The organism is Aquaspirillum serpens DSM 68, assembly GCF_000420525.1.
Taxonomy (GTDB): domain Bacteria; phylum Pseudomonadota; class Gammaproteobacteria; order Burkholderiales; family Aquaspirillaceae; genus Aquaspirillum; species Aquaspirillum serpens.
This window is the reverse complement of record NZ_ATVC01000004.1, coordinates 1-57,671: the sequence shown is the minus strand read 5'-3', so window position 1 is coordinate 57,671 and position 57,671 is coordinate 1. Positions and strand designations below refer to the sequence as shown.

Annotated in this window: 56 protein-coding genes and 2 riboswitches (1 of these 58 running past the window's edge); of the genes, 32 read left to right on the top strand and 24 right to left on the bottom strand. The window is 50.3% G+C overall.

From position 1 onward, the window contains the following. Together trmD and rplS are read left to right on the top strand one after the other, a co-directional pair. On the top strand, positions 1-339 hold the 3' portion of the coding sequence (gene trmD / locus G465_RS0101710) for a tRNA (guanosine(37)-N1)-methyltransferase TrmD (RefSeq protein WP_027405072.1). The gene continues 426 nt to the left of window position 1, outside the view; only the last 339 of its 765 coding nucleotides appear in the window; its start codon lies off the left edge, out of view; it ends in the stop codon at positions 337-339. 4 nt (positions 340-343) lie between these two features. Next, positions 344-715, top strand: a complete 372-nt coding sequence (gene rplS, locus G465_RS0101705) for a 50S ribosomal protein L19 (RefSeq protein WP_022652749.1) — start codon at positions 344-346, stop codon at positions 713-715. A 59-nt stretch (positions 716-774) separates the two neighbouring features. Here the strand turns inward: rplS and G465_RS0101700 are convergent, their stop codons facing one another. Together G465_RS0101700 and clpS are read right to left on the bottom strand one after the other, a co-directional pair. Next, positions 775-2,973: an AAA family ATPase gene (locus tag G465_RS0101700; RefSeq protein WP_022652748.1), complete on the bottom strand. Its 2,199-nt coding sequence runs from the start codon at positions 2,971-2,973 to the stop codon at positions 775-777. Continuing rightward, a complete protein-coding gene (gene clpS, locus G465_RS0101695; RefSeq protein WP_022652747.1) occupies positions 2,970-3,284 on the bottom strand; it encodes an ATP-dependent Clp protease adapter ClpS in 315 nt (104 codons plus the stop codon). Before clpS ends, G465_RS0101700 begins: the two co-directional genes overlap by 4 nt. Positions 3,285-3,532: 248 nt before the next feature. On the opposite strand from clpS, the gene G465_RS0101690 reads away from it, so the two are divergent. Then, positions 3,533-3,736 carry a cold-shock protein gene (locus G465_RS0101690; protein ID WP_027405071.1) on the top strand — a complete coding sequence of 68 codons (204 nt, stop codon included), beginning with the start codon at positions 3,533-3,535 and terminating at the stop codon, positions 3,734-3,736. A 43-nt stretch (positions 3,737-3,779) separates the two neighbouring features. On the opposite strand, the gene ispH is transcribed toward G465_RS0101690, so the two are convergent. From ispH to G465_RS0101650, 8 genes are all read right to left on the bottom strand, one after another. Then, positions 3,780-4,712, bottom strand: a complete 933-nt coding sequence (gene ispH, locus G465_RS0101685) for a 4-hydroxy-3-methylbut-2-enyl diphosphate reductase (protein ID WP_027405070.1) — start codon at positions 4,710-4,712, stop codon at positions 3,780-3,782. 3 nt (positions 4,713-4,715) lie between these two features. Next, a complete protein-coding gene (gene lspA / locus G465_RS0101680; protein WP_022652746.1) occupies positions 4,716-5,219 on the bottom strand; it encodes a signal peptidase II in 504 nt (167 codons plus the stop codon). Then, entirely contained in the window at positions 5,212-8,091 is a 2,880-nt protein-coding gene (gene ileS / locus G465_RS0101675) for an isoleucine--tRNA ligase (protein ID WP_022652745.1), read from the bottom strand. The genes lspA and ileS overlap by 8 nt, the downstream gene beginning before the upstream one ends. A 23-nt stretch (positions 8,092-8,114) precedes the next feature. Beyond that, positions 8,115-9,041, bottom strand: coding sequence for a bifunctional riboflavin kinase/FAD synthetase (locus G465_RS0101670; RefSeq protein WP_027405068.1), 927 nt, complete (start codon positions 9,039-9,041; stop codon positions 8,115-8,117). 108 nt (positions 9,042-9,149) lie between these two features. Continuing rightward, the gene (locus G465_RS0101665; protein WP_022652744.1) at positions 9,150-9,791 is read right to left on the bottom strand and encodes an OmpA family protein; all 642 of its coding nucleotides are present in this window, start codon (positions 9,789-9,791) and stop codon (positions 9,150-9,152) included. 224 nt (positions 9,792-10,015) lie between these two features. Next, positions 10,016-10,519: a DUF934 domain-containing protein gene (locus G465_RS0101660; protein WP_022652743.1), complete on the bottom strand. Its 504-nt coding sequence runs from the start codon at positions 10,517-10,519 to the stop codon at positions 10,016-10,018. Further along, positions 10,503-12,161, bottom strand: a complete 1,659-nt coding sequence (locus tag G465_RS0101655) for a nitrite/sulfite reductase (RefSeq protein WP_022652742.1) — start codon at positions 12,159-12,161, stop codon at positions 10,503-10,505. The genes G465_RS0101660 and G465_RS0101655 overlap by 17 nt, the downstream gene beginning before the upstream one ends. A 31-nt stretch (positions 12,162-12,192) precedes the next feature. Continuing rightward, on the bottom strand, positions 12,193-12,894 hold the full coding sequence (locus G465_RS0101650; RefSeq protein ID WP_022652741.1) for a phosphoadenylyl-sulfate reductase: 702 nt from the start codon (positions 12,892-12,894) through the stop codon (positions 12,193-12,195). Positions 12,895-13,016: 122 nt separating this feature from the next. On the opposite strand from G465_RS0101650, the gene cysB reads away from it, so the two are divergent. Then, positions 13,017-13,955: an HTH-type transcriptional regulator CysB gene (gene cysB, locus G465_RS0101645; RefSeq protein ID WP_022652740.1), complete on the top strand. Its 939-nt coding sequence runs from the start codon at positions 13,017-13,019 to the stop codon at positions 13,953-13,955. On the opposite strand, the gene G465_RS0101640 is transcribed toward cysB, so the two are convergent. The 3 genes from G465_RS0101640 to mltA are packed head-to-tail and all read right to left on the bottom strand — an operon-like array spanning position 13,927 to position 19,394. After that, positions 13,927-17,034 (bottom strand): efflux RND transporter permease subunit, encoded by a 3,108-nt coding sequence (locus tag G465_RS0101640; RefSeq protein ID WP_022652739.1) that lies wholly within the window; start codon positions 17,032-17,034, stop codon positions 13,927-13,929. The two genes, cysB and G465_RS0101640, sit on opposite strands and share 29 nt — an antisense overlap. 18 nt (positions 17,035-17,052) lie before the next feature. After that, positions 17,053-18,126, bottom strand: a complete 1,074-nt coding sequence (locus G465_RS13060) for an efflux RND transporter periplasmic adaptor subunit (RefSeq protein WP_081642660.1) — start codon at positions 18,124-18,126, stop codon at positions 17,053-17,055. 20 nt (positions 18,127-18,146) lie between these two features. After that, positions 18,147-19,394 (bottom strand): murein transglycosylase A, encoded by a 1,248-nt coding sequence (gene mltA / locus G465_RS0101630; RefSeq protein WP_022652737.1) that lies wholly within the window; start codon positions 19,392-19,394, stop codon positions 18,147-18,149. 112 nt (positions 19,395-19,506) lie between these two features. Between mltA and G465_RS0101625 the strand changes: the two genes are divergently transcribed. Further along, on the top strand, positions 19,507-21,597 hold the full coding sequence (locus G465_RS0101625) for a methyl-accepting chemotaxis protein (RefSeq protein ID WP_022652736.1): 2,091 nt from the start codon (positions 19,507-19,509) through the stop codon (positions 21,595-21,597). Positions 21,598-21,667: 70 nt separating this feature from the next. Here G465_RS0101625 and gcvP read toward each other — a convergent pair whose 3' ends face one another. The 6 genes from gcvP to G465_RS13050 all read right to left on the bottom strand — a co-directional run bounded on the left by gcvP (position 21,668) and on the right by G465_RS13050 (position 29,019). Beyond that, on the bottom strand, positions 21,668-24,526 hold the full coding sequence (gene gcvP / locus G465_RS0101620; RefSeq protein ID WP_022652735.1) for an aminomethyl-transferring glycine dehydrogenase: 2,859 nt from the start codon (positions 24,524-24,526) through the stop codon (positions 21,668-21,670). A 79-nt stretch (positions 24,527-24,605) separates the two neighbouring features. Continuing rightward, on the bottom strand, positions 24,606-24,992 hold the full coding sequence (gene gcvH, locus G465_RS0101615; RefSeq protein ID WP_022652734.1) for a glycine cleavage system protein GcvH: 387 nt from the start codon (positions 24,990-24,992) through the stop codon (positions 24,606-24,608). A gap of 104 nt (positions 24,993-25,096) precedes the next feature. After that, positions 25,097-26,188 (bottom strand): glycine cleavage system aminomethyltransferase GcvT, encoded by a 1,092-nt coding sequence (gene gcvT / locus G465_RS0101610; protein ID WP_022652733.1) that lies wholly within the window; start codon positions 26,186-26,188, stop codon positions 25,097-25,099. A gap of 37 nt (positions 26,189-26,225) precedes the next feature. Further along, positions 26,226-26,335, bottom strand: a riboswitch (glycine riboswitch). An 8-nt stretch (positions 26,336-26,343) separates the two neighbouring features. Continuing rightward, a riboswitch (glycine riboswitch) is annotated at positions 26,344-26,434 on the bottom strand. A 2-nt stretch (positions 26,435-26,436) separates the two neighbouring features. Then, on the bottom strand, positions 26,437-27,342 hold the full coding sequence (gene gluQRS, locus G465_RS0101605) for a tRNA glutamyl-Q(34) synthetase GluQRS (protein ID WP_022652732.1): 906 nt from the start codon (positions 27,340-27,342) through the stop codon (positions 26,437-26,439). Next, the gene (locus G465_RS13055) at positions 27,339-27,860 is read right to left on the bottom strand and encodes a chemotaxis protein CheD (protein ID WP_022652731.1); all 522 of its coding nucleotides are present in this window, start codon (positions 27,858-27,860) and stop codon (positions 27,339-27,341) included. Before G465_RS13055 ends, gluQRS begins: the two co-directional genes overlap by 4 nt. Then, complete coding sequence (locus G465_RS13050; RefSeq protein ID WP_022652730.1) at positions 27,853-29,019, bottom strand: sensor histidine kinase; 1,167 nt, start codon at positions 29,017-29,019, stop codon at positions 27,853-27,855. The genes G465_RS13055 and G465_RS13050 overlap by 8 nt, the downstream gene beginning before the upstream one ends. Before the next feature lie 187 nt (positions 29,020-29,206). Between G465_RS13050 and G465_RS0101590 the strand changes: the two genes are divergently transcribed. From G465_RS0101590 to G465_RS0101550, 10 genes are all read left to right on the top strand, one after another. Next, complete coding sequence (locus G465_RS0101590; protein ID WP_022652729.1) at positions 29,207-30,151, top strand: chemotaxis protein; 945 nt, start codon at positions 29,207-29,209, stop codon at positions 30,149-30,151. 60 nt (positions 30,152-30,211) lie between these two features. Then, entirely contained in the window at positions 30,212-31,156 is a 945-nt protein-coding gene (locus tag G465_RS0101585; protein ID WP_022652728.1) for a chemotaxis protein, read from the top strand. 70 nt (positions 31,157-31,226) lie between these two features. Further along, entirely contained in the window at positions 31,227-31,625 is a 399-nt protein-coding gene (gene cheY, locus G465_RS0101580; RefSeq protein ID WP_022652727.1) for a chemotaxis response regulator CheY, read from the top strand. Between the two features lie 27 nt (positions 31,626-31,652). Next, a complete protein-coding gene (gene cheZ / locus G465_RS0101575) occupies positions 31,653-32,750 on the top strand; it encodes a protein phosphatase CheZ (protein ID WP_022652726.1) in 1,098 nt (365 codons plus the stop codon). A 68-nt stretch (positions 32,751-32,818) separates the two neighbouring features. Continuing rightward, complete coding sequence (locus tag G465_RS16435; RefSeq protein ID WP_308417099.1) at positions 32,819-33,103, top strand: Hpt domain-containing protein; 285 nt, start codon at positions 32,819-32,821, stop codon at positions 33,101-33,103. 11 nt (positions 33,104-33,114) lie between these two features. Further along, positions 33,115-34,731, top strand: coding sequence for a chemotaxis protein CheA (locus tag G465_RS13045; RefSeq protein ID WP_308417098.1), 1,617 nt, complete (start codon positions 33,115-33,117; stop codon positions 34,729-34,731). Positions 34,732-34,751: 20 nt separating this feature from the next. Then, the gene (locus G465_RS0101565; RefSeq protein WP_022652725.1) at positions 34,752-35,969 is read left to right on the top strand and encodes an EAL and HDOD domain-containing protein; all 1,218 of its coding nucleotides are present in this window, start codon (positions 34,752-34,754) and stop codon (positions 35,967-35,969) included. A 76-nt stretch (positions 35,970-36,045) separates the two neighbouring features. Then, positions 36,046-36,711, top strand: a complete 666-nt coding sequence (gene tsaB / locus G465_RS0101560; RefSeq protein WP_022652724.1) for a tRNA (adenosine(37)-N6)-threonylcarbamoyltransferase complex dimerization subunit type 1 TsaB — start codon at positions 36,046-36,048, stop codon at positions 36,709-36,711. Further along, positions 36,698-37,180, top strand: a complete 483-nt coding sequence (locus G465_RS13040; protein ID WP_022652723.1) for a GNAT family N-acetyltransferase — start codon at positions 36,698-36,700, stop codon at positions 37,178-37,180. Before tsaB ends, G465_RS13040 begins: the two co-directional genes overlap by 14 nt. Next, positions 37,177-37,896 carry a uracil-DNA glycosylase gene (locus G465_RS0101550; protein WP_022652722.1) on the top strand — a complete coding sequence of 240 codons (720 nt, stop codon included), beginning with the start codon at positions 37,177-37,179 and terminating at the stop codon, positions 37,894-37,896. Before G465_RS13040 ends, G465_RS0101550 begins: the two co-directional genes overlap by 4 nt. 83 nt (positions 37,897-37,979) lie before the next feature. Here G465_RS0101550 and rpmG read toward each other — a convergent pair whose 3' ends face one another. Beyond that, positions 37,980-38,135: a 50S ribosomal protein L33 gene (gene rpmG / locus G465_RS0101545; RefSeq protein WP_022652721.1), complete on the bottom strand. Its 156-nt coding sequence runs from the start codon at positions 38,133-38,135 to the stop codon at positions 37,980-37,982. A 21-nt stretch (positions 38,136-38,156) separates the two neighbouring features. Beyond that, positions 38,157-38,390, bottom strand: coding sequence for a 50S ribosomal protein L28 (rpmB, locus tag G465_RS0101540; protein ID WP_022652720.1), 234 nt, complete (start codon positions 38,388-38,390; stop codon positions 38,157-38,159). Between the two features lie 247 nt (positions 38,391-38,637). On the opposite strand from rpmB, the gene pyrG reads away from it, so the two are divergent. The 5 genes from pyrG to G465_RS13035 all read left to right on the top strand — a co-directional run bounded on the left by pyrG (position 38,638) and on the right by G465_RS13035 (position 44,697). Beyond that, on the top strand, positions 38,638-40,284 hold the full coding sequence (pyrG, locus tag G465_RS0101535) for a CTP synthase (RefSeq protein WP_022652719.1): 1,647 nt from the start codon (positions 38,638-38,640) through the stop codon (positions 40,282-40,284). A gap of 16 nt (positions 40,285-40,300) precedes the next feature. Further along, on the top strand, positions 40,301-41,155 hold the full coding sequence (gene kdsA / locus G465_RS0101530) for a 3-deoxy-8-phosphooctulonate synthase (protein ID WP_022652718.1): 855 nt from the start codon (positions 40,301-40,303) through the stop codon (positions 41,153-41,155). A 45-nt stretch (positions 41,156-41,200) separates the two neighbouring features. Continuing rightward, complete coding sequence (gene eno, locus G465_RS0101525; RefSeq protein WP_022652717.1) at positions 41,201-42,484, top strand: phosphopyruvate hydratase; 1,284 nt, start codon at positions 41,201-41,203, stop codon at positions 42,482-42,484. 9 nt (positions 42,485-42,493) lie between these two features. After that, positions 42,494-42,772, top strand: coding sequence for a cell division protein FtsB (ftsB, locus tag G465_RS0101520; protein WP_022652716.1), 279 nt, complete (start codon positions 42,494-42,496; stop codon positions 42,770-42,772). Between the two features lie 62 nt (positions 42,773-42,834). Continuing rightward, positions 42,835-44,697: a GGDEF domain-containing protein gene (locus G465_RS13035; RefSeq protein ID WP_052165353.1), complete on the top strand. Its 1,863-nt coding sequence runs from the start codon at positions 42,835-42,837 to the stop codon at positions 44,695-44,697. 76 nt (positions 44,698-44,773) lie between these two features. On the opposite strand, the gene G465_RS0101510 is transcribed toward G465_RS13035, so the two are convergent. Both G465_RS0101510 and G465_RS0101505 read right to left on the bottom strand, forming a co-directional pair. After that, on the bottom strand, positions 44,774-45,082 hold the full coding sequence (locus G465_RS0101510) for an RnfH family protein (RefSeq protein ID WP_022652714.1): 309 nt from the start codon (positions 45,080-45,082) through the stop codon (positions 44,774-44,776). An 11-nt stretch (positions 45,083-45,093) separates the two neighbouring features. After that, positions 45,094-45,531, bottom strand: a complete 438-nt coding sequence (locus tag G465_RS0101505; protein WP_027405064.1) for a type II toxin-antitoxin system RatA family toxin — start codon at positions 45,529-45,531, stop codon at positions 45,094-45,096. Positions 45,532-45,667: 136 nt separating this feature from the next. Between G465_RS0101505 and smpB the strand changes: the two genes are divergently transcribed. The 3 genes from smpB (at position 45,668) to G465_RS0101485 (ending at position 48,455) form a co-directional block, all read left to right on the top strand. Continuing rightward, a complete protein-coding gene (gene smpB / locus G465_RS0101500; RefSeq protein WP_022652712.1) occupies positions 45,668-46,117 on the top strand; it encodes an SsrA-binding protein SmpB in 450 nt (149 codons plus the stop codon). Between the two features lie 33 nt (positions 46,118-46,150). Beyond that, a complete protein-coding gene (gene guaA / locus G465_RS0101495) occupies positions 46,151-47,734 on the top strand; it encodes a glutamine-hydrolyzing GMP synthase (protein WP_027405063.1) in 1,584 nt (527 codons plus the stop codon). A gap of 184 nt (positions 47,735-47,918) precedes the next feature. Next, a complete protein-coding gene (locus tag G465_RS0101485; RefSeq protein ID WP_022652709.1) occupies positions 47,919-48,455 on the top strand; it encodes a DUF4440 domain-containing protein in 537 nt (178 codons plus the stop codon). A gap of 65 nt (positions 48,456-48,520) precedes the next feature. On the opposite strand, the gene G465_RS0101480 is transcribed toward G465_RS0101485, so the two are convergent. After that, the gene (locus G465_RS0101480) at positions 48,521-50,125 is read right to left on the bottom strand and encodes a methyl-accepting chemotaxis protein (RefSeq protein WP_022652708.1); all 1,605 of its coding nucleotides are present in this window, start codon (positions 50,123-50,125) and stop codon (positions 48,521-48,523) included. A 224-nt stretch (positions 50,126-50,349) separates the two neighbouring features. On the opposite strand from G465_RS0101480, the gene glmS reads away from it, so the two are divergent. The 9 genes from glmS to G465_RS0101435 all read left to right on the top strand — a co-directional run. Continuing rightward, entirely contained in the window at positions 50,350-52,179 is a 1,830-nt protein-coding gene (gene glmS / locus G465_RS0101475; RefSeq protein ID WP_022652707.1) for a glutamine--fructose-6-phosphate transaminase (isomerizing), read from the top strand. A gap of 83 nt (positions 52,180-52,262) precedes the next feature. Next, a complete protein-coding gene (locus G465_RS0101470) occupies positions 52,263-53,945 on the top strand; it encodes an AIPR family protein (RefSeq protein WP_022652706.1) in 1,683 nt (560 codons plus the stop codon). 213 nt (positions 53,946-54,158) lie between these two features. Next, positions 54,159-54,473 (top strand): ElaB/YgaM/YqjD family protein, encoded by a 315-nt coding sequence (locus G465_RS0101465; protein ID WP_022652705.1) that lies wholly within the window; start codon positions 54,159-54,161, stop codon positions 54,471-54,473. 6 nt (positions 54,474-54,479) lie between these two features. Further along, entirely contained in the window at positions 54,480-54,869 is a 390-nt protein-coding gene (locus tag G465_RS0101460; RefSeq protein WP_022652704.1) for a phage holin family protein, read from the top strand. Next, the gene (locus tag G465_RS0101455) at positions 54,866-55,141 is read left to right on the top strand and encodes a hypothetical protein (protein WP_022652703.1); all 276 of its coding nucleotides are present in this window, start codon (positions 54,866-54,868) and stop codon (positions 55,139-55,141) included. The genes G465_RS0101460 and G465_RS0101455 overlap by 4 nt, the downstream gene beginning before the upstream one ends. Positions 55,142-55,144: 3 nt before the next feature. Then, complete coding sequence (tadA, locus tag G465_RS15275) at positions 55,145-55,861, top strand: tRNA adenosine(34) deaminase TadA (RefSeq protein WP_022652702.1); 717 nt, start codon at positions 55,145-55,147, stop codon at positions 55,859-55,861. Continuing rightward, the gene (locus tag G465_RS0101445; RefSeq protein ID WP_022652701.1) at positions 55,861-56,367 is read left to right on the top strand and encodes a L,D-transpeptidase; all 507 of its coding nucleotides are present in this window, start codon (positions 55,861-55,863) and stop codon (positions 56,365-56,367) included. The genes tadA and G465_RS0101445 overlap by 1 nt, the downstream gene beginning before the upstream one ends. After that, positions 56,358-57,005: a L,D-transpeptidase gene (locus tag G465_RS0101440; protein ID WP_022652700.1), complete on the top strand. Its 648-nt coding sequence runs from the start codon at positions 56,358-56,360 to the stop codon at positions 57,003-57,005. The genes G465_RS0101445 and G465_RS0101440 overlap by 10 nt, the downstream gene beginning before the upstream one ends. Before the next feature lie 257 nt (positions 57,006-57,262). After that, positions 57,263-57,671 (top strand): hypothetical protein (locus tag G465_RS0101435; RefSeq protein ID WP_022652699.1); only part of this gene is annotated, 409 nt, incomplete at its 3' end.

The window sequence follows — 57,671 nt, the reverse complement described above, 5'->3', positions numbered from 1 at the left end:
TCAGGTGGTGAGCTGCCAGCGATGGTATTGATGGATGCCATTTTGCGACGTCTGCCTGGTGTACTGAACGACAACCAGTCGGCAGAACAAGACTCTTTTGTGAGTGGTCTATTAGATTGCCCACATTATACGCGCCCCGAAGTGTACAACGGGGAAGCAGTGCCAGACGTTCTATTGTCAGGCAATCATGCTGCGATTGCCCAATGGCGATTAAAACAATCGCTTGGGCGCACTGCAGAACGACGGCCTGATTTGTTGTTAGCACGCACTTTAAGTAAACAGGAATCTCGGCTGCTGGCACAGTACCAGCAGGAACAAGATGCCACAAAAAAGGACTGAAAACATGAACTTGATTCAGCAACTGGAACAAGAAGAAATCGCTCGTTTGGGCAAAACCATCCCTGAATTTGCACCAGGCGACACCGTTGTCGTGCAAGTGAAAGTGAAAGAAGGTAACCGTGAGCGTCTGCAGGCTTACGAAGGCGTGGTGATTGCGAAACGCAACCGTGGCCTGAACAGTGCCTTCATCGTGCGTAAAATCTCCTCCGGCGAAGGCGTTGAACGTACCTTCCAAACCTACTCCCCGCTGGTGGCATCCATCGAAGTGAAACGCCGTGGTGATGTGCGTCGCGCTAAACTGTACTACCTGCGTGACCGTTCCGGTAAGTCCGCTCGTATCAAAGAAAAACTGCCAGCGCGTAAAGCTTCTGCTTAATTCGCTAGACAGCAAAAAAGCCCACTTCGGTGGGCTTTTTTGTTGCACTCGTGATGTCTTTAGATGGCGGCTTCTTCTACCGAAGGTGCCGCTGATTGCGGTGCTTCGGGGAAGTGCAAAATCACCCGCTCGTTGTCATCCAAATCGGCGGTAACTTCCCCTCCGCCTACCAGACGACCAAACAGCAATTCATCAGCCAAGGCTTTGCGTAACGAGTCTTGAATTAAGCGTGCCATTGGCCGTGCGCCCATCTGTGGATCAAAGCCTTTTTGTGCCAGATAGCGTTTCAGCTTGTCGGAGAAGTGAATATCGACTTTCTTCTCTCCCAATTGCTGTTCAAGCTGCATCAAGAACTTATCCACCACCCGCAGAATAATTTCTTCATCCAACATCTTGAACGAAATAATAGCGTCCAAGCGGTTGCGGAATTCTGGGGTAAACAGACGCTTAATATCCGCCATTTCATCACCAGCAGCACGGCTGTTAGTAAAGCCAATGGTGGCTTTAGACAGACTTTCTGCACCAGCGTTAGTGGTCATGATAACAATCACATTGCGGAAGTCTGCCTTGCGACCATTGTTGTCGGTCAACGTACCGTGATCCATCACCTGCAACAAGATGTTGAAGATGTCGGGATGGGCTTTTTCAATTTCATCCAACAACAACACCGAGTAAGGATGTTTGGTAATTTGCTCGGTCAACAAGCCACCTTGTTCAAAGCCAACATAACCAGGAGGCGCCCCAATCAGCCGGCTGACCGCATGGCGTTCCATATATTCCGACATATCAAAGCGCAGCAGCTCTACGCCTAGGATATATGCCAGCTGTTTAGCCACTTCGGTTTTACCGACCCCAGTTGGGCCACTAAACAAGAATGCCCCAATCGGTTTGCTTGGATTGCCCAATCCAGAGCGCGACATTTTGATCGCCGATGATAAGGCTTCAATTGCCTTGTCTTGTCCAAATACCACTGACTTGAGATCGCGCTCAAGCGTTTTCAGCGTATTACGGTCATCACTCGAGATGGTTTTTGCTGGAATACGTGCAATTTTAGAAATGATTTCTTCAATCTCATGCTTAGAAATCACTTTCTTTTGCCGCGACTTAGGCAAAATCTTTTGCGCTGCCCCAGCTTCATCAATCACATCAATCGCTTTATCTGGCAAATGGCGATCGTTGATATAGCGTGCCGACAACTCTGCCGCCGAGCTCAACGCCGATGCCGTGTATTTCACCCCATGATGGGCTTCGAAACGCGATTTCAGTCCCTTTAGAATCTGAATGGTTTGCTCAACCGTGGGTTCGATCACATCGATTTTTTGGAAACGACGGGATAAGGCATTGTCTTTTTCAAAGATGCCACGGTATTCGTTATACGTTGTTGCACCAATACAACGCAGCAGACCGCTGGATAAAGCGGGCTTTAACAGGTTAGAGGCATCTAATGTCCCACCCGATGCCGCACCGGCACCAATCAGGGTATGAATCTCGTCAATGAACAAAATAGCGTTTTCGTCTTCTGTCAGCTGTTTAATCACTTGCTTCAGACGTTGTTCAAAATCACCACGATATTTCGTACCGGCCAGCAAGGCGCCCATATCGAGCGAATAGACCACTGCCTCACGCAATACGTCAGGCACTTCGTTACGCACGATACGGCGCGCTAAACCCTCAGCAATCGCTGTTTTACCGACACCAGCCTCACCAACCAGCAAAGGATTGTTCTTGCGCCGCCGGCACAGCACTTGAATCACGCGTTCAACTTCATGATCGCGACCAATTAGCGGGTCTACTTTGCCTGCTAACGCCTGTTGGTTGAGATTTTGTGTATAGGCATCAAGTGGGCTGTTGCCGTTACTTCCTTCTTGTTCTTGCTCGTTATCGTCGTGGCTACGCGATTCGGCTGGCGGTGGTGATTTTTGTTTGCTCACACCATGAGCAATAAAGTTCACCACATCGAGACGGCTGATGTTTTGTTGATGCAGGATGGCACGTTGGATAACGCGTTGGAAACCCAGTGTTGGCTGAGTTTCAACCTCATCATCCCCTTCTACTTTTGGGGTGTGTTCTTCGATAAATTGAGTCAGCTGTTGCCGCATCTGCTCAAGATTAGCCCCGCATGCCCGCAACACATCCGCCGCTGACGGGTTATCTAGCATGGCTAACAGTAGATGTTCCACGCTGATGAACTCATGGCGTTTTTGCCGAGCGTCCATGAAGGCCATATGCAGGCTGACTTCCAGTTCTTGGGCGATCATTTGTTTTCCTCCATGACGCATTTAAGGGGATGATGATGGGCGCGTGCACTTTCATGCACCTGCATCACCTTAGTTTCTGCAATGTCACGTGTAAACACACCGCAAACACCGCTGCCTTCATTATGGACTTGGAGCATGACGCTTGTGGCACGTTCCCGATCCAAATGAAAGATTTCCTGCAAAACCTGTACCACAAAATCCATAGGAGTGTAATCGTCGTTCAACAACAACACTTTATACATCGGCGGTGGTCGTAGTTTTTGTTTTTCTGGCGCAAGGCCAACATTATCTTGATATTGTGGGTTAGACATCGTACAGCTTTCCTGTCTGATCGAGTTTCAATCTTGGCCTTATATTGCCTGTTTTCAAGGGATTGCGGGGGAATCGAAAAATTATCATGCCCAATGACTTGACGGGCTCGCAAGAGTCGCGTACAACGTCCCACAGGTGGATTGCATGAGGTCTGCAACACAAACAGGGCTTGCCCTTTTTATGCTGCTCTAACCTGTGTTATTTGGGGATCCCACCGCCCTGTTTTTGTATTGATAGGAAGTTTCAAATGGCAACTGGTACCGTCAAATGGTTTAACGACGCTAAGGGTTATGGTTTTATCACTCCGGATGACGGTGGTGAAGATCTGTTTGCCCACTTTTCGGCAATCAACATGAACGGCTTTAAAACGCTGAAAGAAGGCCAACGTGTTTCTTTCGAGCTGACTCAAGGCCCTAAGGGAAAACAGGCTTCCAATATTCAGACTGCCTAAGCTTTTCCAGACATGAGAAAAACCCGCCTTTTGGCGGGTTTTTTTATGCCTCGCGTAAGCCTGCTGGTAGCGCAAACACGGTGTTTTCTTCTACACCGTCCAATTCTGTAACCTGCGCAACGCCTAAACTCCGCATCCGCGCAATCACCGATTGCACCAACACTTCAGGCGCAGAGGCCCCTGCAGTCAATCCAATCGATTGTCTACCGACAAACCACTCTGCCTGTAATTCATCTGCCTGATCGACCATATAGGCTGCCACACCGCGACTGGCGGCCACTTCACGCAAGCGATTCGAATTTGAACTGGTCGGTGAACCAACCACAATCACAATATCGCACTGCTGCGTTAATGCTTTCACCGCATCTTGTCGGTTTTGTGTGGCATAACAGATATCGTCTTTCTTGGGGCTTTGAATGGCAGGGAAACGAGCACGCAAAGCAGCAACAATCTCGGCTGTTTCATCGACAGACAAGGTGGTTTGACTGACGTAGGCTAATTGACTTGGATCGTTGACTTGTAAAGCCGCTACATCTGCCACTGTTTCAACCAAATACATTCCACCTTCAGATTGCCCCATCGTGCCCTCAACTTCAGGGTGGCCGGCATGACCAATCATAATGATTTCACAGCCGGCTTCACGCATCTTTTTGACTTCAACATGCACTTTGGTCACCAAAGGACAGGTGGCATCAAACACATGCAAGCCCCGTTCAGCTGCCTGTTGACGGACAGATAACGGCACACCGTGAGCTGAGTAAATCAGCGTGGATCCCTCTGGTACTTCTGCCAAATCCTCAATAAAAATAGCGCCTTTTTGCTTGAGGTTTTCTACCACAAAGGTGTTGTGCACCACTTCATGCCGCACATAAATCGGTGCACCAAAGCGTTCCAATGCCCGTTCAACAATTGCAATGGCGCGATCAACGCCAGCACAAAAGCCACGGGGATTGGCCAGAATAATTGAAGTTGTCACGCCTTATTCCTTATTTTTCCCAGAACGGAAGCCATCTAACACCATCAATACCGCACCAACGGTGATGGCGCTATCTGCGATATTAAATGCTGGCCAATAGAAGTCTTGCCAATACCACTGGATAAAATCAATCACATGGCCATATAGCACACGGTCAATCAAGTTACCGATGGCACCTGAGAGAATCAAGGCACAGGAGGCATCCATCAGGCGACTTTGCTTACCCTTGACCAGCATCCAACTCAACACGGCGGCCACGGCAAGCGCCAATAGCGTGAAAAAGTGCCGTTGCCAGCCGCCTGCATCTGCCAAGAAACTAAACGCAGCGCCGGGGTTGTAGAGCAACGTCCAATTCCAGACATGCGGGATGACTTCGCGCACTTCACCATATTGCAACTGGCTGTCAAACCACAGCTTGGTCACCTGATCTAACAGCAATAACACCCCCGCCACGCCGAACCAGCGTAGCGGTTGACGGGGTGTTGCTACCGAGGGCAGCTCAGACATGCGCTCTTACCTCACCTGTGCCAGCGATATTGCTTACACAGCGACCACACAAGGTTGGATGTTCGGCATGTTGTCCCACATCAGCGGTGTGATGCCAACAACGTTCACATTTCTCGTGGCTGGTTGGTGTAACGGTGATTTGCAAGGTCTCGCCTGCCAGCAGTTGGGTATGCGACACGATCAAAGCAAATTTGAGATCGTCGGCCAAGGTGGCTAAGGCGGCATATTCGGCAGCAGGGGCAACAAGCGTGACCTCAGCTTGCAATGATGAACCGACCTTACCCGCCTCGCGCTGTGCTTCGATTTCTTTGTTCACTGCTGCGCGCACCGCACGTACCAAAGGCCAAACCTGTGCTAACTGTTCGGCATCGGCTGGTTGTGGAATATCGTGCCATGTGTGGTACAGCGTGCTGTCTTCCTCATCACCCGTTAACACTGCCCACGCTTCGTCTGCGGTAAAGCAGAGAATAGGTGCCACCAGCAGCAATAGGCTGCGGGTGATGTGCCACAGCGCCGTTTGTGCGCTACGGCGTGCCACACTGTTGGCTTGGGTGGTATAGAGGCGGTCTTTCAGGATGTCGAGGTAGAACGCACCTAAATCCTCTGAGCAATAGCCAACAATTTCTTGTACTGCTAAGTGGAAGGCATAGCGTGGGTAGTAATCGCCCGTGATACGGTCAGAGAGCTGTTTGGCGCGCACCAGTGCGTAACGGTCAATGTCTAGCATCTGCTCGATGGCCACGGCATCGGTTGCGGGAGAAAAATCAGATAAGTTGGCCAATAAGAAACGCAGCGTGTTACGCAGGCGGCGATAGCTGTCCGTCACGCCTTTGAGAATCGTGTCGGAAATTGCCAATTCGCCAGAATAGTCCGTCGCGCCGGTCCACAAACGCAAAATATCCGCACCAAGCGAGTCATTGACCTTTTGCGGTGCAACCACATTCCCCATCGACTTCGACATTTTACGGCCTTGACCATCGACTACGAAACCGTGGGTTAACAGCTGGTCGTAAGGTGGGCGACCATCCATGGCGCAACCGGTCAATAACGACGAGTGGAACCACCCTCGGTGTTGGTCTGACCCTTCGAGGTAGAGATCAGCAGGGTAGGTCAGATGCTCGGCATGGGTGCCACGCAGGACATGGTAATGGGTGGTGCCAGAATCAAACCACACATCCAAAGTGTCGCGCATTTTGTCGTATTGTGCTGCTTCGTCACCGAGTAGTTCTTTAGGATCGAGTTCAAACCATGCGTTAATACCACCTTGTTCAACCCGCTTGGCGACTTCTTCCAGTAAAGCGAGGGTGTTTGGATGGGGTTGCCCCGTTTCTTTATGTAAAAAGAACGGAATGGGCACCCCCCAGTTACGTTGACGCGACACACACCAATCAGGGCGATTTGCGATCATCGCGTGTAAACGGGCTTGTCCCCATGCTGGGAAGAAAGCGGTATTTTCTACCCCTTGCAGCGCGCGTTCACGCAGTGAACGACCTTCTACCTGTTTATCCATCCCAACAAACCACTGTGTCGTTGCACGATAGACCACAGGGGTTTTATGGCGCCAGCAGTGTGGATAGCTGTGCTCAATTTTTTCCGCCGAGAATAAACAACCGACTTCGCGCAGTTTTTCGATAATCTGCGGATTGGCCTGCCAAATGTGTTGACCACCGAAAAAGGGTAATTGGCTGGCGTAGGTACCGTTGCTGGTTACTGGATTTAAAATCTCATCATTGCTCATTCCGTGTTTACGGCAGGAGTCAAAATCCTCTAGGCCATAAGCTGGCGCGCTGTGCACCACACCGGTACCAGCATCTAATGTCACATAATCACCTGTGAACACTGGCGAAGTGCGGTCATAGAAAGGATGTTGGAAACGTAAATGATCGAGGGCCGCGCCTTTACAACGGGCGATTTCTTCGCCTTCCAAGCCAAAGCGTTTTAACGCAGACGCTGCCAACTCTGCCGCGACCACCACTAAACCGCGTTCTGTGTCCAACAACACATAGTCAAATTCAGGATGCACATTTAACGCTTGGTTTGCTGGGATCGTCCACGGTGTGGTTGTCCAAATCACCATATAGGCGGTTTTTTCAGCAGGTAGTGCCGCTAAACCAAAAGCCTGTGCTAGTTTTTCTGGTTCCACGCAAGGAAAACCGACATCGATAGTCGGGGAGTGTTTGTCTTGGTATTCGACTTCTGCTTCTGCCAATGCCGAACCACAGTCAAAACACCAATACACCGGCTTCAGGCCTTTGAATAAATAGCCCTGTGCAAACAACTGCCCTAAGGCACGAATCTCACCGGCTTCTGAGTGATAACTCATGGTGCGATAGGGGTTATCCCATTCACCTAATACACCGAGGCGGATAAAGTCTTTTTTCTGCCGCTCAATTTGAATTGCGGCGTAATCACGACATAACTCACGGATAAACGATGCTGGCAGATCAGTTGCTTTAGCATCTAAACCGTGAACTTGGCGGTATTCAACGATTTTGGCGTGAATAGTTGGTGCCGCAGCAACAGCTGTTTTATCGCCTTTCACCAATTTTTCGATTTGATGTTCAATCGGCAAACCGTGGCAATCCCAGCCGGGGACATAAGGGGCATCAAAACCAGAAAGGGTTTTTGAACGCACAATCATGTCTTTCAAAATTTTATTCACGGCATGGCCAATGTGGATATCACCGTTGGCATAGGGTGGGCCATCGTGCAGGATAAATTTAGGCCGTCCTGCTGCATGTTGACGCAGCTTTTGATAACGCTGTTGTTGTTGCCATTGCGCTAACCAGTTGGGTTCACGCTTGGCTAAATCGCCACGCATCGGAAAAGGCGTATCAAGTAGGTTTACAGTTTTGCGGTAATCAAGGCTCATGCGGGCTCTCGTACATCAATTGATCAATGGAAAAAGGCGCGAGCGGCAGCAGCATCGCGAGTAATTTGGGCAACCAGCTGTTCTATGCTGTCGTATTTTTCTTCATCACGCAACTTAGACAAAAAGCGGACGGTGATGCGTTGCCCATATAAATCTTCTGCAAAATCAAAGAAATGGACTTCTAGGTGATAGTCTGGACGTGGCGAGATAGCAGAGGTCACGGTGGGGTTTAATCCTAAACTTGCGACCCCGCGTAAACAGCCGAAAGTGGTTTCTGCTTCCACCACAAACACCCCTTGCAATGCAGGTTTGCGATGCAACAAATTGACATTTGCCGTTGGGAAGCCGAGGGTACGGCCCAGTTTCTTACCGTGGATCACCCGACCAGAAATCTGGTAATCCGCGCCCAATAAGCATTTTGCCAATACCAAATCGCCCTGTTGCAATGCCTGTCGTACCAGCGAACTTGAGACTCGCTCACCTTCTAGTGCCAAGGTTGGCATGGCTTCTGTTTCAAAAGAAGGTTGTGCCGCGAGTAAGCCAAAGTCGCCTTCACGTTTCGCCCCAAAGCGAAAATCATCACCAATCAACAAATAACGCGTGTGTAACTGTTGGCACAGTATTTTCTCAATAAAAGCCTGTGGGCTGAGGGCTGCAAAAGCACGATTAAAACGTTGCACAATCACATAATCCACCAAGCCAATGGCCTTTAACCGCGCTAAACGATCACGCAGGGTGGTGAGGCGGGCGGGCGGGTCGAGTGGGGTAAACAATTCACGCGGGAGTGGCTCAAAGGTCAGTAAGGCGGTTGGCAACCCTCGCCGATGCGCTGCCTCACGCAAATGTGCCAACATCGCCTGATGCCCCAAGTGCACACCATCGAAATTGCCAATCGTCAAAGCACAGGGTGGGATGGCGATAGCAGAAGAAGAACCAGAATAGACCTGCATCAGAAAAATTACGCCACGGGGAGAAAGGCTCAGATTGTATGCTGCATCGAAGCAATAAAAAACCCCGTCCAGTCGGACGGGGTGGTGAAGCGGGCAATAATCAGTCGATTATTTTGCAGCTTCTTCGCGCATAGCGGAGATTTCAACATCAACGCGGCGATCTGGTGCCAAGCAGGCAATCAGGTCAGCACGTTTTTTGAATTTCGCTTGGCACTCTTTGGTCATCTTGGCTTCGGATTCACCGTTACCAACCGAAGTCACGCGATCTGCAGGAATACCACCGGCCACCAGGTAGTTTTTCACAGCATTAGCACGACGCTCGGACAGTGCTTTGTTGTAGGAATCGGAACCCAAGTAGTCAGTGTGGCCAACCACTTCAACCGCTTGCAAGTCAGCGCCATTGCTTTTGATTTTGGCAATCACAGGATCAACGGCTTTACGGCCATCAGCGCGCAAGGTGGATTTGTTGAAGTCAAACAGCACTTCTGCGCTCAAAGACACTTTTTCTTTCACCAGTTTTTTCACTGGTGCTGCTGCTTTTTTCTCGGCATCACCGCACTCAACCAAGCCGTTGGTGGCTTTGTCGAATGCGCTGGTGCGCCAGCATTCATTGTAGCTGTTGCGAACCACGCTATCGGTGCCTTGATCGGCCAAGTAGCCTGGCTTAACAGCGTGAGCTTGTGCGGACAGCAGTGCTACCAGCATCGCACCAGCAAGGCTAGTCAATTTCAATTTGTTCGAAGTTTTCATCCGATATGCCTCTTGTTTATTTAAGGAGTGTTAGCGATGCGCCTAGAACCCGCTCACTGCAAAGACAGGGCATTGCCAAACTGTTGTTATGCAGTTAGCGGCCAATATAGGTTTTGGGCTCTACCCTTGTCAATTCGGGCGCGCCGCGAAACGTATCCTATACACAACACTTTGAGCGCAAAAATTATCATCTTGGGGGCAAAGTTGTTGTTTTTTTACAAATGTCACGGCTTTTCGTGACGGCGTAAGAAATAGGGGAGTGGACGAGCCCAAGTGCTTTGATAGCCATCTGAGAAGTCTTGCAAACCGCGCAAGACACCCGCCACCCGCGTTTCATCGTGAGGGGCGAAGCTGTCAAAACCAACTTGTGCCAGATAATAAGCCTGATCTTGACCGATATCACCCACGGCGCGCAACTCGCCAGTATAACCATAACGCTCACGCAATAGGCGTGCTGTGCTATATCCCCGCCCATCGTGAAACGCAGGGAAGCAGACTGCAATCGCGCTGACTTGCTGCAAGGTTGGGAGCAGTAACGCTGGATCTTCCTCTGGTTGCAAATAAACACCGACTGGGGCGCTATGTGCTAAACAAGCGGCATGATGATTTAACCAACTGACCAATGGCACCCAGATCGCCCCCGTTGGTAAACCCTCGGCGGGGTTGATTTCGTCAACCCAAGTGAATTGTTCTTCTACCTCAATTCCGCGTCTAACTAGCTTTGGCATACACTCGTTCCTTAAACACATCAATTCCAATACGACGGAAGGTATCCAAGAAACGCTCTTCCGGTTCACGTCGTTCGACATAGACTTGAATGATTTTTTCAATTACATCTGGCATGGCTGCCCGAGCAAAGGATGGGCCAATGACTTTGCCCAAACTGGCATCGGGGCCTTGGTGACCACCGAGGGTGATTTGGTACCATTCCTCACCGTTTTTATCGACACCCAACACCCCGATATTGCCGACATGGTGATGCCCACAGGCATTCATACAGCCAGAGATATTCAAGGCAATATCACCGAGGTCAAACAAGTAATCGAGATCGGCAAAGCGGTGCTGAATTGCTTCGGCGACAGGAATCGATTTTGCGTTGGCCAAACTACAGAAATCTCCCCCCGGACAGCAGATAATATCGGTTAACAAACCTGCATTCGGATGGGCTAAACCGACTGCGTCAGCGGCTTGCCATAAAGTAAACAAATCACGCTCGGCTACGTGTGGCAACACAAGATTTTGTTCATGGCTGACACGAATTTCACCAAAGCTCCATTGCTGTGCCCACTCAGCCACTTTCTCCATTCGATCTGCATCTAAGTCGCCAGGGGCTTGGCCAGTGGCTTTCAAGGACAAAATTGCAGCACGGTAACCCTGTTGTTTATGCAGATGGGTATTGCGTTTCACCCAACGGGCAAAAGCGGGCACCTCGGTTAGTGCGGTTTGGAAAGCGGCATCAGGCTGGGTGAAGGTTTCATACTGCGGCACTACAAAAGCCTGTGCGACGCGTTGAATTTCTTCTGCCGTCAGTGTGGCTGGGCCATCTTTTAAGTGTGCCCATTCTTCTTCTACTTTGGCAGCAAAAGCGGCTACGGTCATTGCCTTGACCAGAATTTTAATCCGCGCCTTGTATTTGTTATCACGCCGACCAAAGCGGTTATATACCCGCAACACTGCATCAAGATAGGTTAACAGATGCGGCGCAGGAAGGAATTCACGCACCACATCACCAATCATCGGTGTCCGTCCCAATCCACCGCCGACAATCACTTTAAAGCCAATTTCACCCGCCGCATTGCGCTGCATGTGCAAGCCAATATCATGGACAAATGTGGCGGCACGGTCTTGGGCACTGCCAGCGACGGCGATTTTGAATTTACGCGGTAAGAAAGCGAATTCGGGATGTAAGGTGCTCCATTGCCGGATAATTTCGCACCACGGGCGAGGATCAACAAATTCATCCGCCGCCACACCGGCAAAGACATCGGTGGTGGTATTGCGAATACAGTTACCCGAGGTTTGGATGGCATGTAAATCGACCTCGGCCAAACGCTCTAAAATGTCTGGCACTTTAGGCAGTTCAACCCAGTTGAACTGGATGTTTTGCCGTGTGGTGAAGTGACCATAGCCACGGTCAAAATCACGGGCAATGCCTGCCAATTCCCGCAGTTGGCGACTGGACAATACACCATAGGGAATCGCCACCCGCAACATCGGCGCATGACGTTGGATATACAGACCGTTCTGGAGCCGCAGGACGCGGAATTCATCTTCAGATAACTCACCGGCTAAAAAACGGCGAGTTTGGTCACGAAACTGTGCCACCCGTTCACGAACCACGCGGCGGTCAAACTCATCATATTGATACATAGCAACTCACTTTATGCAAAACAGCGCGGTTTTAACTAGGCCGTTTCAACCCAGAAGACACATGCAAACCACATTCTTTCGATTCTGGATTTTCCCACCACCAACGACCAGCGCGGACATCTTCTCCCACTGCAATCGCTCGCGTACAGGGAGCACAGCCAATCGAGGGATAGTGCCGGTCATGCAAAGCGTTATAGGGCACTTGGTATTGCCGCAGGTATTCCCACACTTCTTGCTCTGTCCACTCAATCAAGGGGTTGAATTTCATCAACCCGTGATCGGCATCAAAGCTGCGATCACTCAAGTCTTGTCGTGTTGGCGATTGTTGTCGGCGGAGGCCGGTGATCCACGCTTGTTGCCCAGCGAGGGCACGGCGTAATGGTTGCATTTTACGCACTTCACAACAGCCTTTGCGCAAATCAACCGAATCATAAAAGCCATTGATGCCATGCGTTGCCACCCACGCTTCAACGGCGCCGGTGTCTGGGAAATAAATTTGTAATGCTAAGTCGGGGTAATGCTGGCGCACCTTGGCTAATAATTCATAGGTTTCGGCAGGCAGGCGGCCAGTATCTAAACAGAAAGCACGAATGGGTAATTGCTGACGTGCGATCAGATCGGTCAACACCATATCTTCTGCACCCAAACTATTGGCAAACACAGCGGGAGCGTGGTGTTGGGCAATTTCTGCCAACAATTGTTGTGCAATGGTAATTTTTGCGGCTAATGACATGCTGAATTTCTCGCAAAATAAAATCTTGCAGCAGTCTAAAGCAAGCAGTTTAGAACTATGAAAGAAGATTATGTTAGGATTTAAGCACAATTAGTTATTAGAAATTTAGCAAGGGGCGTGCAATGAAACTACAACAGCTGCGTTATCTGGTCGAAGTCTATAAGCAAGGGCTGAATATCTCGGAAGCGGCGGAAAAGCTGCATACCTCACAACCGGGGGTGTCAAAACAAATCCGGCTATTAGAAGACGAATTGGGCATTCAGGTCTTTATCCGCAATGGCAAGCGAGTGGTGGCGGTCAGTGAACCAGGCAAGCATGTGTTACACATCGCCGAACGAATTTTACTAGAAGCGAAAAATCTGAAACGGGTGGGAGAAGAATTTGCCCATGAAGATCAAGGTAGTTTAACTATTGCTACCACCCACACCCAAGCACGCTATGCCCTGCCGCATACCGTTCGCCGCTTTCGTGAGCGCTATCCAGATGTTGGTTTATCAATTAAGCAAGGCAGCCCCACCCAAATTTGTGAAATGGTGGTGACTGGCGAAGCCGATTTTGCCATTGCTACCGAGGGGATTTCCTCGTTTCCCGAGCTGGCTGCACTGCCTTGCTATCAATGGAACCGCGCCATTGTAGTGCCAGAAGGCCACCCCTTATTGGCGCTTAACCGACCGCTGACATTAGCAGATATTGGCCGCTGGCCGATTATCACCTACGACTTTGCTTTCACTGGCCGCTCGAAAATCAATCGCGCCTTTGCTGACGCTGGGGTGGAACCTAACGTGGTACTAACTGCCATCGATACCGATGTGATTAAAACCTATGTCAATATCGGGCTAGGGATTGGCATTATCGCTGCCATGGCGTTTGAGCCCGAGCGCGATCACGGTTTACGCCTTATCGATGCCGCCCATCTGTTTCAGCCATCCACCACCCGCATTGGTATTCGACGCGATGCCTATTTGCGTGGCTTTGCTTATCACTTTATCGAGCTCTTCGCCGGCCATTTGACGCGGAAAGAAGTCGATAAAGTCATGTTTGCCGGCGAGCAGGATGACTGAACTTGTGGCGTAACCACTCGGATGCAGAATCCAAATAGCTATAGACCACCGGCACAACAAATAAGGTGAGCAAGGTTGAGGTGACCAGCCCACCAATCACCGCCTGTGCCATCGGCGCATTGAGTTCTGCGCCGCTGGCGCGGGAAAGTGCCAAGGGCAACATGCCAAAAATCATTGCCAAACTGGTCATTAAAATGGGGCGTAAACGCACTCGGCCTGCAGCTTTCAAGGCAGCTAGACGATCCATTCCCTCACGACGTGCCTGATTGACGAAATCGATCAGCAAAATCCCATTTTTCGCCACCAAACCCATCAACATAATTACCCCAATTACCGAGAACATATTGAGGGTACTGCCCCAGACCAATAAGGCTAAAAACACCCCAATAAAGGCCAAGGGTAGCGACATCATAATCGCGATCGGTTGGAAGAAGCTGCGGAATTGAGCGCACAAAATCATGTAAATAAAAATGACACCGATAGCCAAAGCCTGAACTGCATACGAAAACGACTCTTGTAAATCTTGACTCTCGCCACCTTGGTCAAATTGATAGCCAGTCGGTAAACGATAGTTTTGTAGCAAGGTTGCCACTTCAGTAAACACATGCTGGGCATCTCGGCCTTGGATATTGGCAGTGAGGGTTAACTCGCGAGCCTGATCCATGCGGTTAATTTGACGCGGTACCTGTGTTTCCACCACTGTTGCGACGGTGCTCAAGGGCACCATTTCACGGCTGCCATCGCCTAAACTGCGTCCAGCAATTTGAATGTCCTCCAACAACAGGGGCTGTCGTGCTGGTTTGGGGACGATGACCCGCACATCGTAATTTTCGCCATCTGGTGCTTCCCAAGTCGAGACCACTTTACCCGCCAATAACACTGCCAACGTTTGCCCCAGTTGTTCCATGTCAATCCCAAGGCTGGCTGCAGCATCGCGCTGTAGACGCAATGACAGAGCTGGTTCAGCGGCATCTAAACTGGATTCGATATCTGTTACGCCGTCAATTTGGCGCAAACGCTGTCGCACATCAACAGCAATGCGTTCTAAAGTTGCCATATCTTGGCCACGGATACCGACCCGAATCGGTTTTTCATTTCCCCCCGGGCCGCCGCTCACGGCGACCGATTGCAACTCAATCCCCGCGATATGAGGTAGCTGCTGTCGCCATACTTCCATTAGGGTAAAAACAGAGCGGGCACGTGCTGCTTTATCATGCAAAATCACTTGCAAAGAGGCCTGATTGCGACCCTCAGCAAACCCACCGCCGATATTGATATAAATATCTTTTACCTCAGTGGCTTGCCGTAACAGTTGATCGACATGGCGGGCTTTTTGTTCGGTATATTCCAAGCTAGAACCCGCAGCGGTTTTAAACTTAACAGTCACTTTTCCGGTGTCTGACTTGGGCAAAAACTCAGCCCCAATCACCGGCACTAGCGCAAAACTGCCCAATAACAACACCGTGGCAGCGGCTAAGGTGGTTTTACGATGTTGTAACACCCAATCAATCGCCAAAGCATAACGCTCGGCCAAACTGTCCATTGACGTTTCAAAGCGATCCAGCAGACGCCCTAGTGGGCCACGGTGGGCATCACCGTGTCGGTGTGGGTCATACCAGATGGAACTGAGCATTGGATCGAGGGAAAAACTGACCAACAACGAAATCAAGACCGCTACAACCACAGTCAGACCAAATTGTTGGAAAAACTGCCCAATAATGCCGCCCATAAAGCCCACGGGGAGAAAAACTGCTACTACGGTGAAGGTGGTTGCCAAGACTGCGAGCCCGATTTCTTCCGTTCCTTCTAGGGCTGCTTGAAAATGAGATTTCCCTAAACCTGCATGACGGACAATGTTTTCACGCACTACGATAGCATCGTCAATCAATAAGCCAATCGACAAAGTCAGTGCTAATAGACTCATTACATTGATGGAAAACCCTGCCACAGCAATCGCGAATAATGTACCAATCAGCGCAATCGGCAAGGTTAAACCAGTAATCACCGTACTGCGCCACGAACCGAGAAACAGGAACACAATCAGGACAGTCAACGCTGTTCCTTCTAGCAAGGTATCGCGCACCGTGGTGAGTGAATCACGGACATCATCCGCTTTATCGTTCATCACCCGCAGCATCACCCCTGCTGGTAATTGGGCTTTGAGTTCAGCTAATGCCGCTTTCACTGCGGCAGAAGTGGCAACGATGTTGGCACTTCTCGCCGCTTTAATTTCTAAAGAAAGGGCTCGTTGACCGTTGATCAGCGCCAATGACTGGTATTCCTGCTCGCCATCGCGAATCGTTGCAACATCGCGCAAATAGACGGCACTGCCGTTGCGCCAAACCAGTTCAATCTCGGCAAACTGGGCGACGGTTTTTAACTTACCATCCACCCGCAAAGCAATCTCGGGTTCTTGTCCTGTCAGACGACCTGCTGGGAAATCTCGATTGGCTCGTGCAATCGCATCATTTACCGTTGCAATGTCTAGCCCGTACGATTGCAGGCGAATGGGGTCGATTTCAACTCGTACTTCTCGTTTAATCGCCCCGACAACCTTTGCCTCACCCACGCCAGACACCGTTTGCAAACGCTTGCGCAACACTTGATCGGCCCATGTACTCAGTTCACGCGGTGGTAGGCTGTCTGAAGAGACAATCAGCGTCATCATCGGGCTATCTGATGGGTTGACTTGATTGATGGTTGGATTGGAAATTTCACGGCGGAACTGACCGGTGACTGTCGCCACCTTATCGCGCACTTCTTGAACTGCAGTCGCCGGATCTACGCTCAGTTCAAATTCGACCACAATGACCGATGAGCTTTCAAACGAATACGAACGCAGATGTTTAATGCCGGCCAAGGTATTCAGGGCTTCTTCCAAAGGCCGAGTGACTTCACTTTCTACCACTGTCGGGGATGCCCCTGGGTATTGCGTGCTGACCACGGCAATTGGAAAGCGAATGTCTGGAAATTCTTCTACTGGCAAACGAGCCAACGAAAACAACCCCAATACCACCAAGGCCGCCATCAACATGGCAGCAAAATAGGGGTTATGTAAACTGACGCGGGTAATCCACATAGGGTAACTTTCTTGGGGTTAAGGCTGCGGCAAACGCACCGGTGTTGCACTTTCAATGCCCAACACCTGCGGCAAAATTACCCACTCTCCAGCAGCCATCCCTTCCACCTGCACCCACTGTTGATTGGCAAAACCTAGTTTTACTGCTTGTTTTTCTGCTTTACCTTGGCGAACCCGCAAGACCCATCCTTGTTCGCCTTGTCGTTGTCGAATCGCACTCAAGGGCAATACAACTGCTGGCGCGGCCTGTGCCAACACCAACTCACCGCGTGCTAACTGCCCTACTCGCAAATGGTGATGGCGATTCTCGACCGCGACATACACCTGAAAACTGCGATTGCCGGCAATCGCAACCGGATTGATGCGCTCAACCTGTCCTTGATAGCGACGGGAATCACCTTCGACACGCAATTCAGCGTGTTGTCCCACTTTGACGCCAGCAATATGTTGTGCAGGGACGGTGACCTTCCATTGCAAACGGTCGAGGTTTACGACATGAAACAGTTTGCTATTGCGGGCAGCCAATTGGCCGATTTCAATATGGCGTTCGGCAATCACACCAGCGAAAGGGGCTTTTACTTCGGCGTAACTTAATTCTTGTTGTGCGCGTTGCAATTGCGCGCGTTGTGCCTGTCGCTGAGCGCGTTGCACGGCTAATTCTGCTTGAAATTCTTCCAGTGCCAAATGCGAAATAAATTGACGTTGGTACAGCTCTTGTTGCTTGAGCAATTTTTGTTGTGCAAGCTGCCAACGCGCTTCTGTGGTGGCCAGTAGCGCCTGTTGTTCTCGCACTTTTTCCTGCAATTCACGCGCTTCGAACACCACTAACGGTTGACCTGCTTTCACCGTTTCACCGGTTTGTACCCGCACCTGTTTTGCTACTGCTTCAACTTGTGCATACAACACGGCACTTTGTACGGCTTCTAATAAACCATTGACTGCTACGGTTTGTGTTAATGCCTGCTGCCGAGCCTGTACCACATCACTGCTTGATAGCTGTCGTGGAGCCGCTTCGGTACTGGCTGCCATCGCAGGTAACACCATTCCACTCCACAACACGATCAATGTGATTATTTGTTTCAGCCTCGGCATAACACCCTTTCTCTATCCTGTTAATAAATTGACACACCCGCTGGAGGTAAGACGCCACGCGGTAATAATGTCCACATCTGGCCCGATTGTTTCATTCGTCCAGCCACTTCACCCGCTTTGGCACCAAATCCCCAAAAAAAATCCGCTCGCACCGCACCTTTAATCGCGGAACCGGTATCTTGGGCAAAAACCAGTCGTTGTAGTGGCTGGCTCGACAGTGGCAAGGTGGTGTCTAACCAAATCGGGGCGCCTAAGGGCGTGTAACGCGGGTCAATCGCTACCGAATGCTCTGGTGTTAACGGCACACCTAATGCACCGGGTGGGCCTTGGTGTGTTGGGGCATCAGCCAAACGGCGGAAAAACACATAACGCGGGTTAGCAGCTAACAATTCATTTAAACGCTGGGGATTGGCTTGTGCCCATGCTTTGATGCCTTGCATTGAGGCTTCATTCGGTTTTAATTCACCACGATCAATCAACCAACGGCCAACCGATTGATAAGCAAAGCCATTATGATCGGCAAAACCTACCCGCAAATGGCGACCATCTGGCAATTCCACTCGGCCAGACCCTTGAATTTGTAAAAATAACAGTTCAATGGGATCGGTTACCCATGCTAAGGCCTGTTCGGGGCGTGGGCCGAAACCTTGGGCAATTTCAACATTGCTGTAGTACGGCAGCCACTTCCCATTTTCAATCCGTCCCCGTTGGGTGCCTTTACTCACCAAATCAGAGGGTATGCCATAGATTGGATAGCGCGCTTCGGCGGTGCGTTGCAAACTGCCACGCAACAAAGGCTCGTAATAGCCAGTGACCAAACCCGTGTGGCGATAACTTTGATCCATTAAACGGTACGGCAAAAATTGGCTCTCAAAATAGGCCCGAATCGCCTGAGCATCACGGCTATCCACGCCTTGTGCCTGACGGCACACCTGTTCCCAGCCAGCGCGTTTTTCTAACACGCGACAGCTGGCGACCCATGCTGGCCACGCCGACCGGAAATCGCTGCTTTGCCACCCGGGTAACATCTGCCATTGGCTACGTAGGTAATGCGGCTGTGGCGACTGTCCCTGAGGGGTTACCGTGGTCGGGGGTTTAGGTGGAGTCGAACAAGCCGCTAACACCAACACAGCGGCCGCAACAATAAGAGAAGGAAGGCGCATGATAGTCCGAGCCGAGAACAAAATAAGCTTCGATTTTAGAGAGTGTTGTGCAATTGCGCCATGCACCATGTCTTGGGCATATTGCATAATGCGAAAATAATTCATGCTTAATGCGGAAAATTTTTTGCAAAAAATCTGCACAATTGACTTTTAAGGCACTAGTATACGCTTTTCACATTTTCAATCTGTGTACTCACCCACACTATCGTGAAAGAATATGAAAACTAACTTGCCGATTACTCAAAAAAATATTCCATTCCCTACTGGATGTTACCTAGTTTCGCGTACGGATCTCAAAGGCAAGATCGTAGATTGTAACGATGCCTTTGTTGAAATTAGCGGTTTTGATAAAAAAGAATTGATAGGTTCAAGCCATAACATCGTCCGCCATCCCGACATGCCACCACAGGCATTTGAGCAAATGTGGCGGCGATTAAAAAAAGGCTACCCTTGGCGTGGCCTAGTCAAAAACCGTTGTAAAAATGGTGACCACTATTGGGTTGAGGCGGTTGTGGTGCCGGTGAGAAAAGACGGTGAGGTCACCGGCTATCTATCTGTCGGCTCTGCTCCAAAATCGCATGATGTCGCAGCGGCAGAGGCGTTGTATGCCAAGTTGAAAGCCGATCCAAAACGACGGCCCCCTGGTAGTGATCGTGGCTTGGCGGCGATACCGCTACGGATAAAACTGTGGTTTGCCACCGCGCTATCGATAGTGTCGTTAATTGCCGGTACGGGTATTGGTATGTGGGGGATTCAACACAGTAATCATGCCTTAGGTGCACTGCACGATGAGGCCTTAGTCCCATCCAACTTGATCAGTGAAGTGGTGTTATTGATGGGCGAAAATCGCAGTCAAATTGCACTTTCGCTACAACACGAACCCACTAATCCTTTTGCTAAGGCACACGACCATGCCTTGACGATGCACTTGGAAAAAATCCAAGCCAATCGCCATCATATTGATGAGCTGGTGAACAAACTAAATAACCTATCGCTGGATAGTGCAACTAAGCAAAAAATTAGTGAATGGACCATGATCCGCCAACGCTATGTTGAAGAAGGTATTGGCCCTGCATTTCAAGCTTTACAAAAAGACAATTATTTAGAAGCCAACCGTATTTTATTGGAAAAAGTGAATCCAATTTATCAGCAAGCGTTTAATGTCAATCGTGAGTTGATGCGACTTTTTGAGACATATGCTGATTCTGTGCATCAAAACGAGCAGCAAAACTTCCAAATGATTTTTTGGCTAGGGACGGTGGGAGCCATCGTATCGATTGTTTTGGTGTTGCTGATCAATTTGTGGATTTTGCGCCGTCTGACACGAGGTATGAGTGCTACCCAATATGTGTTAGCGGGGATTGCCGAGGGTGATTTAAGCCGGTTTATTGATGTGAATGGCCGCGATGAAATCGGCCGCATGTTATGTGATCTTGCGGTGGCACAAACCCGACAAAAAGCGGTGTTAGAACGTATTTCACGTGCTTCACACCGAATTGATGGTCATGTGGAATCGCTCAGGCATGAAATGGATTTGGTACAAAACCAATCAAACCAGCAACAAGGCCGTACACAAGCCGTTGCTGCTGCGACAGAAGAGCTGAGTCAGACTATTGTCGAGGTGTCGCATGGTGCGCAACAAGCGGCGGTTGCGGCGCAACAATCGCGGGAACTGGTGCGTCACAGCAGTGAAGCGATTAAGAGCAGTTTGAATGTCACCGAAAAAGTGGTGACTGCGGTTAGTGAATCGGGTTCAGCAATTGATGAATTGCATCGTTCTATCGATCAAATCGGCGCCATTACACAAACCATCCGTGGCATTGCCGACCAGACCAATTTATTAGCCTTAAACGCCGCGATTGAGGCGGCCCGTGCGGGTGAGGTGGGGCGAGGTTTTGCGGTGGTGGCTGATGAAGTGCGCACTTTGGCGGAACGTACGGGGGTCAGTACGGCAGATATCACTCGCATGGTGGATGAAATCCAAACCGTGACGGAGCGTGCGGTACAGATGATGCAAATTGCTGTGCAGCAAGTGGATGATGGCATGAGCAATATGCGTAGCAGTGTCGCGGGGTTGGATGAGGTGGAAGCGGCTGCCGATCAGGTCGCGGTTCAGGCAGAACGAATTGCGACTGCCGCAGGGCAACAGGCACAAGCCAGCCAAGATGTGGCGAATCGAATTGAGGAGGTCAGCGTGTTGAGTGAACAAAACACTCATGCTGCGCAACAAGCGGCAGAACGCTGTAGCCACCTCGACTATACCGCCAGCCGACTGCGTGAAGTTGTCTCAGAGTTCAAAATTATTTAAAGGCCTTGATGGCGTATTGGTTCGGTGTAGAGGTGCATCGCCCGTTTGGGGTGATGCACCTCTGTCTTGCTTAGTTATAGTCGCTCAACGGTGGGCAGCTACAAATCAGCTGACGGTCCCCAGCAACATCATCAATCCGATTGACGAACGGCCAGAACTTATTCTCAGCCACCCATGCCAATGGGAATAAGCCCTGTTCACGAGGGTAAACACGGCTCCACTCGCCCGTGATGTCGGACAAGCTATGTGGAGCATGACGCAATGGACTTTGTTCCGCTGTCCATTCCCCTGCTTCAACCCGAGCAATTTCCGCCCGAATCGACAACATCGCCTCAATAAACCGATCCAGCTCGGCTTTTGATTCGCTCTCGGTTGGCTCGATCATCAACGTCCCTGCCACAGGGAAGCTCATGGTTGGTGCGTGGAAACCATAATCCATCAAGCGTTTTGCCACATCGACTTCGGTTACTCCGGTGGCGGCTTTCAGTGGGCGCAGATCAATAATGCACTCGTGCGCTACACGGCCATTTTGACCACGGTACAACACTGGGAAAGCATCTTGCAGACGGGTTGCGATGTAGTTGGCGTTGAGCAATGCCACTTGTGTTGCACGCTTCAGCCCTGCTGCGCCCATCATGGTGATATACATCCACGAAATTGGCAGAATCGAGGCCGAACCAAATGGTGCAGCAGATACCGCCCCTTGACCGGCATTGTTACCACCACTGCCAGCAACAGCATGGTCTGGCAAGAACGGGGCTAAATGCGCACGCACGCCAATCGGGCCCATGCCGGGGCCGCCGCCGCCATGTGGAATGCAGAAGGTTTTGTGTAGGTTGATGTGGCTTACATCAGCACCAATATCCGCTGGCCGTACTAAGCCGACCAACGCATTCAAGTTGGCGCCGTCCATGTAAACCTGACCGCCATGTTGATGAATGATGTCGCAAATATCACGAATCGCGGCTTCAAATACCCCGTGTGTGGATGGGTAGGTAATCATCAAACATGCCAATTCTGCCGAGTATTGTTCGGCTTTGGCGCGTAAATCAGCCACATCGACATTACCATTGTCATCACATGCCACCACTACCACTTTCATGCCCATCATCTGCGCGGTGGCAGGGTTGGTGCCGTGTGCAGATTGTGGAATTAAGCAGATGGTGCGCTGTTGCTGACCTTGGCTGTCGAGATAGCGGCGGATTGCCAACAGACCGGCGTATTCGCCTTGCGCGCCAGAGTTCGGCTGCATCGATACCGCAGCAAAACCGGTGACCGCTTGCAGCTGTTGGCACAGGCCATTGATCATTTCCAGATAACCGGTGGCATGTTCGCGTGGGGCGAAGGGGTGCAGGTTGGCAAACTCCGGCCAGCTCACTGGCATCATTTCAGCGGCGGCATTGAGCTTCATGGTGCAGCTACCCAAGGCAATCATGCTGTGATCGAGTGCTAAATCGCGATTTTGCAAGCGTTTCAGGTAGCGCATCATCGCTGTTTCAGTGCGATGGCTGTGGAAAACGGGGTGGGTCAGATAGGCCGATTGCCGCACTAAATCGGCAGGCAAAGCATCGGCAGTGCTGCTGTCTAACGCATAAATATCGACTTCCGCACCAGTCAGAATATTGACCAAAGCGGCGACATCGTTAGCGGTTGAAGTTTCACCAAACGACACACTCACGGTATCAGCATTTAAGCGATGCAACAGATAGCCTTTAGCAGTGGCTGCAGCCAAGATGCTGTCTGTGTTATCGCCGGTATGCAGGCTCACTGTGTCAAAGAAATGCTGATGCAGCACTTTCACACCCTGTTGTTGCAGGGCAGCAGCAAACAAGGCCGCTAAGCGGTGAATGCGTTGGGCAATGCGTTTGATGCCTTCTGGACCATGCCACACGGCATAGAAACCTGCTAGGTTCGCCAACAACACCTGTGCCGTACAAATGTTGGAGTTGGCTTTTTCGCGGCGGATATGTTGCTCGCGTGTTTGCAACGCCATCCGCAAAGCACGTTTGCCTTTTGCATCAACCGACACGCCGATGATACGGCCTGGCATGGCGCGTTTGTATTCATCACGGGTGGCAAAATACGCCGCGTGTGGGCCACCAAAGCCCATTGGAATGCCAAAGCGTTGTGTCGAACCGAGGGCAATGTCAGCCCCCAATTCAGCCGGTGGTGTCAGCAAGGCAAGGGCTAATAAATCTGCTGCCACCGCGACCACACCGCCTTGGGCTTTAATAGCGGCAATGTCTTGTGTCAGATTGCTGATGGCGCCATCGGCGGCCGGATATTGCAGCAATGCGCCAAACACCGGCTGGGCGGTTGCTTGGCTAATATCGCCCACAATCAGTTCAAAACCATAACCAGCGGCACGGGTTTGCAACACATCAAGGGTATGTGGGAAAACACGGGCATCGACAAAAAACGCTTGGCTTTTGGATTTGCTGACGCGCTTAGCCATCGCCATCGCTTCAGCGGCGGCAGTGGCTTCATCCAATAGTGAAGCGTTGGCTAAATCAAAGCCGGTAAAATCCATCACCATTTGCTGATAATTTAACAATGCCTCTAAACGGCCTTGGGCAATTTCAGCTTGATAAGGGGTATAAGCGGTGTACCAACCGGGGTTTTCCAGCACATTGCGCTGTAACACCGGTGGCATCAAGGTGTCGTAGTAGCCTTGGCCAATCAAACTTTTGGCAACGGTATTTTTGCTGGCAATGCTTTTTAGCAAAGCGAGGGCATCGGCTTCATCGCGGGCTTCTGGCAGTGGTAAGGCTTCACCAAAGCGGATTGCCGCAGGAACGGTTTGGGCGGTCAGGTCTTCAAGCGAAGCAGCGCCGACAGTCGCCAACATGCTGCTGATATCGTTCTCATTGGGGCCAATATGGCGGCCAAGAAAAGCGTCGGAAGATTCGAGGGAGCGTAGGGAGGTCATAGTCCGGTCTCAAACAACAGAGGCAAGGCAAAAAAATAAAGCGCCTGTTGTCAGAGACAACAGACGCATCAAACAGAGCTTAGGCGCCCACTTCTGCTGCGTAAGCTTGGGCATCTAACAACGTGTCCAGATCAGCAGGGTTGTTCAATTTCAATTTGAAGAACCAAGCGGCACCATACGGATCGCTGTTCGCGGTTTCTGGCGCATCGACTAAGGCTTGGTTAATCTCTAACACTTCACCTGCCAATGGGCTATACACATCGGAAGCGGCTTTCACCGATTCAACCACACCGGCGCCGTCGCCTTCGGCTAAGTTGCTGCCCACTTCTGGCAACTCCACATACACCACATCGCCCAACAATTCTTGGGCATGATCGGTGATGCCAACGGTAACCACACCATTGCCTTCATCACGAATCCACTCATGGCTAGCCACATATTTCAATTCTGCAGGGATTTGGCTCATTGTCAGTTCTCCAAAATTTTAAGTCAGTCGTAGAAAATACAGAGGGTGAGAAGTCGGCTAATGTGCCACTTCCCACCTAGGGATAGTGAATGATCGCGGAAGGATCAAACGAATTGTCGTTTGCCGTTGCGAACGAACGGCATTTTCACCACGCGTACCGGTGTCGCAGTGCCGCGCAGATCCACCGTGGCTTGTTCGCCAATCGCGGCTGGAACGCGTGCGATTGCAATCGAGAATTTCAAAGTCGGAGAGAAAGTACCGCTGGTGATGATGCCGGTGCCGACACCTTCGACATTGACCGGCATGCCTTCACGCAATACGCCACGGCCTTCGAGGACTAAACCGACTTGTTTCATCGCAACACCAGCGGCTTTTTCTGCGCTGATAGCAGCGCGGCCAATGAAATCACGCTCGGCAGGTTCCCATGCAATGGTCCAGCCCATGCCCGCTTGCAAGGGGCTGATGCTGTCGTCCATATCATGGCCATACAAGTTCATACCGGCTTCAAGGCGCAAGGTATCGCGAGCACCTAAACCGATGGCTGCTACACCTACGCTTAGCAAAGCACGGGCAAACGCCTCTGCTTCTTGGTTCGGTACCATCAACTCCAAACCATCTTCACCAGTGTAACCAGTGCGGGCAATAAACCAGTCGCCAAATGGCAAGCCTTGGAAGACTTTCAAATTGCGGATGGCTTCTGCCCATTCAGGTTTCACTTGGCACACGCGCTCGATGGCCTCTGGCCCTTGCACCGCAATGATCGATAAATCTTGGCGGTGGGTCAGGGTCACCGCACGGCCCGCGCTTTGTTCACGCATCCAAGCCAAGTCTTTATCGCGGGTGCCAGCGTTGACCACCATACGGTAGCCGGTGTCGGTCAAATAGACGATCAAATCATCAATCACCCCGCCTTGTGGATTGAGCATGGCGGAATACAACGCCTTGCCAACAAAACCAAGACGTGCCACATCGTTGGCTAACAAATAGCGTAGCCAATCGGTGGCATCAGCGCCGGTGATATCAACGATGGTCATGTGAGACACATCAAAGAAGCCCGCGCTTTGGCGCACGATTTCGTGCTCTTTCAGTTGTGAACCGTAATGAATAGGCATCGACCAGCCAGCAAAATCAACTAGCTTGGCATTGAGTTCGGTATGGAGGGCGTGTAAGGCGGTGGTTTGGAGAGCTTGCGTCATCAGTGCATCCTTCAGGTGCGGAAAAACCTGTGAAATGATGCACCCCTCTGTCTTGGGCACCTGAGATTTTCCGTAGCATTTGCTCACGTGGCTACGTTAGCCCCTTCGGTGGTCGCATACGCTGCGACGCTCTCCAGAGTGTTTGGGCGTAAAGCCCGTTTTTTGCAGTCCATTTGCCTGAGCGATTGTGCGGGTGCGCTTGCGCCTTCGGCGGTGGTAGAAACCACACTCTCCTGCAAAAGCCGGCATTATGGTGTGCGATCAATGACTTGGCAAGCGGCATTCACGTTGGACAATTGCCAATGTATCCGTGCCCATTGCCATAACTCGCTGATCTGTTGGCATTCTAGTGGTGGGAATAACCCCAAACGTTGTAGGCCTTGACGCAGTGTTTGTGCTGGTTGTGTCAAATCCAGCGGTGGGGCGAGAGTCTGTTTGCTGAGTTTTTCCCCTGCCTGATTAACCAATAATGGCAGATGACAATAGCTTGGAGTGGGTACTTGCAGCGCCTGTTGTAAAACAATTTGCCGCGCGGTCGAATCTAATAAATCGGCTCCGCGCACCACATCAGTAATCCCCTGTGCCGCATCATCCACCACCACCGCTAATTGATAGGCAAATAAACCATCGGCGCGGCGCAGCACAAAATCGCCAATTTCCGCTGCCACATTTTGTTGTTGCCATCCGCGCAAACGATCATAAAAACGATATTCCCCTGCCGGCACCCGCATCCGCCACGCTCGCGCTGTTTTGCCCGCGGCTAAGCCATCACGACACAAATTGGGATAAACCCATCCTTCCAAACCACGGATGCCATAGGCGGCAATCTCGCTGCGACTACAGCCACAGCCATAGGCCAAGCCTTGTTGTTGCAGTTGCTTGAGTGCAGTTTGATAGGCGTCAAGACGGGTGTGTTGGTAGAGAACAGCCCCATCCCATTCAAACCCAAGCTGTTCTAAGGTGTGCAAAATACCGGTGGCAGCACCGGCCACTTCTCGTGGTGGATCGATATCCTCAATCCGCAGCAGCCATTCACCGCCGCGACAACGTGCTTCAAGATAACTACCAATGGCAGTGGATAACGAGCCGGCATGTAAATGACCCGTCGGGCTGGGCGCAAAGCGGCCACGATAAGGTAGGGCAACAGCGGTCATGGGCGAGTAGGTTTGGCAGCAGCAATATTGATTAACGGCGATTGCGTGTGTGGTTCAACACGATGCACATGAAACAGACCGGTTTGGGTATCAAAGCTAATCCGACGTGGATGTAAGCCACCGAGATCGGCATGAATCAGTTTTAAGCCCGATTCACGGACAAATTTTTGTGCGAATTCTGCATTTTTTTCACCGACTTCACAACGCAAGACCCCTGGCATCATATTGCCCCCGCCAAACAGCGCCACTTCAATTCGGTTTGGGTGTGCCCCTCGTTGAATCATCTCGTCCATCAGCATCGGTAACGCCCATTCGCCATAGCGTGTTCGTATCCCCACTGGCAGTGCTCGCCCCCCTTTTGGCAGCAAAAAGTGGTTCATGCCGGCGATTTTGGTCAACGGGTCGCGCATACACGCCGCGACACAAGAACCCAATAGCGTGACTAAACACACGGGTTGTTGGCTGATGTGATACCCCCCCGGTGGGATACAAACACGCGGTAGGGCAGGGTTAATCATGGCAGGGTAAATTCAGGCGAAAGCTACAGCTGTCATCACGGGTTGGAAGTAAACAAATGTCTCCGCCCGCTTCGGTTAACACTCGCCGCACAATTGCTAGCCCCAAACCGGTGCCTTCGGAACGCGTGGTAAAAAAGGGCTCAAAAATTCGCTCTGCCAGTGCTTCGGGGATGGTTGGCCCTTGGTTGCTGATGGTGATGGCGAGTTGATTGTTCTCACGTTCTGCTTGCACACGAATTTGACTGGCTGGGGTGGCAAAATGCATGGCATTTTCTAACACATTGAGCACGGCACCGCCGAGGGCACGGCTATCAATCTGAATCAGCACATCTTGCGGTAAGAGTTGTAAATCTAGCTCCAAACCGCGACTTTGTAGTTGTGGCTGTAGGCTGCGTACGGTTTCAGTCAGAAAACGATTGGCGCTGACGGCTTCAACTTGGGAGGGGCCACCACGAACAAAGCGCAACATGTCTTGCACCAAGCCTTCTAACACCCGCAATCGTTCAGAAACTTTATCCGCAAAGCGTTGTTGTTCTTCCCTCGTGAGCCCTTCGCGCCGTAAATGTCCTGCATACAACATGGCGGTACTCAACGGCGTACGCAGTTGGTGGGCCAACGATGCAGCCATTTGCCCCATGGCAACCAATCGTTGTTGTTGTTCAATTCGTTCTTGCAAATTGTGATGACGAGTGACATCTTGAATCAACACAATTTGTCCTGCGTCCTCTGGCAGCGGGCGCTGTCTGATATCAAGTTGACGAATATCAGCTTCACCACGACAAAAAACAAAGCGATCCTCAACCGGTGTCGGTGTAAAATAAGGCTGATACGCTGCCCAGGTCGTCTGTGTGAGTGCCTCACCAAATAACTCGCGTGCCGCTGGATTCAGCCGCAGAATTTGGCCCTGAGCATCGATTTCGATGACCCCAGCGGGTAACAGTTCGAGCAATAAACTAAGCCGTGCTAATAAATCTTGATTTTCAGCGGCTTTACGCTCTAACTCTAAGTTAGCGCGGGCCAATTCTGCCGTCAGTTCAGCAGCACGTTGCTGTAACTGTTCATAGGACTCGATTAACTCGGCTGAAACTCGATTAAAAACAGAGAAGGCCTCTTCGAGAGAATGCACTTCAGCAGGAGAGTTTGTGGGGGAATGAGACATTCACAAATCGCTTTTATGACGTTTCTTGGGATTTTGTGGTAATAATAGCGTGATGATGCATTCCGTACAGGTTTTGCGCGTTTGACTGCTAAACTGTTTTTGTTTGGCATCATGCCTGTAAATTGTTCGCGATGTCATCCTAAAATTTAATTCAACTCTGACAAAGACCCATTCAGCGGAGCCGCCTGTGTCCGACCTTCTGAAAAGAATCGACGCCCGAACCAAACTTGCGGGTACCAACAAACTGGAGATCCTTCTCTTTTCTCTCGGTATGGATCAGCGCACCGGGCGAAAAGAAATCTTCGGCATCAACGTATTTAAAGTGCGTGAAGTCATGCGTACACCAGAGATCACCACTGCCCCAGAAATGCAAGCCTCTGTCGAAGGCATGGTCAGTCTGCGTGGTCAACTGGTACCGGTGATCGATTTAGCAAAATACACTGGCATTATCACTGACAAACAGCCAGAAATCATGATCGTGACCGAATACAACGGCCACACCCAAGGTTTCTTGGTCGAGGCAGTTGACACCATCCTTCGTCTCGATTGGTCGGCCATGCGCGTCCCTCCCGAGATGATTTCTAACCGGATGGGCGGTTTGGTGACAGCGGTGACCGAGTTGGCAGATAACTCGCTGGTGATGATGATTGATGTCGAGAAGGTCTTGGCAGAAACCACCAACATCGACGACTCGTTCCAATACGTCAACATCGAACCTGTACAACAGCCTTGTATGGTGTTCTATGCCGATGATTCTGCTGTTGCCCGTAAACAGATTGAAAAAACCTTGGATATGATGGGCGTGCGCCATGCTGGGGCGATCAATGGCCGCCGCGCTTGGGATGAGCTATCGCGGATGGCAACCCAATCCGACTTATCTGGTGTGCCGTTACGTGACCATCTGCATTTAGTGTTAACTGATGTCGAAATGCCTGAGATGGACGGCTATATTTTGACCAAGATGATCAAAAGCGACAGCCGTTTTACTGGAATTCCCGTATTGATGCACTCATCTCTCTCTGGAACTTCAAACCAAAAACTTGGGCAGTCGGTAGGTGTGGATGCCTATGTATCCAAATTTGAACCACAGAAGTTGTCGCTCAAAATCCGCGAAATGCTCAAATTGGGCTGATGGCGTGTGGCTCTCCAACTCTACTCCGGCATAGCCAAGATGATTTAAGGCCAAGTCATTATGACAGTACAAGACGCTCCTCTTCTGGCGGATATTGATGTTCGCTCACGTATGGCAGGCTCCAATAAAATGGAGATCCTGCTGTTCTCACTTGGGACACGTGAAATTTTCGGCATCAATGTGTTCAAAGTGCGTGAAGTTTCACAAACGCCTGAAATCACGAAATCGCCTAACATGCCTTTTGGGGTACAAGGTGTGATTTCCTTGCGCGGTAACATTATTCCGATAATCTCTCTGGCTAAATTTATCGGTGCCGCCCAAGCAGAAACCCGTACCTACAACTCGATGATCGTGACCGAGTTCAACCGCAGCACCCAAGCGCTGTTGGTCGATTCGGTAGATCGCATTATTCGGGTCGATTGGGAAAAAATGCGGGCACCAGAAAATGTCGTCAGCAGCAGCGGAGGGAATCAAGCGATGATTATCGCCATCACCGAATTGGAAGACGGTAAGCTGGTGTCGATTTTAGACGTTGAGCAAATTTTGTCTTCTGTGGTGGGCGAGTCACGGATGCCAGATATCCCACAAGCGGACTTAGCCCCCGATCAATTTGTCTTTTTTGTAGATGATTCGGTGGTAGCACGTAAAGAAATCACCAGCGTGCTCGATAAGATGCGGGTGAAATACCATCAGGCCACCAATGGTCGTGAAGCATGGGATAAATTGCAGTCTTTTGCCAACCGTCAACCAGCAGGCCAAAGCCGCTTGGCTGATACGCTCAAATTAATTTTGGTTGATGCTGAAATGCCAGAGCTAGACGGTTTTGTGCTAACGCGTAATATTAAGAGCGACCCACGCTTTGCTGGGATTCCAGTGGTGATGCACTCATCCATCTCCTCCAATGCCAATCGTGCGATGGGGGCCAGTGTTGGCGTGGATGCTTACGTGGCAAAATTTGAACCGGCGTTGTTGGCAGAGACTTTGCTTCCTTATCTACAAAGATAACAATCTTCTCAAATTGCCATAGAATACGCGGCTCATTTACAACTCTCGACCAACTAGGACATGACAAATTATGGTAGAGGCAAACAAAAATCTTCGTTTTCTCGTCGTTGATGACTTCTCGACGATGCGTCGCATCATCCGTAACCTTTTGAAAGAATTGGGTTTTACTAATGTGGATGAGGCCGAAGATGGGACTGCCGCGCTGCACAAACTCAAAACACAAGCGTATGAGTTTGTGATCTCGGACTGGAACATGCCGAACATGACAGGGATCGAACTGTTGCGTGCTGTGCGTGCAGATCCACAAATTAAACATCTGCCTTTCTTGATGATTACTGCAGAAGCTAAGCGTGAAAACATCATTGAAGCGGCAACTGCAGGTGCTAATGGTTATATCGTCAAACCATTCACCGCAGCAGTCTTGGAAGAAAAACTGGCAAAAATCTTCCAAAACTTGGCCAAACAGTGAGCTAACGCTTAACGGGAGGAAATCATTATGCCGGATCATCTATTGGAAAGCGGAGACTCACCGGAGTTAGAGGCGCTGTTTGACCGTGTGGCATACCAAGGACAAATACCCGCGTCCACACCTGCTCCTGCTGCGATGGCGCCCAGTCCGTCTTTCGATACTGGCTCAGGCGATAGTCCCGAATTAGAGGCGCTGTTTGATAGCGTGGCGCAATCTGCTCATGCACAAACTGCAGTTGTCACACCGCCTCCTATACCGGTTGCTGCTCCCGCCCCATCTTCCCCTTCGGGCGATAACCCCGAACTTGAAGCTTTATTCGATAGCATTGCTCAAGCCGCCCATGCCCCCGTTGCGCCCCCTCCGCCAGCCCCGGCACCGGTTTCAATGGAAATGGAAGGGGACAACCCTGAACTTGAGGCGTTGTTTGATGCGGTGGTGCAACAGACACATGCCATGCCAGCAGCGGCACCGGTATCAAGCCCTGCGCCCAGTCCGGTGAATGAATCCAACACCTCAGATCGTGAGGCCGTGATGTATTCCCGTGTCGGTCAGCTAACACGGAAATTCCATGATGCATTACGCGAGTTGGGCTACGACAAATCGCTGGAACGGGCCGCTTCCGCCATTCCTGATGCAAAAGATCGTCTGCAATATGTCGCGACCATGACCGAACAGGCTGCCGAACGGGTGTTAAATGCCACTGATCGCGCTAAACCCTTGCAAGATGAGATGGAGCGTCAGGCACAGGCGTTGTCGCAAGGTTGGCAACAGTTGTTTGACAATAAATTGTCAGTTGAAGAATTCAAATTATTGGCGACAAATTCACATCGCTTCTTTAACGAGTTGCCATCAAAAACCCAAGCCACGAACCAACAGCTGATGGAAATCGTGATGGCGCAAGATTTCCAAGATTTAACCGGTCAAGTCATCAAACGTGTCTTGAACATGGTGCAACAAGTTGAAGGCGAACTGGTTGAGTTTTTGATGGAATATTCTCCTGAGCGAGAGCCAGAACAATGCAGTACAGGTCTGGAAAATGGGCCAGTGATCAATGCCACTGGGCGTACCGATGTCGTTGCAAATCAACAGCAAGTGGATGATCTATTAGAAAGCCTTGGCTTCTAGGGTTCTCGAGAAATTGACCGACACCCGCCCCAGATATCTAAAAATTATAGTGAAAGAGGAACCCCATCATGAGCGACTTCGCCGGAATGGAAGAACTATTGCAAGACTTTCTGACCGAGTCGTCCGAATTGCTGGCCGATGTCGATAACAAACTTGTCGAGCTAGAGAAACGACCTGGCGATACGAATTTGTTAAATGACATTTTCCGTGGGTTCCACACCATCAAAGGCGGAGCGGGCTTTTTAAATGTCGCCTCTCTGGTGTCGTTGTGCCACCGTACGGAAAACTTGTTCGACAAACTCCGTAATAACGAATTGCAACTCTCGGTACAGTTGATGGACGTCATCAGTTGATGGACGTCATCATGGATGCCACAGGCACAGTCCGTGATATGTTCGATTATCTGGCACAACGCCGGATGCCACCGAGCGCCGACTCTAATTTATTAGATCGCTTAGAAGGCGCCTTGCGTGGTGAAGCAGCAGCACCGTCCCCAGTTGCCGCCCCCCCTGCACCAGCACCGGTTGCGCCCGCACCAAGTAGCGGCCCAGACTGGCAACAGTTATATCAAGCTGTGGTTGTCCCTGCAGCGGCAGTACCAGCGGTCACCAGTCAGGCAGTCGTTGCCACACCGGCTCCAACACCTGCACCCGTTGCCACGCCAGCAACCGAAGGTGAATTGATTCCTGCCGCTGCCCCGCCTGCTCCACCGCCTCCGCCACGGACACAAAATAAACCAAGCGGGATGGTGACTGCAGCACCACAAGAAAACACCATTCGGATTGATACCCAGCGTCTCGACCAAGTGTTGAACTTGTCTGGTGAGATTGGGTTAACCAAAAACCGCCTTACCACCCTACGTACTGAAATTCTGCAAGGCAATAACTCGCAAAATACTTTACGTGCGTTAGACGAGGCAGTCAGCCAGCTCGATTTATTAGTCGGTGACTTGCAAAATGCGGTGATGAAAACCCGCATGCAGCCAATTGGCCGCTTGTTCCAAAAATATCCTCGTTTGGCTCGTGATCTAGCACGACAGTTAGGCAAAGAAGTTGAGTTAGTCATTTCGGGTGAAGAGACCGAACTCGACAAAACCATGATTGAGGATCTTAACGATCCGCTGGTGCACTTGGTGCGTAATGCGGTCGATCATGGTGTTGAAACGGCAGAAGAACGTATTTCGGTGGGCAAACCTGCCAAGAGCGTGGTTGAACTGTCTGCCACTCAGGTAGGCGACCATATCGTTATTGAGATCAATGATGATGGTCGTGGGATGAATCCTGAGGTATTGCGTAAAAAAGCAGTCGAAAAAGGACTGATCGACGCAGAAACCGCTAACAGCATTGACGACAAACAAGCTTTGCATCTTATTTTCTTGCCCGGCTTTTCAACTAAAGATCAAATCTCAAATGTGTCTGGCCGTGGGGTTGGGATGGATGTGGTACGTACCAACATCCAAAAATTAAACGGTCGCATCGACATCAGCTCAGTGATGGGTGAAGGCACACGTTTGAGCATTTCCTTGCCATTGACCCTCGCTATTTTGCCGGTGTTGGTGGTGAAAGTGTGTGGACAACCCTTTGCCGTGCCGTTGGCAATGGTGCGTGAAATTATCCCTATCCAGAAAAATTCGATTCAAGAAGTCTCTGGCCGCCCAACCATTGTGGTGCGTGATGAAATCCTCCCTGTACGACCTTTGGCCGACTTATTGAATTGGCCGCCAACACAAGATCCTGCTTTTGGCGTATTGATGCAATCGGCAGAAAAAGCCTTTATTTTGGCAATCGATGCCTTTGTTGGCCGCGATGATGTGGTGATTAAACCATTGCAAAATATTCGGCCTAAAGGTGTCGCAGGTGCGACGTTGTCGGGTGATGGTTCGGTAGTCTTGGTATTGGATATGGAAGATTTATTGTCTGGAAAAAGCAGTGAGTCGAGTTCTCGCGTCAGCAATAACTTAGCCTTATTTGATGCTTCATAAGTCTTTTTTGAAGGACGGTCATGCCTAGTGCTGCATTTATCGGTAGACAACCGGTATTAAATCGTAACCAGCAAATTATTGGTTACGAGCTTCTATTTCGTCTCGATGGTCAGGCGGTTACTGCCGACTTTGACAGTGATTTGCAAGCAGGAATCAGTGTATTGGCTAACACACTGGCCAATATGAGCGCAGGTTGGTTGATTGGTAATAAACTGGCTTTTATCAACGTCGGTGAACGGATGTTGATGAGCGAGTTTTTAGAATTGTTGCATCCACAACGAGTGGTGCTGGAAATCAACCCTTCCATCACATGCAACGAAGAAGTGATTCAGCGGGCAAAGCGTTTACGGGCACAAGGCTTTGGTATTGCACTCGATGATTTTGCCTTGGGTACTACGCAAGCACAGCTGTTGGGTATTGCCAACTATGTCAAAGTGGATATTTTGCATGCTGATGTGAACCGTTTGCCGCAAATTAGCCAAGATTTACGCAAACACGCGGTCATTCAACTGGCAGAAAAAGTTGAAACCCGCGAACATTTCCGCTTAGCACGTGATGCAGGGTTTGATGGTTTCCAAGGACATTACTTTGCACGTCCAGAAACCTTATCTGCCAAAACCATTCACCCTAATCTATCGAATATCATCGTCATCTTGAATCTGCTGCGTAAAAATGCGGAGATTCCTGAGATTGAACGGGCGATGAAGGCTGATGTAGCGATGTCGTATAAGTTGTTCCGCTATATCAACTCGGTCGGTTTTGCCCTGTGCAGTGAAATTACCTCGATTCGGCAAGCATTGACTTTGCTTGGTTATCAAAAGCTTTACCGGTGGCTGACCTTGTTATTGGTCTCTGCTGGCGAAGAAGCTGGCTTACCGCCGGCGTTATTAAAAACCACGGTAACACGCGGTCGTTTTGCTGAGTTGGTCGGGCAGTCCATCCGCCATCGCTCGAACAATGATGATTTATTTATCACTGGCATGTTCTCTTTGCTGGATGTGATTTTAGATATGCCGATGTCGGAAGTCTTAGACAATATGTTGTTACCAGAAGAAGTCCGCGAAGCGTTATTAGAACGCCGTGGCTTGTTCGGTACAGTGTTACAACTGATTGAGGCATGTGAAGATCCACAGATGACACAGGTGCAGGCGCTGAGCGAGCAACTGGGTTTATCTGCCAACGAAATCAACCAAGCGCATGTTAATGCCTTGGCATGGGTGGAAGAACTCGGTATCTAAATCTCGTTAGAGTGTGATTTTTGACAGCGGCACCGTATCCCACGGCTGCCGCTTCTTTATTTGTGATACAGAAAACATGAATTGTATTGTTCTTGATACCGCAACCGAGTGGGTTGCATTAGGGGTCTACGCGCATGGTAAGCTATGGCAGGCTGATGCTCATATCAAGCAAGGTCATGCCGAGTATACCTTGCCACAACTACGGCAATTACTCGAACAGGCGAAGCTGTCGTTGGCGGAGATTGAGGTGATTGTGGTGGGTAATGGGCCAGGGGCGTTTACTGGTTTACGTATTGGTTGTGGTTTGGCGCAAGGACTGGCTTTTGCTCATGACCTACCATTGATGCCGGTTTCGACTTTGGCGGCGGTGGCTGCCAGCACCGATGCCGACTATCCGCTGGTGGCAATGGATGCGCGGATGGGAGAAGTCTATTTTGCTGCTTATCAAGCCGACGCATGGCAACAGCCGATTGTTTCCCCGCAACTCATCACACCAGCACAGCTTCCCGCTTTACCTGCTCAGGCGTGGACGGGTTGTGGTACGGCGTGGTCGGCCTACCCAGAACCCTTGCAACACGCGCTGCAGGACCATCAACTGACCATCAGTCCCGTTGCCGTTCCGACTTCTGCTGGCTTACTACGATTGGCGTTGTCAGGGCAATTCTCGACTGTATCTGCCGAACAACTGTCGTTGTTGTACCTGCGCGATAAAGTGGCATTGAAAACCCATGAACGACGTTAAGGCTTGGCCTCAGGTCATCTTTCCACTGGCTGAAGCCGATTTACCCGCGTTGGCTGTCATGGCTGCCGAGGCACAAATCGGGGCATGGACATTGTCCCAGTTAGTGAGCTCTTGGCAAGCGGGGCATTTGATTGTGGGATTGCAGTGGCAACAACAGTGGGCAGGATTCGCCGTGTTATTGCCCTTGCCTGATGAAGTGGAATTATTAGAAATCGTGATTGCTCAGTCACAACAACGGCAAGGGTGGGGGCGATATTTATTAACGCAGTGTGAAACATGGGCAATACAACAGGGCAAGGGGCGGATGCTATTGGAGGTGCGGGTCGGTAATATGCCTGCCCGTGGTTTGTATCAAAGTCTGGGGTATCGGGAAATTGGGCGACGTCGTGGGTATTATCCTGTGCCTGAAGGTGGGCGCGAAGACGGGCTAGTTTTAGAAAAACGCTTGCTACCAGAGGAGGCACCATGACCCCAGAACAACAGTTTGTGTTAGAAGCAATGGGCATTACACCGAGGTGGCAATCTCGTTTTGCTCCTGCAACCACCACTGAGACGGTCGTCATGTCAGCTATAACAACAGAAGCAATCGAATCGGCGGAACACCATGCGGCACCGGTCGTAGTACCTGTTACACCGGTGGTGGCATGGGACACTTTGCAGCAACAGGTTCAACAATGCCAAAACTGTGGTCTGGCGCAAACCAGAACCCAAACCGTTTTTAGCCGAGGGTCAATGCAAGCGAAGTGGATGATTATTGGTGAGGCCCCCGGTGAACAGGAAGATAAACAAGGTTTACCATTCGTTGGGCCTGCCGGTAAGTTACTCGATGCGATGTTGCATGCGGTCGGATTAGATAGGGAGCAGGATGTGTTGATTGCGAACATCTTGAAATGTCGCCCACCAGGTAACCGCAACCCACAACCGGCTGAAATTGCCGCCTGCTTTTCATATTTGGAAGCACAAATTGATTGTGTGAAACCGGCGATCATTATCGCGCTGGGACGTTTTGCTGCACAAACTTTGTTAGATACTGATTCAGCTATCAGCCGTCTGCGTGGGCGGGTACATCGTTGGCGTGATATTCCTTTGGTTGTGAGTTATCACCCTGCTTATTTATTGCGTAATTTGCCCGACAAAGCGCGGGCGTGGGAGGATTGGTGTTTGGCGCGCCAAACTATGTCTTAACTGTAATTGGTTAAACTGTCCCTTGATACGAAAAAAGCCTCCAAATGGAGGCTTTTTTCGGTATCTGTCGAGAAACAATCGGCTTATTTGAGCTTAGTTTCTTTATAGATGACGTGCTTGCGTAAAACCGGATCGTACTTCTTGATCTCGATTTTTTCAGGCTTGGTACGTTTGTTTTTGGTTGTGGTGTAGAAGTGACCAGTACCACCGGTCGATTCCAGTTTAATTTTTTCACGCATGGTGATGAAACCTTCCTACTGTCAGATTTCGCCGCGTGCACGCAGATCTGCGAGCACAACGTCGATACCGTTCTTGTCGATGGTACGCAGGGCCGCGTTGGACACACGTAAGCGTACCCAGCGGTTTTCGCTCTCAACCCAGAAACGACGATACTGCAGGTTGGGCAGGAACCGGCGCTTGGTCTTATTATTGGCATGGGACACATTATTCCCAACCATCGGACGCTTGCCGGTGACTTTGCAAACTCGCGCCATGAGAGTTATCTCCAGAAACCGATAAAAACCGTCTTTATATCATGAACTAGCGCATTCACTCAAGCCAAACATGACGGCGCAAACCACACTAGGATAAAAATATCGCTGATTTGTGGGGCTTGAGATGCGATTGGTGGGGGGATAGGTTTTATCTTGTTGTGTCAATAGTTTGGTAGGCTCGAGGTGCATTGAGAGTGCGCCGCTTTCGGGTTACAATTACCAATTCCATTAGCCCCCGTACTCTCTAATGACCAAGTTTATTTTTGTGACCGGCGGCGTTGTCTCCTCTTTGGGTAAAGGCATCGCCGCCGCGTCTATTGCGGCGATTCTCGAATCTCGTGGCCTCAAGGTCACCATGTTAAAACTCGACCCGTACATCAACGTCGATCCGGGTACGATGAGTCCATTTCAACATGGCGAGGTTTTTGTCACCGAAGATGGTGCAGAAACCGACCTTGACCTCGGCCACTATGAGCGTTTCATCAAAGCCCGCATGAAGCGCAGCAATAATTTCACCACCGGCCAAGTGTATGAATCAGTGATCACCAAAGAACGTCGTGGTGACTACCTTGGCGGTACGGTGCAAGTGATTCCGCACATCACCGATGAAATCAAGTCCAAAGTGCACGAAGGCGCCGGTGATGTCGATGTGGCGATTGTTGAAATTGGCGGCACAGTGGGTGATATCGAGTCGTTGCCTTTCCTAGAGGCCATTCGTCAAATGCGCTCGCATTTGGGTCGTAAGAACACCTTGTTTGTGCATCTGTCTTATGTGCCATTTATCGGTGCGGCTGGCGAAATTAAAACCAAACCAACACAGCATTCGGTACGTGAGTTGCGTGAAATTGGTATTCAGCCCGACATTTTGCTGTGCCGCATGGATCGCCCATTACCAGATGAAGAACGCCGTAAAATCGCTTTGTTCTGTAATGTCGAAGAATCGGCGGTGATTGGTTGTTACGATGCCACCTCGATTTACAAAATCCCTGGCATGTTACATACCCAAGGGATTGACGACATTATCAGCGAACAATTCCAACTCGACTTGCCGGCGGCTGATCTGTCGGCTTGGGATCGAATTGTCCACGCTTTAGAATTCCCGAAAGACGAAGTCAATATTGCGATGGTCGGCAAGTATGTCGATCTGACTGAATCGTATAAATCGCTGTCTGAAGCCTTAATTCACGCCGGCATTCATACCAAGTCACGCGTCAATATTCACTACATTGACTCAGAAGAAATCGAACGCAATGGTGCCCAAAGCCTGAAAGACATGGATGCCATTTTGGTGCCCGGCGGCTTTGGTAAGCGTGGCGTTGAAGGCAAAATTTGTGCAGTGAAATTTGCTCGTGAACATAAAATCCCTTACTTGGGGATTTGTTTGGGGATGCAAATTGCGCTGATTGAATATGCTCGTGATGTCGCAGGCATGCAAGGGGCCAATTCCACCGAATTCGATCTTGAAACCGACTACCCTGTGGTGGCGCTGATTGATGAGTGGGTTAATCACGACGGCAAAGTCGAAAAACGGGACGAAAACTCCAACCTCGGCGGCACCATGCGCTTAGGTGGTCAAGAGTGTGATTTAGTCAGCGATAGCCTCGCCGCCAAAATTTATGGCGCCGAACGGATTGTCGAACGTCACCGCCATCGTTACGAAGTCAACAATTACTATGTTGAACGTCTGCAAAGTGCCGGCTTAGTCATCAGTGGTCGTTCGGTGGGGGCAGAAAAACTGGTTGAAACCATCGAATTGCCGGCAGCAAACCATCCGTGGTTCTTTGCGTGTCAGTTCCACCCTGAATTCACCTCGACACCACGCAATGGCCATCCTTTGTTCATTGCATATATCAAAGCCGCTTTAGCTCATAAAACAGCTAAAAAAGTGAAATAAGTCAAAGGGCTGAGCGATGCAATTATGCGGATTTGAAATCGGTTTGAACCAGCCATTGTTTCTGATGGCCGGCCCCTGTGTTATCGAAGGTGAACAATTTGCTTTGGATACCGCAGGTCGCTTGAAAGAAATCACCACCGAGTTGGGGATTCCTTTCATTTACAAATCCAGTTACGACAAAGCGAACCGCAGTTCTGGACAGTCGTTTCGTGGTTTAGGCATGGAACAGGGCTTGCAGATTCTCGCCAAGGTGAAACAGCAAATCGGTGTGCCGGTGGTGACTGATGTGCATACTGAAGCCGAAGTGCCTGAAGTTGCTAGCGTGGTGGATGTTTTACAGACCCCAGCGTTTTTGTGTCGGCAAACCGATTTTATCCGCGCCGTTGCCCAATCTGGCAAACCAGTAAATATCAAAAAAGGCCAGTTTCTTGCCCCAGAAGATATGACACAGGTGGTGGCAAAGGCTCGTGCAGCCGCCCAAGAAGTGGGCTTAGATGACGATCGCTTTATGGTGTGTGAACGAGGCGTGTCCTTCGGTTACCACACTTTAGTATCAGATATGCGCAGTTTAGCCATCATGCGGCAAACCGCCTGCCCAGTGGTGTTTGATGCGACACACTCGGTACAACAACCGGGTGGGCTAGGTCATGCGTCAGGTGGCCGCAGTGAATTTGTGCCGGTGTTGGCGCGTGCAGCAGTGGCGGCGGGGGTAGCGGGGCTGTTTATGGAAACTCACCCCGACCCAGCTAAAGCATTATCCGATGGCCCTAATGCTTGGCCGTTGTCGCGAGTGGCCGAACTGCTGTATACCCTGCGTGAAATTGATGCTTTGGTCAAACAGCGTGGGTCGTGGCCAGAAGACATGGCCTAATCTGTATCTAATTTTTTCTTCCTACATGTAAATAGGGATTTTTGAATGAGCTCGATTATTGATGTGATCGCCCGCGAAGTGTTGGATTCGCGTGGTAACCCAACCGTAGAAGCTGATGTGTTATTAGAATCGGGTGTGATGGGGCGTGCTGCGGTGCCTTCTGGTGCCTCCACCGGTGAAAAAGAAGCATTAGAACTGCGCGATGGCGACAAGGGCCGCTATTTAGGTAAAGGCGTGCTCAAGGCGGTAGAACATATCAATACCGAAATTTGCGAAGCCTTAGTAGGTTTGGATGCCGCCGATCAAAGCTATATCGACAAAGTGTTGATCGAGTTAGACGGTACCGATAACAAAGGCCGCTTGGGTGCCAATGCGATCTTAGCGGTGTCGATGGCGGTAGCACGGGCGGCAGCAGAAGATGCTGGCTTGCCACTGTATCGCTATTTGGGCGGTGCAGGTCCAATGAGCCTGCCAGTGCCGATGATGAACGTGATCAACGGTGGTGCACATGCTAACAATAGCTTGGACATCCAAGAGTTCATGATTATGCCAGTCGGCGCAGGTTCGTTCCGCGATGCCTTGCGTTGTGGCGCCGAAATTTTCCATACCCTGAAAAAAATCTGTGCCGACAAAGGGCACTCAACAGCGGTGGGTGATGAAGGTGGTTTTGCCCCTAATTTGGAAAAGAACGAAGACGCGCTGAAACTGATTTTGGAAGCGATTGAGCAAGCAGGCTATGTCGCTGGCCAAGATGTGTTGTTGGCTTTGGATTGTGCCAGTTCTGAATTTTACAAAGATGGTAAATACCATCTGGCCGGTGAAGGCTTGTCGCTGACCTCGGAAGAGTTTGCCAATTACTTGGCAACCTTGGCCAGCAACTACCCGATTATCTCGATCGAAGATGGCATGAGCGAGCACGATTGGGCTGGTTGGAAAATCTTGACCGACAAACTCGGCAAAACCGTACAGTTGGTTGGCGATGATGTATTTGTGACCAATCCAAAAATCTTGGCCGAAGGTATCAAAGCCGGTATTTGTAACAGCCTCTTGGTGAAAATCAACCAGATTGGTACCCTGTCCGAAACCCTACAAGCAGTGGATTTGGCAAAACGCTCCGCCTACACCAGTGTGATGAGCCACCGTTCTGGTGAAACCGAAGACAGCACCATCGCCGATTTAGCAGTGGCAACCAACTGTATGCAGATCAAGACTGGTTCGTTGTCTCGTTCTGACCGGATGGCGAAATACAACCAGTTATTGCGTATTGAAGAAGAACTGGGTGATGCCGCAACTTATCCCGGTCGTGCCGCTTTTTATCATTTAAAGTAAGCTGCCACGATGCGTAGTGTTACCCTGATCCTGATTGCCCTAATTGTTTCCTTACAATGGCCCATGTGGTTTGGTAAGGGTAGTTGGGTCAGGGTAATGCAAATTGATAGCCAACTGGCTGAACAGCGGCAAGAAAATGAACGCTTGTTGGCGCGCAATCAAGCGCTTACCGCCGAGGTGGTGGACCTTAAACAAGGGACCGAAGCCATTGAAGAACGTGCTCGCAGTGAGCTTGGCATGATTAAATCAGGCGAAGTGTTTTTTCAGTTGCTGAATAAAGAACCTTAATTCCCTAACCCTCTGTGTCGTGCGTTGTTGTCCCCGACTCCATGCCTGATAAATGCTCCACCATGACACCTACTGAAATTGCCAGAGAAACTCTCCTCCGCCTTGCCACTGAAAAACTGGCACCGACCCCTGAAAACTACACCCGCCTCTACCAAGAAATTGCAGGGTTACAAACCGAGCTAATCACGGATTCCACCCAACCTGATTGGGGACATCTATTACAACAGTCGCTTCCTAAAGATCATCCGCATGCCGAGGTTGAACGCGACCGGATTCAACAAGCGCTGAATGAACGTGATTGGTTAAAAGCAGTACGCTATGCCTGTGAGTATGGGCAGGAACTGGTGTTAGCAAACAGTATCGGACAAGAGTGGGGCACCCTGTTTGAACGCTTCGTTCAGGAATGGGAGGCGCATCAACCTGGGCTCACTCAATCTAAAAAACGCCAAGCCTTGCAACGAGTGTTAGCCATGCAAGCGGGGGCAAGTCCAATTCAGCTGTATCAGAAACTCAATAATCTGGTACAAGGCTGGGCCAAGCCGATGGATAAAGCGCCAGCACTCCCCCCAGTGGCAGCGGATTTATTGTCATTGGGGATGGAAGATTTAGAGGCAGAGGCTGAACGGGCTGCTGCCGGTGGGCTGACGCTATTGCCCCCAGAATTACCAGCAGGTTGGGAGCGGTGGCGGGTCATGTTGGCTGAAACCTTATATCAAGGCGTCACACCGCGTTTTCATGGTTTCCCCGAATTACAGCATGAACTCGAACATGTCTCGCGGACTTTGGACGGGGTATCAAATTTAGATGAGCAAGAGTTGCTTGCCCGTAATTTGAAAAAACTGTGGATTAAAACGGCGATTCATCAGCAACATGAAGAAAGAATCGTCAACGGTTTGGTTAATCTGCTCGATTTGCTGTTAGAGAATTTGGACGAGCTAGCTGGCTCCGACCGCCATCTAGGCGGGCAAATTGAGGCGGTGCGCACGCTCCTCGCAAGCGAAGTGATGACCATGCGAGCGATTTATCAGCTCGAAGCCTCGCTGAAAGAAGTGATCTATAAACAAGGTCTGTTAAAACACAGCCTCGATCAGGCCACCGATTCGCTGCGTGACATGCTCAATACTTTTACCCAGCGCTTATCGATGATGGTTGATCATACCGATCAATATCAAAATCGGATTCAGGGTTACACCGAACAATTACAAACGGCACAAGACCCCATCGCTTTGGGTCAGATTGTCGATTATTTAATGAGCGATACTCGTTCGATCCAAGTGGATTTGGTCAGTGCCCGCGATGAGTTGTTGGCAACGCGGCAACGGGTGGAAAGCGCAGAATATCGGATTCAAGAGCTAGAACAGGCCTTAGATGCCGCGAGTGCAAAGATTAAAGAAGATCAACTGACCGGCGCCTACAACCGGCGGGGATTGGAAGAAATTTTTGCTCGTGAGCGCGCCCGACAAATCAGCACTGGCCGTCCTTTGTCATTGGCATTGATTGATATAGATAACTTCAAACAACTCAATGATCGTTATGGGCATTTGGCGGGGGATGATGCACTGAAACATTTGGTGGCAATTGCACAAGAGAAATTGCGCCCAACGGATGTTGTCGCTCGTTTTGGTGGTGAAGAATTTGTGGTCTTAATGCCGGAAACATCGATTGTGCAGGCACTCGATATTATTCGACGCTTACAACGCGAATTGACCAAAGCCTTTTTTATGGCAAATAACGATCGCTTGGTGCTGACATTTAGCGCCGGAGTGGCGGCATGTGGGACGGAAGAAACCGAGATCGAGATTATCGACCGTGCCGACCGCGCCATGTATGCCGCTAAAATGGCTGGAAAAAATCGGGTTTTTGCAGCTACAGAGAACGGTGTCGATGAAGAGGGTGCGTTTTCGGCCGAGCCGCCTTTACTCTAGTGGTTTGAGCCGCTGCCCGTGGATCATCAACGGGCAGGCTTAACTCATCAAACAGTTGTGTCTTTGCACGGTGCTCTTAAGCGTCTCCCCCGCCTTTTTTCATCACCTTACCTGCCTCGGCGCGGCTACGCCGCACCGCTTTCGGATCAGCAATCAATGGGCGGTAGATTTCAACCCGATCACGTTCCCGCAACACCGTATCGCTTTTAATTGCTTTAGAAAAAATCCCCAACTTTAATTGTGTCGGATCAATTTCTGGAAATTGCTGCAAGATGCCGGATTGTTCCACCGCTTGTTGTGCCGTTATTCCTTCGTCAACCATCAGTTTCAACAAGGCTTGCTGTTCTTGTTTCGCATAAACCACTTCGATTTGAATTTTTGCCACAACAGTTTTCCTCAATCATCACCATATAAACGGTCGGCTTCTTGAATAAAAGCATCGACTAAGGTACCCATGATGCGGCTAAACACTGGCCCAATCACCTTTTCTAATAATTTGCTAGAAAAGGTGTATTCCAGTCGAAATTCAATTTTGCATCCTTCGCTGCCCAAGGGGTGAAAACGCCAGCCGCCACCAAAATTTTCAAATGGGCCATCGACCAACACCATATCAATCGTGTTCGGGGGCGTGTTGTGGTTGCGGGTGGTGAAATGCTGGCGGATTTTCAAATAGTCGATATACAGGCTGGCAACCAACTCATTGCCTTGGCGCGAAATCACCTCACCTTTGGCACACCACGGTAAAAATTCAGGGTAGCGCTGCACCTCATCTACCAATTGAAACATCTGCGCTGGGGTGTGCATGACAAGAACGGTTTTTTCTATCGTTGGCATAACTTTGGCAAAACTCATAAAAAGTTGATTGGCAAACTCAGGGCTTGACTTTTTCTACCCACGCTAAACATCGGGTAGGCGGTCAAAAACTGGTACACTGGCAGATTATTTGCCTGTTTTGACAGGGGTAAGCGTCGTGAGCATCGTACAAAATAAAAAAGCAACCCATGATTATTTTATCGAAGAACGCTATGAAGCGGGGCTCGTCCTTGAAGGTTGGGAAGTGAAATCGATCCGTGCCGGTAAGGCACAGATTAAAGAAGCGTATGTGATTCTGAAAAACGGCGCTTTTTGGCTATTGGGTAGCCATATCACGCCTCTCTTGAGCGCTTCTAGCCACGTCCACCCCGACGCCACCCGCACCCGCAAGCTGTTACTCAAACAAAACGAAATTAACAAGCTGATTGGCTTGGTCGAGCGTTCGGGCTATACCTTAGTGCCATTAGACTTGCACTATTCCCGTGGGCGTATCAAAGCCAATATCGGTTTGGCGCGTGGTAAAAAACAACACGACAAACGCGAAAGCGAAAAAGAACGCGAATGGCAACGTGAACGGCAGCGAATCATGAAGGTTCACAACCGTTAATCGTTTCGCCTACTCTTTCTCTCTCTGACTGTGATGAACATGGATAAAATCCTCATTCTTGATTTTGGGTCACAAGTTACCCAATTGATCGCCCGCCGTGTGCGCGAGGCGCATGTTTACTGCGAATTACATTCGTTTGATATGTCGATCGATGACATCCGCGCTTTTGCACCCAAGGCCATTATTCTCTCTGGTGGGCCGAATTCGGTCTATGAATCGGACTACCAAGCCGACCCCGCTTTGTTTGAACTGGGCGTGCCGGTATTAGGGATTTGCTACGGCATGCAATGGATGGCGCAAACCTTGGGCGGCAAAGTGGAATCGGGCGATACCCGCGAATTTGGCTACGCCCAAATCCGTGCCCGTCATCATTCAAAATTGTTAGAAGGTCTGCAAGACAGCATCACTCCAGCTGGCGAAGGCTTGTTGGATGTATGGATGAGTCATGGCGATAAAGTAACTGAATTGCCAGCCGGTTTCCATGTGATTGCTGAAACACCGTCTTGCCCGATTGCGGCGATGGCAGACGAACAACGCCAATTCTACGGCGTGCAGTTCCACCCCGAAGTCACGCATACCAAACGTGGCACAGAAATGTTGCATCGCTTTGTGCTGCATATTGCCAATGCAAAACCAAGCTGGACCATGCCGAACTATATTGACGAAGCCGTCGCTAAAATCCGCGCCCAAGTGGGTGATGAGGAGGTGATTTTAGGCTTATCTGGTGGGGTAGATAGCTCGGTAGCGGCGGCGTTGATTCATCGTGCCATCGGCGACCAGCTGACTTGTGTGTTTGTCGATCATGGTCTGTTGCGTTTGAACGAAGGCCAGATGGTGATGGAGATGTTCGCGCAAAACTTAGGCGTGAAAGTGATCCATGTCGATGCCAGCGCAGCGTTTATGGGCAAATTGGCTGGCGTGACTGACCCTGAGCAAAAACGCAAGATTATCGGTGCAGAGTTTGTCGAGGTGTTCCAAGCGGAAGCGAAAAAACTCGAAAAAGCAAAATGGTTGGCACAGGGTACAATCTATCCCGATGTGATTGAATCGGCGGGAGCAAAAACTAAAAAAGCGCACACCATCAAGAGCCATCACAACGTAGGGGGCTTGCCGGAAACGTTGAATTTGAAGTTGCTCGAGCCGTTGCGTGAGTTGTTCAAAGATGAGGTGCGACAGTTGGGCGTGGCGTTGGGCCTGCCGGCTGAGATGGTCTATCGTCATCCTTTCCCCGGCCCGGGTTTGGGGGTGCGGATTCTTGGTGAGGTCAAAGCAGAATACGCACAGTTGTTGCAACGTGCGGATGCCATCTTTATCGAGGAGTTGCGTAATACCGTCGACGAAAAAACAGGTAAAAACTGGTACGACCTGACGAGCCAAGCATTTGCCGTGTTCTTGCCGGTGAAGTCGGTGGGGGTAATGGGTGATGGCCGCACTTATGAATGGGTGGTGGCGTTGCGTGCGGTGGTAACAAGTGACTTTATGACCGCACACTGGGCTGAGTTGCCTTATAGCCTGTTAGGTCGTGCCTCGAACCGGATCATCAATGAAGTACGCGGTATTAACCGTGTTGTCTATGATGTATCTGGCAAACCACCGGCAACGATTGAGTGGGAATAACCACGCCGTTAGTATCTGCCAATTTTGTAGGGAATAGTGCATCACCCCGAAGGATCGATGCGCTATTCCTGTGTTTTCTCGCGAAATTGCCGAATTTGCAATAAAAAAGGGGTGCCAAGTTGGGCGATTTCCGCCATGATTAGGACAAAACACTGTGTCCAAATAATAAAAGGTGGAATTTGCAATGAAACATGCCCTGCTCCCATTGAGCCTTGCTGGTGTTGTTGCCTTAACCGGCTGTGTCACCCCTCCCGTATCCCATCACTACGGTCCTGCCTACATCCAACCGGTTTACCAAGATGCTACATTTGCCCGCACGGAAATGTGCAAACTGACCAGTGAGGGCGAAATTGCTGCTTTATTTGATCGCTGGAACCAATCCTTACTCAGTGGCAACCCTAAACAAGTGGTGGCTAACTATGCTCCACGCTCGATTCTGCTTCCCACGGTATCAAACAAACCGCGTCTCTCTGCAGCAGAAAAACAAGATTACTTTGAACATTTCCTTGCCAATGGCCCAGTCGGAAAAATTGACCTGCGCCATATCGAAATTGGCTGCAATACTGCGGTTGATGCCGGCTTATATACCTTCTATTTCCGCAAAACCGGTGCCTCGGTCAGTGGCCGCTACAGCTACACCTACCGCTGGGATGGTCAAAACTGGTTGATTACCAGCCACCACTCCTCCGCCATGCCAGAAAAAGCGGGTGCGGCACATTAAGCATAAGCACCAAAATAAACAAAAAGCCCCCAGCAGTTGGGGGCTTTGGGCTGTGATGATGTTGATTAGCGGTTGATCCTAAAACGCTCGACGGCTTTTTCTAAGGCCAAAGCAAGGTCATGCAGGGTGTCGGCATGTTGCAAAGTGCTTTGTGTGGCGCTGTGGCTTTGTTCACTCATCACGGCAATATGTTGAATATTCTGTGCAATATCTCCACTGGCCGAGCGTTGTTCGCCCAACGCTTGGCTGATATAGGTAACCGCTTGTTGTACCTGACGGGCTTGCTGTTGTAATTCCGATACCGCCTGTTGGGCGGAGGAAACTTGATTGGTGCTGTTTTCTACCAATTGTCGGCCTGTTTCCATATTTTTCACCGCTTGTTCTGCACTGCTTTGCACGCGCTCGATCATCGCCGTGATTTCATGGGTTGATTGTGCGGTGCGTTCGGCCAGTTTGCGTACTTCATCCGCCACTACGGCAAACCCACGCCCCTGTTCCCCTGCACGGGCTGCTTCAATGGCGGCGTTAAGGGCCAATAAATTGGTTTGCTCGGCGATTTCTTGAATCACTTTCACAATGCTAGAAATATTTGCCGCATTGTTGCCCAATTCGCTCATCACGGCGGCGGAAGCTTCCATGCAATCATTGACTTGTCGAATCATATTACTGCTGTCGGTAATGGTATCGACACTGCGGCGAACTTGGACGCCGGTTTCACTGGTAATTCGATCGGCTTGCACGGCATGTTCTGCCACCTGACCAATGCTGTGGCTCATTTCTTCGACGGTGGCACTCATCCGTGTGGCGGCTTGGCTTTGTTCTAGCGCCAGCTGTGCCAGTTGTTTTTCATTTTGTTGCAATTCACCAATCGACTCGGCCACTTGTACGCTATAGCTGCGAATATCGCTGACTGTCCCTGCCAGTTGTTGCTGCATTTCTTTCATGGCAGATAACAGGCTATTGGGTGCTGCTGCATCGGTATGAATTGCTTGGTCCAAGTGCCCCGAGGCGATGGTACGCGTGACCTGCACTGCATAATTGAGTTCGCCACCAAGGTTGAGCATCAAACGGCGGGCAAACCAAATTGATGACAGGGTCAGAATCAACACAATCAATCCGCCGGTGCCGAGGGCAATCCACTGCGCTCTTTGTTCCCATGCCAAAGCCCCTGCGCGGGCTTGATCGGAAATGTGTTTTTGCTGTTCTAATAATGCTAATAAGGGTTTGCGTAGCTTTTGCCAAATGGGGATTTCTTTTTTGAACTCGGCTTGACCACCGGCTAAATCTTGTGCCTGAATCAACCGCATCACGCCATCGGCCATCGGTAACCAAGCTTGTTGCGCTTGAATAATCGTGCTCAGTTCGGGGTGGCTTTGGGCGCGTTGTTGTAAGGCGGCAGAGGCTTTTTCAAATTCAGTGCGCGCACGTTGGTATGAGCTAGGGGCATTCGGGTTATTGGGATTGAGCAACATGGCGTGCATGGCAAGACGAATACCCAGTGCTTCGGCATAGACAGAGTTCAGCTCTCGCTCCAAGGTCACATCTTGTTCTAAATGTTGGTCGAGAAGTTGATAGCTATAGCGCATCACGCCAAACACAATGACTAAAGCAGCCAAGGTCAAAATTGACGTTTGCACTACTAAAGCAATCATCCGTGCTTTTACATTCATACCGAATATCCCATGTCTTTTCTACAATTTCGCTAAAACCACCGGCACGGTGGCTATCCTAACAGAATTAAAACTTAACAAAACAATAAACCTTAGCTTATTTGTCATCAAACAAACTCGCCTTCAATGTTGGCTTTGCTGGCCCGATTCGATAGGGCTCGTTTTCCCGCAACGGCAGTGTCAAAATACCTGCTATTCCTCCATTTCAAGATAAAGGTTGCCGTATGTGTGGTGTTGTTGGCGCGATTGCCGCGCGAAATATCGTGCCGCTATTGATCGATGGTTTACGTCGTCTGGAATACCGTGGTTATGATTCTGCTGGGATTGCCGTGTTGACTGAACAAGGCATTGAGCGGGTGCGCCGTGTGGGACGAGTGGCAGAAATGCAGGCGGCGGCTGAGGCGGTGGAATTGGCCGCTGGCCTCGGCATTGGTCATACCCGTTGGGCGACGCATGGCGGGGTGACGGAACCGAATGCACACCCACATATTTCACGCGATCAAATTGCGGTGGTGCATAACGGTATTATCGAGAACCACGAAGCACAACGCGAACGATTGTTAGCACTCGGTTATGAATTTACGTCTCAGACCGATACCGAGGTGATTGCCCACCTGATTCATTATTACTACCAATCTACTGCCGACTTATTCGAAGCCACCCGTTTGGCGGTACGTGAATTGAGTGGCGCGTACGCTATCTGTGTGATGGCCTTGGATAGACCTGAGGAATTGGCCTGTGCCCGTATGGGCTGCCCGTTGTTGATTGGTTTAGGCGAAGGGGAAAATTTTATTGCCTCTGATGTGTCTGCTGTGTTGTCAGCGACGCGCCGTGTGATGTTTTTAGAAGAGGGCGATGTGGCACGCGTGAGCCGTCAGACGGTACAGGTGATTGACGGTCAAGATCAGCCGTGTGAGCGGCCGGTGTTGTTGTCGGATGTCTCTCTGGCTTCATTAGAGCTCGGCCCCTATAGCCACTTCATGCAAAAAGAAATTCACGAACAGCCTAAAGCCCTGAGCGATACGCTGGAGCAGATCCTTGAACAAGGCTTTACCCCCGATTTGTTCGGTGAACAAGCGGCTAGCCGCTTTAATGAGGTCACAGGTCTGCTTATTTTGGCATGTGGTACCAGTTATTACGCAGGTTTAACTGCCAAGTATTGGATTGAAGGCATTGCGGGGCTGCCATGTCATGTCGAAATTGCCAGTGAGTACCGCTATCGCGATGCTTGGGCCGATCCTAATTATTTGGTGGTGACGTTATCGCAATCTGGTGAAACGTTGGACACGGCGGAAGCATTAAAACGTGCCAAAGAATTGGGGCATAAAACCACGTTGTCGATTTGCAACGTGATGGGAAGTGCGATTCCTCGTGCTTCTGATTTGGTGTTTTATACCCGTGCCGGTGCAGAAATTGGCGTGGCATCGACCAAGGCGTTTACAACACAATTGCTGGCGCTGTTTACCTTGGCGGTGACTTTGGCAAAACAACGGCAACGCTTAGACGAGGCCACAGAAACCAGTTATCTGGATGCCCTACGCCATTTGCCCGGCAGTGTGCAACATGCGCTTAACCTCGAACCGCAGATTACCTTGTGGGCTGAACAATTTGCTAAGCGCCATCACGCTTTATTTTTGGGGCGCGGTGTGCACTATCCGATTGCGCTTGAAGGGGCATTAAAGCTGAAGGAAATTACCTACATTCATGCCGAAGCTTACCCCGCCGGTGAATTAAAGCATGGCCCATTGGCGTTGGTGGATGAGGATATGCCGGTGGTGGTCATTGCCCCGAACGACAGTCTGCTGGAAAAAGTGAAATCGAACATGCAAGAAGTCCGCGCTCGCGGTGGTGAGCTATTTGTCTTTGCCGATTTAGATAGCCACTTCCATGATTCTGAAGGGGTGCATGTCATTCGCACACCGCGTCATGTTGGGGTGTTGTCGCCGGTGGTGCATGCGATTCCGGTGCAATTGCTGGCGTATCACGCTGCGCTGGCGCGTGGTACTGATGTCGACAAACCGCGAAACCTTGCTAAGTCGGTAACAGTGGAATAACAGCGTTTAGCTGCTCTTGGATGGGCACAGTGATGTGTCCATCTAACTCAACTGTTGGAGAGAAATATTAATAGGATAATAGTATGAATATCAACGCCAGCATCATTGACCAGCGGGTAACCGGTATTGTTGAGGATCATCCCGAGTGGTTGCCAGAAGGGCATGACCTGAACAAGAAAAAATCAGCAGCATTTGTTTTGTTGTGCATCTCGACTTGTCTTGAGCTGCCTTTAGATGAAGCTGCTGAATTGATGACCGAAGGGGGTAATGATGCAGGTGTGGATGGGCTTCATATTGGTGAAGTCGAAGATGGCGAGTTTTTGGTGACGATATTTCAGGGAAAGTACAAAGTAAAAGACCTGAGCGGCGAGGCAAATTTTCCAGAAACGGGCGTCCAAAAGGCAGTGGGTACTGTATCGGTATTGTTTGACCCATACCGAAAAGTGGCTCTAAATGAAAAAATAGCGCCGAAAATTGAGGAAATTCGCTCTCTTATCCGTGATGCGTGCATCCCTAATGTGCGTGTTATTTTGTGCAATAACGGTGTGCAATGGGCAGCACAGGCTAATCATTGGATAGATGAGGCAAAAAAAGATTACGGTGATAAAGTGGATTTCATTCACTTTAATCACGACTCAATCGTCAATATTCTACAAAGAAGTAAAAAGGTTGATACGACATTGACCTTGAGTGGTCAAGCCATTGTCGAAGACATGAACTATATGCGTGTCCTCGTTGGCCGTGTGGCGGTGCAAGAGATTCATCGGCTGTTTAACGAACATGGCGACAGGCTGTTAGAACGAAATATCCGCCGCTACCTGGGTTTGCACACCAATCGTGTTAACACCGCGATTCATAACACCTTATGTGATCCACTTCGCTCGGATAAATTTTATTTTTATAACAATGGTATTACTGTGGTTTGTGATAAGTTCGATTACAACGCCTTTCAAAAATCAGATTACAAAGTACAGCTTAAAAATATGCAGGTGATCAACGGTGGTCAGACCTGCAAAACGATTCAGGAAACACTTAATCACGGCGGAATGTCTGGTCTTGTCGGTGAATCAGCGTATGTCATGGTGCGTATCTATCAACTGGCAGAAACAGATAAAGATTTCATCCAAGATATTACCTATGCCACCAATAGTCAGAATCCGGTGGATCTGCGTGATTTGCGTTCTAATGATGAGATTCAAAAACAACTTGAAATCGGAATAACCGATTTGGGCTATACCTACAAACGTCAGCGTGAAGAAGGGGGCGGCGGCTCGAATGTTGTGACCAGTTCGATTGTGGCCGAATCGGTATTAGCAATTTGGCGGGAACGGCCGCACCAAGCAAAATTTCGCCGTAAAGAACACTTTGGGAAGCTATATGACGACATTTTTAAGGCATTAAATGCGGCTCAAGCACTGCTGGCCGTGCTGATATTTCGGGCGGTTGAGAACGAAAGAAAACGGCCAACTTCTTTGACCCCACCCGATTATATGCCTTATGCCTCACACTATATTTCTATGCTGATTGGCCGCAGATTGCTGGCGGATATGTCTATCTCGCTCACAGAGGTGTCTCATCGCAATTTCCATCAAATTCTTAAAAAATTTGAAGACCAACACACGCAATATCATGCAAATGCGGTAAAAGATGTGGCAGAGGCACTGACGGCTTGTTATGGAAAGAGAGACGTATCACTACAACAACTTTCTGCAACTTTCCGGCGTGGTGATCTACTGGAATATCTACCGGCCCCTTTTCCTTTTTAATCGCGCATTATTCAAAGCCTATTTAATGTTCGTGGGTTGGGCCTTGTCAATTTGCCCCTCTCCCCGATATGTGTTGATGATTGCCTTGCTTAAGGCAAATGTGTTTCCGTTTTTCCTTGATGCTGTCAGACGTCAATGCAGTGTTTGACGCATGGCGCAAGGAAGGTTAGGATTCCCTGATATGTCAACGTGCAATAAATAAGGAGAACCACTATGTCCGATAATAGCCTCAGCCCAGAAAAACAAAACCTGTTGGCAGAAGTCAAAGATGTGATTCAACAAACTGAAACCATTTTGCAAGCCACCGCCGGCGAAGGCAACGAACAAGCGAAGGCCTTGAAACAAAAATTGGCGGCTAACTTGTCTGTTGCCAAAGACCGTTTGATTGCGGCGGAAGAAGTGGCTTTGGCGCGTGCTAAAGCGACTGCCCGTGCGACCGATCAATATGTGCACGAACATCCTTGGAAAGCTCTAGGCATTGGGGCTGCAGTCGGTTTCTTGTTGGGCATGTTGGTTTCCCGCCGTTAAGCTGGCATGACAGATCCCTTCTCTTCCGCGCCACCCCGTCGAGGGGTGCGCGGTTTTCTTGATACCCTCGCCCAGCTACTTTTCACCCGCGCCGAATTATTTAGCCTAGAAGCGCAAGAACACAAAGAGCAATTGGTTCATGCCATGTTATTAGGTGGTGTGGCTTTAGTGTGTTTCTTACTCGCTGGCGTGGCGGTATTACTGACGCTCTTTGCGGTGTTACCACCTGAATGGCGCGGTTGGCTATTGGCTGCGGTCGCTGTGTGTCTGTTGTTATCTTCGCTGTGGTTATTGCAGCGTCTTTCTGCTCATTTACGCCATACCCCGCCCCCATTCCATGATTCACTGCGTGAATTGCGCCGTGATTGGGATGTCCTCTCTGGAAAACAAAAATGAGACGGCATATCCAACAACGTCAGCTACAAAAAGAATTGCTTTTAATTAAAGGCGAAGCCTTGCGAACCCGTGCCCAGTGGGAGTTGCAACAAATCTCACGGCCAAACGAGGTGTTGAAATTTGGCTGGCGCTGGTTGAGTCAAGGTGGGCAACTGACGAAGTGGTTGCCTGCGGTATTGACCCTCCTGCCATCGGGACGGGTGGGGCGCGCATTGGGTTGGGTGGTGAAACTGGGCGTGGCATGGCGTATTTGGCGTGGCTGGCAACGATAGCGGATGTCAGATTTTTCGCTTATTCCGCCTAAAGCGCGGCAATGGTTAGCTCAACTTGGAATTACCTCACCTGACCAATTACAACAATTGACTGCCCACGCTGTATTTCAGGCCTTGCAACGGCGGCGTTTTCCGGTCAACCGGCGTTTGCTGTGGGGGCTGATGGCGATTGAACGGGGCTGTCATTGGTCACAACTGACTGACGAAGAAAAACAGCAGGCTTGGCAGGCGGTACAACAGGGCTTTCCCCCGTTAATGCCTGATGAGCTGCCAGTGGCTGAACAAGCGATGCAGTTGGCGTTGGCACAGGCACAATTGGCACAAGCTGTCGGTGAGGTGCCAGTGGGGGCGGTGGTGATGCAAGGCGATACCTTGATCGCAGTGGGGCACAATCTACCACGTCAACATCATGATCCCACTGCCCATGCTGAAATTGTTGCGTTGCGCCGTGCAGCAGAAAAACTCGCCAATTATCGCCTACAAGATTGCACGCTCTATGTGACCTTGGAGCCCTGTGTGATGTGTGCTGGCGCGATTTTGCATGCGCGCTTACAGCGTGTGGTGTTTGGGGCGTATGATGAGCGCGCTGGTGCGGCAGGCAGTGTGTGTGATGTTTTTGCTATGTCAGCATTGAATCACCAAACCGCTGTCAGCGGTGGTCTCCTCGCCACACCTTGCCGCGAGTTACTTCAACAATTCTTTGCCCAACGGCGGTCGTGATGTCGCTTGCGATTACCATCCATCTTCAGCAACAACGATTATTTGTATCCGATCAATGCACCGATACACTGATTGCCTGCTACCCGATTTCAACAGCAAAAAAGGGCGCAGGGGAACAACGCGGCAGTTATCAAACACCCCGTGGACAGCATTATATCCGTGCCAAAATTGGCGCCCATCTGCCTCGGGCAGCGGTGTTAGTGGGACGGCGTTGGACAGGTGAAGTGTGCGATGATGCACTCTTTGCGGCACAACCGGAGCGCGATTGGATTTTGTCACGCATTCTGTGGTTATGTGGTCGTGAAGTCGGGAAAAATCGTCTTGGTGAAGTCGATACCATGGCGCGCTACATCTACATTCATGGCACACCGGATGCGGTGAGCTTATCGACGCCGCAATCTCACGGCTGTATCCGGATGCACAACGATGATGTGATTGCCCTATTTGAACAAGTGTCCTGTTTTACGCCGGTGCAGATTGTTGAGGGTGATGTGTTATGCGGTTAACGGCTGCCTCGCTGTTGGTGGCTGTGCTGGCCTGTCCCCTCGGCCAAGCCAGCAGTAATACGGTGCACAATTATCTATTGCAACAACAACAGCTTGCGCTGTCTCCGCTGTTTCCTAATCCAAAACAGCCGGGTGTGCCGTGGATGAAGGTCGGTGTGAAAAGCCAAACCGTGGTGTTGTATGACGAGTACGGGCGTCAGCAACGGCGTTATTTGGCCTCGACAGCCAAACGCGGTTTGGGTGAGCGAGAGGGGTCTTATCAAACGCCTCGTGGTTGGCATCGGGTGTGCGATAAAGTTGGCGATGGCGCACCACTGGACACCATTTTATTTCGCCAAGCCATCACCCCTTGGCGGTATACGCCGCAACTGCACGCAGAATATCCAGAAAAAGATTGGATCTTGACCCGTATTCTGTGGTTATGTGGACAAGAACCGGGGTTAAACCAAGGCCAACTTGCCGACGGAACGGTCGTCGATAGCTATCGTCGCTTTATCTATATCCATGGCGCAGGTAGCCATGTCAAATGGGGTACACCAACGTCTTTAGGGTGTATTCGTCTCTCTAGTGCGGATGTGATCGATCTTTTCTCTTTAGCACCATTGGGAAGCGATGTTTTAATCGATCCTGATTTTTAACAAATTTAATAAAAAGTGATTTTTATCTTTTAATTGTTAAATTGCCGATTGAGAACCGTATAAATAACGCACTATACACATCAAGTTTTTTTCATAGAATCTCCGCAAGGAAACCCCTGACTTGAGTCAGGGGAGGAATTGCGAGTGCGCGAAGCGCACCCTGTGGTATAAACTGTGACGTATGGTTGATGTTGTCACGAAACATAATTGTGTCTATCAAACGGCATACCGAGTATGTCACCAAGAGGCGATGAGCGATGATGCGCACGGCGTCGATTTGGCTTGACACGACGACGGAACACGCGGGCCGTCTTGCAGCACTTCAAGTGGCCTATGCGGACGCCTGCAACCGTCTTGTTCCCATCGTGCGCGAGCACCGTCTGTACAACCGCGTCGGTCTGCACCAGCACACCTATACGATGCTGCGCGAAGCGACACCGCTGGGTAGTCAGATGTGCTGCAACGCCATTTTCTCGGTCTGCAAGGCGTATAAGGCACAAAAAGAACTCGGGTGCATCAGGAAGGATGCACCCATTCCCGACATCCGCTTCAACCGCGCCAGTGTCCACTTCGACAAACGCACCTACACCCTCAAAGGCAAGACCGTCTCGCTCTATACCCTCGATGGGCGTATCACCGTGCCGTTGCGTCTCGGCGAACACCAGC

Coding starts and splice junctions, on each gene's coding strand:
- G465_RS13035 (WP_052165353.1), top strand. CDS start 42,835: ATGACACCTACTGAAATTGCCAGAGAAACTCTCCTCCGCCTTGCCACT.
- tsaB (WP_022652724.1), top strand. CDS start 36,046: ATGAATTGTATTGTTCTTGATACCGCAACCGAGTGGGTTGCATTAGGG.
- rpmB (WP_022652720.1), bottom strand. CDS start 38,390: ATGGCGCGAGTTTGCAAAGTCACCGGCAAGCGTCCGATGGTTGGGAAT.
- G465_RS0101670 (WP_027405068.1), bottom strand. CDS start 9,041: ATGCAGGTCTATTCTGGTTCTTCTTCTGCTATCGCCATCCCACCCTGT.
- clpS (WP_022652747.1), bottom strand. CDS start 3,284: ATGTCTAACCCACAATATCAAGATAATGTTGGCCTTGCGCCAGAAAAA.
- cysB (WP_022652740.1), top strand. CDS start 13,017: ATGAAACTACAACAGCTGCGTTATCTGGTCGAAGTCTATAAGCAAGGG.
- G465_RS0101480 (WP_022652708.1), bottom strand. CDS start 50,125: ATGAATGTAAAAGCACGGATGATTGCTTTAGTAGTGCAAACGTCAATT.
- G465_RS13040 (WP_022652723.1), top strand. CDS start 36,698: ATGAACGACGTTAAGGCTTGGCCTCAGGTCATCTTTCCACTGGCTGAA.
- G465_RS16435 (WP_308417099.1), top strand. CDS start 32,819: ATGAGCGACTTCGCCGGAATGGAAGAACTATTGCAAGACTTTCTGACC.
- G465_RS0101445 (WP_022652701.1), top strand. CDS start 55,861: ATGTCGCTTGCGATTACCATCCATCTTCAGCAACAACGATTATTTGTA.
- G465_RS0101505 (WP_027405064.1), bottom strand. CDS start 45,531: ATGCCAACGATAGAAAAAACCGTTCTTGTCATGCACACCCCAGCGCAG.
- gcvT (WP_022652733.1), bottom strand. CDS start 26,188: ATGACGCAAGCTCTCCAAACCACCGCCTTACACGCCCTCCATACCGAA.
- kdsA (WP_022652718.1), top strand. CDS start 40,301: ATGCAATTATGCGGATTTGAAATCGGTTTGAACCAGCCATTGTTTCTG.
- cheZ (WP_022652726.1), top strand. CDS start 31,653: ATGCCGGATCATCTATTGGAAAGCGGAGACTCACCGGAGTTAGAGGCG.
- gluQRS (WP_022652732.1), bottom strand. CDS start 27,342: ATGACCGCTGTTGCCCTACCTTATCGTGGCCGCTTTGCGCCCAGCCCG.
- G465_RS0101470 (WP_022652706.1), top strand. CDS start 52,263: ATGAATATCAACGCCAGCATCATTGACCAGCGGGTAACCGGTATTGTT.
- guaA (WP_027405063.1), top strand. CDS start 46,151: ATGAACATGGATAAAATCCTCATTCTTGATTTTGGGTCACAAGTTACC.
- gcvP (WP_022652735.1), bottom strand. CDS start 24,526: ATGACCTCCCTACGCTCCCTCGAATCTTCCGACGCTTTTCTTGGCCGC.
- G465_RS0101455 (WP_022652703.1), top strand. CDS start 54,866: ATGAGACGGCATATCCAACAACGTCAGCTACAAAAAGAATTGCTTTTA.
- ileS (WP_022652745.1), bottom strand. CDS start 8,091: ATGAGCCTTGATTACCGCAAAACTGTAAACCTACTTGATACGCCTTTT.
- G465_RS13055 (WP_022652731.1), bottom strand. CDS start 27,860: ATGATTAACCCTGCCCTACCGCGTGTTTGTATCCCACCGGGGGGGTAT.
- G465_RS13045 (WP_308417098.1), top strand. CDS start 33,115: ATGGATGCCACAGGCACAGTCCGTGATATGTTCGATTATCTGGCACAA.
- G465_RS13060 (WP_081642660.1), bottom strand. CDS start 18,126: ATGCCGAGGCTGAAACAAATAATCACATTGATCGTGTTGTGGAGTGGA.
- G465_RS0101655 (WP_022652742.1), bottom strand. CDS start 12,161: ATGTATCAATATGATGAGTTTGACCGCCGCGTGGTTCGTGAACGGGTG.
- G465_RS0101665 (WP_022652744.1), bottom strand. CDS start 9,791: ATGAAAACTTCGAACAAATTGAAATTGACTAGCCTTGCTGGTGCGATG.
- G465_RS0101485 (WP_022652709.1), top strand. CDS start 47,919: ATGAAACATGCCCTGCTCCCATTGAGCCTTGCTGGTGTTGTTGCCTTA.
- G465_RS0101650 (WP_022652741.1), bottom strand. CDS start 12,894: ATGTCATTAGCCGCAAAAATTACCATTGCACAACAATTGTTGGCAGAA.
- G465_RS0101625 (WP_022652736.1), top strand. CDS start 19,507: ATGAAAACTAACTTGCCGATTACTCAAAAAAATATTCCATTCCCTACT.
- G465_RS0101460 (WP_022652704.1), top strand. CDS start 54,480: ATGACAGATCCCTTCTCTTCCGCGCCACCCCGTCGAGGGGTGCGCGGT.
- glmS (WP_022652707.1), top strand. CDS start 50,350: ATGTGTGGTGTTGTTGGCGCGATTGCCGCGCGAAATATCGTGCCGCTA.
- G465_RS0101465 (WP_022652705.1), top strand. CDS start 54,159: ATGTCCGATAATAGCCTCAGCCCAGAAAAACAAAACCTGTTGGCAGAA.
- eno (WP_022652717.1), top strand. CDS start 41,201: ATGAGCTCGATTATTGATGTGATCGCCCGCGAAGTGTTGGATTCGCGT.
- G465_RS0101660 (WP_022652743.1), bottom strand. CDS start 10,519: ATGCCAAAGCTAGTTAGACGCGGAATTGAGGTAGAAGAACAATTCACT.
- lspA (WP_022652746.1), bottom strand. CDS start 5,219: ATGTCTGAGCTGCCCTCGGTAGCAACACCCCGTCAACCGCTACGCTGG.
- cheY (WP_022652727.1), top strand. CDS start 31,227: ATGGTAGAGGCAAACAAAAATCTTCGTTTTCTCGTCGTTGATGACTTC.
- tadA (WP_022652702.1), top strand. CDS start 55,145: ATGTCAGATTTTTCGCTTATTCCGCCTAAAGCGCGGCAATGGTTAGCT.
- rpmG (WP_022652721.1), bottom strand. CDS start 38,135: ATGCGTGAAAAAATTAAACTGGAATCGACCGGTGGTACTGGTCACTTC.
- G465_RS0101565 (WP_022652725.1), top strand. CDS start 34,752: ATGCCTAGTGCTGCATTTATCGGTAGACAACCGGTATTAAATCGTAAC.
- gcvH (WP_022652734.1), bottom strand. CDS start 24,992: ATGAGCCAAATCCCTGCAGAATTGAAATATGTGGCTAGCCATGAGTGG.
- pyrG (WP_022652719.1), top strand. CDS start 38,638: ATGACCAAGTTTATTTTTGTGACCGGCGGCGTTGTCTCCTCTTTGGGT.
- rplS (WP_022652749.1), top strand. CDS start 344: ATGAACTTGATTCAGCAACTGGAACAAGAAGAAATCGCTCGTTTGGGC.
- G465_RS0101550 (WP_022652722.1), top strand. CDS start 37,177: ATGACCCCAGAACAACAGTTTGTGTTAGAAGCAATGGGCATTACACCG.
- ftsB (WP_022652716.1), top strand. CDS start 42,494: ATGCGTAGTGTTACCCTGATCCTGATTGCCCTAATTGTTTCCTTACAA.
- G465_RS13050 (WP_022652730.1), bottom strand. CDS start 29,019: ATGTCTCATTCCCCCACAAACTCTCCTGCTGAAGTGCATTCTCTCGAA.
- G465_RS0101440 (WP_022652700.1), top strand. CDS start 56,358: ATGCGGTTAACGGCTGCCTCGCTGTTGGTGGCTGTGCTGGCCTGTCCC.
- G465_RS0101640 (WP_022652739.1), bottom strand. CDS start 17,034: ATGTGGATTACCCGCGTCAGTTTACATAACCCCTATTTTGCTGCCATG.
- G465_RS0101585 (WP_022652728.1), top strand. CDS start 30,212: ATGACAGTACAAGACGCTCCTCTTCTGGCGGATATTGATGTTCGCTCA.
- mltA (WP_022652737.1), bottom strand. CDS start 19,394: ATGAATTATTTTCGCATTATGCAATATGCCCAAGACATGGTGCATGGC.
- G465_RS0101690 (WP_027405071.1), top strand. CDS start 3,533: ATGGCAACTGGTACCGTCAAATGGTTTAACGACGCTAAGGGTTATGGT.
- G465_RS0101700 (WP_022652748.1), bottom strand. CDS start 2,973: ATGATCGCCCAAGAACTGGAAGTCAGCCTGCATATGGCCTTCATGGAC.